Genomic DNA, 57,671 nt, shown 5'->3' with positions numbered 1-57,671 from the left:
GCTACGTCAACGAGTCTGTACCACCATATACACCTGAAGACATGGTTGAGTTCTATGACCATGGCGGCTTCACCCACGGTTGCTCAGTCGACCATATTATCTTCGACTATGACCCAACCTTAACCGGCATGAAGGGTGGATCCGAAGATGCACGCCGCCGTTTCGACATCACGCTCGAAAATGCCGACGCGTTCTTGAAAGCTAGTCAATACCTTTCAGGTCGATTCATTCCGATGGGCGTGGTTCAGGCCTGGTCCCCCGACAGCATGGCGGAGGCGTCACGCCGACTCGTAAAGATGGGCTACAAGTACTTGGCAATTGGAGGCATGGTACCTTTGCCCGCCGAGCAGATTCGCGCATGTCTCGCCGCCATTCGTGATGCTATCCCAGCAGACGTTCGAATTCATGTCTTAGGATTTGCTAAGGCCGACGAAATTGAGTCATTCTTACCGTTTAAGATTACTAGTTTTGACTCGACTTCACCGCTGATACGCGCGTTCAAGGACAACAAGAACAATTACTACATGCCAGCGCCGGGAAAAAAGCTGCAGTACTACACAGCTGTTCGGGTTCCTCAGTCCCTTGAAAATCTGAAGCTTCAACGCTTGGTCAAAATGGGCGTTTTCCAGGCAGAGGAACTTGTGGCGCTCGAACGCACAGCATTACAGCACCTGCGCGCGTACGACGCCAACGATGCTGATCTGGAGCAGACACTTGAGGCCGTATTGACATATAACGCTCCCCTTGCCACCGAACGTCCATATGCTGATGTTAGATCTTCGTTAAAAATGAAGACACTGGAAGCACAATATCGGCGAACGCTCGCGGATAGGCCGTGGAAAAAATGTCCATGCCCAATCTGCAAAGACGTCTCAATTGAGGTCATCATCTTCCGAGCAAACAATCGTAATAGACGCCGTGGCATTCACAATCTCGCCACATATAAGGCACTGGTAGATCAGTTAGATTTTACAAAGGAATTCTCATGAAACAAGAGCTAACATTCTTCGCCATTCGCGCGCAACAGAGTGCAGAGCACGAGGTTTTCTCGTTTGCCGCGGATGCCCGCGATATCTTAAAATTTTCCACGATCGATCGTATTGCTCGAAACGAGGAAGGACAACTGAGCGGATTTCAACGCCCGCAAATCGCGGCGCACATCCAGGAGATTAAGGACTACCTAGTTAAACCAGATGCGATCCTGCCAAATCCAATTGTGATCGCATTCACGGATGGCGTGACAGTGACTCCCTTCGACGGCAACAATGTATGTCGCGTGTCTATTGATATCACTAACGGTCCACCTGGACTAGTCGTCGACGGACAGCAGCGATTGACAGCCTTGAGTCGGGTCGATGAAAAGAGCTTTCAGGTATTTGTCTCTGCAATGGTATGCAAAGACGAAATGGAATTGCGCAAGCAATTTGTACTCATCAATAATACCCGACCGTTGCCGAAGTCTTTGATCTATGAATTATTGCCTACTGTCGATGGATTGCCGCACCGCTACCAGAGCCGCAAACTCGCGGCCCATCTAACCGCGCGCCTGAACTTTGAGAAGAAGTCTTCCTTGTGCGGACAGATCAATCACCATACGAATCCATTCGGCATCATCAGCGACACGTCGATTCAGCGCGTCATCATGAACTCATTGAGCGACGGCATGATGCGTGAATTCATGCAAGGCCCTGATGGCGAGGCGCGGTGTTTCGATCTGATCAGTGAATACTATAAGGCCGTTCAAAAAGTATTCGCAAATGAATGGCGCGATCATACGCCCAAAACTTCCCGCCTTATTCATGGTGCCGGCATGGTAGCAATTGGCTATCAGATGGAAGTTCTTGCCCTGCTTGATGGAGCAAGGACTTGGGAGCAGTTCGCTCTTGGTTTAGGCTGCCTTAGTGGACGCACCTCCTGGACCTCTGGAGAGTGGAAGTTTGCTGATGAAGTTCGCACTTGGCGTTCTCTTCAAAACATTGGACGTGACATTACTTTACTGCATAACCATCTCGACTCGATCCTCCGACATGACATTCGTACACGGCGCTCAGTACTCAGCGTCGTAGCGGCTTAGCAGGCAACCTAAATGACATACGCCGTAAAAGAGATCTTCAAGACGCTTCAAGGCGAAGGTGCGCACGCCGGCCGCGCTGCGGTATTTTGTCGTTTTAGCGGATGCAATCTATGGTCCGGCCGTGAGGAGGATCGAGAGAAGGCGCAATGCAAATTCTGTGATACCGACTTTGTTGGAACCGACGGGACACTTGGCGGGAAATACGCGACCCCGAGCGCGCTTGCGGATCGGATCGGGACTACTTGGGGGCCTGAGTCGATCGGCAGGTTTGTGGTGTTCACGGGCGGTGAACCACTACTACAGCTTGACTCTGCCCTCATCGACGCAATTCATGCACTCGGGTTTAGCATCGCCGTCGAAACAAACGGTACAATCGAACCGCCTCCAGGGGTCGATTGGTTGTGCGTCAGTCCAAAGGCTGGAACAGACTGGGTAGTGCGTCGAGGAAATGAACTCAAGCTCGTTTTCCCCCAAGCCACGATGGAACCGGAGGAAATGGCGAACCTCGAATTTGATCATTTTTGGCTGCAACCGATGGACGGTCTAAACCAAAAAGCCAATACCAAGGCAGCAATCGAGTATTGCATAAACCATGCGCATTGGCGCCTTAGCGTTCAAAGCCACAAACTCATTGGGATTCGTTAAATATGAAACGCGCACTTGTATTGTTTTCAGGCGGCCAAGACTCCACAACCTGTCTTGCATGGGCGCTCACCCATTTTGACGAGGTCGAGACAATCGGCTTCAACTACGGGCAACGCCATCATATTGAAATGCAGTGCAGGCTAGATGTCCTGCGGATGTTTCGCGACCGCTTTCCTGAGTGGGCGCCGCGCATCAAGGACGATCACGTCCTTGACCTTGGACTACTCGGACAAATCTCTGACTGCGCGATGACCGAAGAGCGCGAGATCGCCTTCTCGGAAAATGGGTTGCCCAACACCTTTGTACCCGGCAGAAATCTCATTTTTTTGACATTCGCAGCGGCAATCGGTTACCGCCGCGGGATCGAAACACTCGTTGGAGGTATGTGTGAAACTGACTACTCAGGCTATCCCGATTGCCGTGACACAACGATGCAAGCCCTTAGGCTCGCATTGAGTCTGGGGATGGATCAAAGGGTCAAAATTGAAACGCCACTGATGTGGCTGGACAAATCCATGACTTGGTCGCTTGCAGCAGAACTCGGCGGCACGCCACTGACGGAAATTATCAAAGAAAACACCCACACCTGCTATCTAGGTGATCGCTCGAAGCGACATGACTGGGGCTATGGCTGCGGCACGTGCCCCGCATGCGAACTTCGAGCGAACGGTTTTCAGAAATTTTCTCACCAAACCGCGTCCGCGTCGGATTGAAAATTTATGCTACAACTGGAACTCATGATTGCTGTAACCAGAAAACTTGAATCCGATGCTGTCCATAGAATTTTGAATCATCGCACGCCATGCCTAACACCGCATTGTTATCGAGAAGCGACGTGATCGACTCTCTGCGATAGTGGATCATTGGTACGGCCATAGAGGATATTTGGTATCTCTCTGGATCTGAAATAATTGCGTGGACTTGGAATGATTTGGCATTCACACCACGGCAGTATCAACAGTTAACTTTCTGAAGAATACTATGTTTGAACTCAGCCAAAATTTTTACTTCGACGCAGCACACACGTTGGATAGAGCGATCGAGACCGAAAGCAGCAAGAGAATACACGGTCACACTTACAATGCAGAAGTATCAGTCCGCGGCGAACGGGACCCTGAAACTGGAATGGTGCTCGATCTGGGGGAACTACGAAAAGCGGTGGAGGTGGTTCGATTAGAACTTGACCATCGGTTTCTCGACGATGTGCCAGATCTAGGTGCCCCGACGTTAGAGAACCTCTGCAAATTTATTCAAAATTCTGTTCGTCGCCAGGGCATCGAGTTATATCGCGTTGCAGTATGGAGGGAGCGTTCCGGTGATCGATGCACTCTACTCCCTTCATGACAGCACTCCATTCGGCACCTGGTTGGATTCCAGAAACTAGTGGTGAGAAACTATTCCTTTACCTGTATGGTGTCGTGGCACCTCACGTTCCAGAACTTTTTACAGATCAAAGTTGGGTCGTTTCGTCGCGAGGAATGAGTGATTTTTTTCGACTTACGGCGACAATGGAACTGACCCACCGGTGCCTTAACGAAGGTGTGGACCTCGTGTCAACCAACGAGAATGCATCGAGTCGGGCATTGGTGTATAGATTGCAGTCACGTGTGGGACTGACTGATAGCCGCTTGGAAATCTTTCGAATTGCGGAGATGACCAGAATAGCAGCACTTTCATATGTAACTCGGAAGCTTACAACGACACGAGCGGACGAAATACATAGACAGGCTAATAAACGATGTTGCTGGTGCGGGGCGCTTACCTCGCGCGCGAAAGCGACTCCAAAGCACGAACAGGCTACCGTCGAGCATTTGTGGCCCGAATTCTTAGGCGGCACTTCCTCTCCAGAAAACCTGACTATTGCATGTAAGGACTGCAATGAACGGCGCCAGCACGCGTTTACTTGGGCTTGGTTCAGGACCCAGTCTTTTACTGGTCTACATAGCGCAACAAATTTTTTACCGAAAGAAATGAAACTAGCTGCTGCCCTCCATAGGTTGGTACGAATCGCTAGCGGCCAAACGCATCACTCAACGAAGCGCACTACTTTGAAAGAAGCAGTTGGACTAATTCCTCAGGCGATCCCAACATTTGCATGCGAGCTCGATACTCGCTACACATTCTTCGAAATACTAAACCTAGCGACGGAATAAAATCATGGTAAAAAAAGTCGAAAAAGCCAGTACTGCGCCAAAAAAAACCACCTCTGCTAAGGCGAACACGAAGCCCACACCCGCAAAGGCAAAATCATCGCCAGTCGCTCCAACTAAGTCCGCAGCGAGCGCAGGCGTTTCAAAAACGCGAAATACCAAAGGATACGCCGCACTGGAAAATATCCAGCGGAAGGATTCGACGGATCTCAAATTTTACCTATTTCACGCGCCTGCGTCTGAGCTCTATCAATGGGGACTTATCGATCGCACGTCCCCTGACAATCCCAAGGCCATTCAACGCCGACTAAACAAAACCAAGGTTTTGCGAATAAAAGAATTCTTGTCCTACGAAAAGCATACCAACACAATCGCGACCTCGGTCGTAATCGTCTTCAATAAAGGCAGTGTCAAGTTTGTACCCGCCAAGAAGACAACTGCTAACGATGGTGGTCAAGGTACGCTTGAAGTATCGTGGACCACCAAAGGTCCAGCCGGTGTGATCGTGGATGGGCAACATCGGGTGATTGGCGCGCACGAATATACTGACGAAGACATTCATTTAAACGTTGTCGGAATAACGGGGGCCGACGACACCGAAGGGGCATTTCAATTCCTAGTAATCAACAATAACAGCTCCAAAGTCAGCTCCAATCAAGTGAAGGCACTATTTACATCCTATAAGGAGGAAGAACTTCTACGTCGGATGCTCGATAGTGGGAGCACAAACGTTGACGAGGGGAAGATTACAGCCCTAGATTACTTCGACGGCGGCATAGACAGCCCATTCAAAAAACAGTTGAAATGGGTGAAGAATTCAGATGGATTCGTCGTACCAAATGCCCTTGAAGCTGGACTAAACGAGGTTCAAAATAGAAGTAACCTTTTGTCCGTCGTCGACTTAGAGCTTGACACCTTCGTGGGTATTTGGGCCGCGATCAAGGAGGTGTGGGCCAGTTTATGGAACGGTGAGACGCACCTGCTTGAAAAAGCAAGTGTCCAAGCTCTCACTGCTTTTATCTGCGAGAACCTAGAGAATCAGTTGAACTTTGGAGACGTGGACGTCGACTATACCGACCCCTCCGCACTGCGGACATCTGCCCTGCGTATTCTAAAGAATCTCGACCCGAATTTCTTTGAAGTTGAGTGGGCCAAGACCGGCTTGGATACCAGGGCAGGACATGAGCTACTGGTCGGCGATCTAAAACAAATGGCCAGTAACGTCAGGAAGAAGGCACCTTGGTATAGTGCGTTGGAAACGGTCAACATCGGCGCCGTATCTGGAGATCAGACTAAGAAAGGTGCCCGCCCTAAAAAGGCAAAACCTTGACTCACCGCGATTGGAGGTCTTGTCGGAACAGGTTTAGGGCAAAATCGCAAATTCAAGGCAAACCCTCGGAATTTCCGAGGGCCAAAGAGAGCTCCATCTATGGCCGACGGCATGCCGAATTAAGAATCTGCGCACTTCCGCTGTCGACGGTCGGTAAGATAAATCAAAGAAGCGCCACTACTACTTGACTCTACGAAGAATCGCATCCTCAGCCGCCGCCAATGCCGCCTGCAGAATACTTGCGGAGCCTTTCCCCACAGGCATATGTATGGGACGCCCTTTCCTGTATTCTTTTATACAAAAGAAAGCTTGGTGCTTACTACTACGCCATGCGAAAACAAAAATGTCAGCCTTTGCAGCGAGATGCCGGAGGCGGTCAGTGGCGACACTGTCTCCATTGACTTCAATTTGTGCATTTGGAAGCATAGTACGCAACACATCACGGGCGCGCAGTCCAGCCTGTTCAGTTAGGGTGTATATCGCTATTAGGCCCGCAAAGGTCCCAACGTTTGCGCCTATTGCCGCGATGGGATCAGGCCAATCAGACAACAACTCTTGGCAGCCAAAATCCAATGATAACAGGCGAATTATGCTGCGTTGAGCGCTGGAAACTCTGTGACTACTCTCACGCATGAGACCTTGTACCGCAGAAAAAAAACGCAGGCGGCATTCCGAATCCGGGGCCGGATGAGTGGCAAGAATCTCAGCAAGATTGAGCGCCCAATCAATGTTGGTTGCGGCCCGATTTGCGGAAAGAATTTCTCCGAGATCTTCCACCACATCCGCATACGATTGCTTATCCGGACCTACGCTCAGAACAACCTGAACCAAGGATGCCACTAACTCAAGTTCATCCGGCGACGCGCCGCCGTTCCAGGTAACCATCTTCACCAGCATACCGTAGAGCGGCACGAAACCACGCACCGGGCGGGATGTGCGATGCACGAAGAATTCGACAAATTGGGGAAATGCGTCTCTAAACACCGCACCTGCGGGACTGTCGGCGTTGCCGACGATCGCCGCCAACTGTGCACACTTATCAGCCTCCCGCAGATAGTCTTCAATTGGCCAGCGTACCGCCGACTCGTTGAGCAAGGCGAGTGCGGTGCCACCGTAGCGGTGCTCGGCGACACCTTGCGCCCATTCTAGCCAATCACTCGCCGAAGTGATCGGCGTCGGATGAATTGAGGTTCCGCGCAAACGTGCTAGTCGCTGTTGATCGCGATCTCCAAGCATGGCAAAGATCGCATCCGGCGCGCCGTCAAAGAGTTCGAGCACTTCGGCGGTCAGCGCGGGGGCGCCGAACTCAACAGCGCAGCGCAGCAGTCCGGCATACCCGCGCTGGTCGGGCAGCACTTGCTTGTACCACGTCACGGCGATCTCATAGTTTTCGTCCGCCACCGCGAGGCGCGCCGCTTCCAACGGGTCAACCGCCGGCGAACTTTCCGGAAACGCCAGCAATTGATCCGACCACCGTTGCAGCAATGCCCGGCCGAAAGGGTCATCAGGGAATGCGGCAATGGTGGCAGCGCAACGCGCTTGATCAGGAACCTGACGCGTGGCCTCGTACAGGAAGAAGGCCTTTAGGACGTTCGCTTGCCGCACCCCCTTTCGCTCCTTGAACAAGGCGCCGAAATGCTTGCCGATGTGCTGCTCGAAGGCCGCCGCGACGCTACTTGCAGATTCCTCCTCGATGTCCTCAACGAAGGTCGCATACAAAGCGTCAACCAGGTCGACGATCGTTTGCGGCGGCAGCGACAAATCCATAACCGCCTTAAGCAGCGACGAATTGCGTGCAAGTTCCTGCTGCCGGTCCAGTCCCGCCAGCATTCTGACCTCGAAGTACTTGCGCTGTTCAGCGTTGACGCGTCCAGTGTCACACAGCGCTTCAAGCAACTTGGCCGCTGTTGCTTCGTTGCCAGCCAGTAAGGCCCGGTCGAAATCGGCGCGTAACTTGCCAAAGGGTTGCTGGGTGCGGTCCGGAGCATCGGGCCGCCGGCGCTGCAGTCCCAGATATGACGCCAGGGCACGAACAATGTCCGGCCGAACGTCGTCCGCATTCGGAACGATCCTAAAGACGAGATTGCCGAAACGCGCGCGCAGCGCCTCCTCGATTGCGTTTCCTGAATCGCATGGGTGAGGCTGCCCTCGGAAGTCACTGTAACTAGGCCCGACAAAGGCCATTAACTCCGCTGCCAGCGCAGTGGCCGCGGTCGAGTCGGTCGCCGCCGCGTACCAAATGCACGGCCCGTCCCGGTCGAAGACCGGAAGCACGATCACCTTCGCCTTGGGCTGCGAAAACAAGTCGATCCACGGAATGACCTGCTCCAGCCAAACCGGTGGGGCCGAGCGCGCGCTGAGCGCTTCCCAATGCATGGTGTTCGGGGCGCTGAAGAAGCGCTCCAGCCACGTTGGCTCAGGTGGCGAATTGGCCTGCATGTGACTCCTCACAAATACTGTTTAAATTCGAGCCTGGTCGCCGCCAAGTCTTCCGGGTCCAGCGAGAATTCGACCCATTCATCGTTGATCTGCATACCGTAGTAAGTCAAGTTCATCGACCCCATCAGTAAGCTGTTCGACAATAGCACCCCCTTAGTGTGTAGCTTTTCGCGCACCGTGATCGATACATAGTCCTCCAGAGCCAACTGCCGTGCCATATCCTGCAATCTGCCAATAAAAACCCGGTTGGTTTCGTCGCTGCGCGTGACCACATTGACGGTGGCACCGCGACTCATCAGCGCAATCAGGACATCAACCAGACGCACTTCGCGCCGCCCCCATTCTGGGTTCATGGAGTCGAAGTTACCGGACCTATTGTCGATCAGCACCACATTGCTAATCCACGGCGAAACGATCCATAAATCACCTTCCGACATCAGCATCTCAGCAACAAACATCGATTGCAGCAGTTCGGCGATCGTAGTCGCACCGGCAGCCTGCGACTTGAAAATCCGTCGGTACAAATAAGTCATTGGGTAGCCTCAATCAGTTCAATGTCGGCTTCGATGGCATCGGCCGATTGCCGCACGCCCTGCAATCGCGCGAATGCGCGCACGTAGCCTGCGTCGATCGGATTCGTGACCAGAGCGTTGAGGGCCCTGCCGAGCAATTGGCGCTGGCTCTCCCGGCAGGTGAGCGTCACCATGCGGCCGAGTGCCAGATGTTCGGCCGTTCGCTCCAGCCAGTCAAGGTCCGCCACCGGGATCCGCACGCGGTCGTCTGCCAGTACTTCGGCCACCAGCAGGCGCTCGACGGTCGGCAGTTCGCAGAACGGGTTACGCACCTGTAGGGCAGACTGACGCACGGCACGTCCTCGCGCCCAAAGCAGTCCGTACACGGCACTCATGCGCCACGCGCGCCGATCCGTACCGAGCACCGCACTCATTTCCGGAATTATGCGGTCGATATCGTCCGACTGGCTCAAAAAATAACTCATCACGCGCGGATCAATCTCGATTCCCAGTCGGTCCTCAAGTGTGTCCCATTGCGCCAGCACGGCGGCCAAGTACTGATCGCTAGCCGGGCCTGAACCCTGGCGCAGCACGCGGTTGCCCATTGATGCGAAAAAGCCGTGGAAGGGAACGAAGCCGGCCTTTACCAGAGCTGACCGCAATTGTGGCATTCGCAGCACCATCTCATGTTGGCTACTGGCGCAGCGATACGCCTGCACCGTCTCCCCGACCTCCGAGTTCGGGTCGTCGGCGAGCGAGCGGATCACCCCCTTCAACTGGTGGTCGATCATTTCAAACTCGCCCATATCGAGGTTCGCGCGCACAATCGAAAAGAAGCGCCGCGGATCTTCGGCGTAGCGACGCATAAACTCCTCCACCAGTCCGTTCCCGCCGGGGCCGCGTTCGGTGAACCAGATCTCTGCCAGGGCAGGATCGAAGCCGATCGCTCCCGCTTCGTCGACTGGCCCACGGTCCAGATCGAGGTGCAGTTCGTCGGGATCGATGGTGGGGCACAGGTCTGCAATCGAGCGCAATAAGGCGGCGGCGAACGTCGACTGGAAGACTCCACGCAACCACGGCTCCCATTGGTCGTTCACTTGCTCCCACAGCACCGCAGCGGCCCGTTGCAATTCCACCACTACGTCGGCGCGCTGCAAGAATTCCTCAAGGTCCTGGCGCAACCGATCCTGCGGCAAGTCTTCGGAATCCTCCCCCTGCCCTTCGACCACGTTGGACTGAAACAGCAGTTGCAGCACGCCCAGGAGGGTGACACTGGCCGTGCCAGTCGCGAGCGCGCGAGCCGCCTCGTCCAAACCGTGGTCGTTCTGAATTGCATCGAACGTGACCGCTGACAGGAAAATCTGCGCCAGCCATTCGCGCATGAACGGGCTGGCGACCATCGCCAGCGAGCGACCATGCCAAGCAGCGTCAATAAAGCGTGCGGTGCGCAGCGCGCGCCACTTCTGCCCAGTGCCGCAGCGCGAGTACAACGCCTCGGGGATTCGAAGCCGGAACAGCACCGCATCGGCCGAAAAACTTGCCCCGAGTCCGACCGGTTCCTGTTCAGCCGCGAAACTGGTATCGATCCGACGCCGTTCCTGCCCCACGCCTACATCGGCGCGGGCGCCAACAGCGAAGCGGCGCACCTCTAGCGGCGAGTGATGCGCATGGCTGAAAAAGCCCAAGTTTTCAACGAGTTCAGGCCAGAGTCCGCCCGCAGGCGGCTGCAGCCACACCGGCTCGGCGCCGACGACAAACTGGGTATGCCAATTTAGCGACGCGTTCGACGAATCCTTCACGTTCTTCGGTGGCAGCACTGGGGCCAGTGTTACTGGGCGCCACACCGGCAGCGCGACCACTTTGTCGTCCTGGCGCATCAGGAAACGTCCGATCGGAACGTGGGTACCTATCGCGCTGATCTCGAGGTCGACTGCCCCCTCCACAAGATCCGAACTTGACTGCACATCGTTCGACGGCGGCAACCAGTGGCGCTCTGCCCGATGTTTCACCCCGTAGCGGCGGCTGACGCGGCCGGGCGCAAATTCGCGCAGCGCGGCAAAGACCGCCATCGCGTTCCGGTCGCGCAATCCATTGGTGCTCGAACCAGGCAAAGCGATTTCCACCTCAGCCAGGCTCAGGTTGGCAAACAGCGTCGCCGGGATGAAATCGGGGAGCGGATTGTTGGCGATGGTGAAATCGGCGTTCGGCTGTCCGCCAGCGCTCCATCCCGTCGCCAGGCGCCGCAACGCGGTCGGCAGCACGGTCGTCATCAGTGGTCGCGGATATTCCCACAACAGCGCCGACACTTCCTCCGCCGGCAAGTCCAATGCCCGTCTCAGATGATCCGCCAGACGCTGCGCGGCATTGTCCGACTCGAGAATCGTCCGCAGATGGTACTGCAGTTGCACCCGCCGCGACTCCTTCTTGACCGGGCCACTCAGGTCGGTCCAGACGCTGCCGCCCGCCCCACCCTGCAAGCTGGCGCCGAGGTAATCGATGGTCGCGTATACCGCCTGCATCCTCGTCAAGTAGCGGTTCGACAGCGGCAAGGTCCGCACCGGCAGTTCCGGATCGAACAGCAAATCGTAAGACTGGTAGGATGCGCGGTCGCGCCCGTAGTCGGACAGGACCACGGCTGTCCATGGGCGCATGCCGCGCGTGCGGCCAGCACGGCCCTTACGCTGCAGGAAGTTAGCCATGCCATGCGGCGCCTTGTGCTGGATGACCGCGCCGACGGACGGATCATCGAACCCGACTTCCAGCACCGCCGTGGCCACCACGACATCTGCGCCTGGATCGACGCCACGATCCTGCGAACTGACCCGCTTGACCGCCAACCGGCGCTGTAGATTCTGGTCACGCAACGACTCACAGAAGCGCCAATCCTGGCCATTCGCGTAACGCATCCGCGAACTGCCGGGAGAACGCAGCAATGCCAATCCGCCCGCAGGAGCATTACGGGTATCCGGCGCGCCTGAACTGGTGCGTCCCTCCGCGCTTAGGAGGTCAAAATACAGGCGATTGATGATATCGAGGTTGTCGGCGAAGACGAACGTCTTGCGCCCGAACGCACCCAGGCTCACCGAGCGCTCGCTATCCGCAGCCTGCGGATCAAGACAACGTTGCAGGAGCATCGTGGTCTGTATCGTCGTCGATAACAACGCCGTGCGCGACACCGGGTCACCTCGCAGCGCGATCAGGTACTCGGCGCCCTCGGCCTCGATCTCATTCGACAACGGCGAGACTTCGTCAACCAGAGTCCGCTTGCAGTTAGTCAGCACGGCGAAGAAATCGGCAGCCTCGCGTAGCGTGGCCGACAGACCGACGAAGCGTAGCGGGCACTTGAGCAGGCGCTGCCAACGACGCATTAGGTACGCAACCTGTGCGCCGTGCCGCCCCTCGTACGTGTGCACCTCGTCCATCAGCACCAGTTCTGGTGGGCGCAACGCACCGGGGCCAATGCCGAACAGATGCGACATCGAGTTGTCGGCCATCCGCTGGTTGAGCATTTCGGTCGTCGTGAAAAGCAGGTCCGGCGGGCGCTTCTTGATCGTCTCGCGGGTCAATGGGAATATCTCACCATCGAGCGTAAAAGTGCAGTCGGCGCACTCCAGTCGCTCGCGCCCAACGTTACGGTCCGCCGCGCGCCAGCGCATTTCGCCCGAACAGTGCAGGCAGGACAATACCGGACACACTTGATCGTCGCCCACTTTTGGCCATTCACAAAAGCGAGCCGAATGTGGGGTATCGCCAAACAGCGCCCCGACCCGCAGAGTGACTCGCTCGCGCATGGGCAGTGCCTCGGTCAGCGCCAACGATCGCCCCAGCACTTCGCGTAATTGGTCCTTCAACAATTCGGTACGCGGATATAGCGCCACCGCCTTCACCCATGGCCCCGCATGCAAGCCCGAAAGTAAGTGACGCACGATCGACGCCAGCGCCGGCAGGTAGAACGCCAGCGTCTTGCCGCTGCCAGTACCAGCGCAGACGATTGTCGCCAACGCTTGGTCTTCTTCGATACCGCGAATGATGCGCTGCGCCGCGCGCAATTGGAATCCGGCCAACGTCAGCGGCCGCCCACCAGGGCAGAGCAAGGCTCGCGCGGCAACCAGCATTGCGCTGCTCGACGTTACTTCTCCCAGTTGCCGCAGCACTGATTCGGCCGACACATCCCGGCGCGGGTATTCGCGGCGTCGGCGAAGGAAGCGGAAATCCGCCACCAATGTCGGCGCGAGTTGCCATCCTGCCGGGCCGGCGTGTTTCGGAAACAATTGGCGCAGGCGCTGCAGCAAGCGCACCGTCTCTGCCATTCGCGAGCGGTAGCCGACCTTACCGTCGTCAAGTTCTACAACGGTGACCCACCTGCGCTCAAGCATCACCTCGATAACATCGTCGGCAGTCAAGAACACGTCCATCCCCGCGTCCAGCGCCTCGTCGACCAACGGCTCGATCAGCTTTACTATTTCGGGCTGGCTGAGAAAGCCGTCGACAATACCCCATGTCAGCAGGCGGGCCTCGCCATGCTCAACAAGGTCGAGTACCTTGGACAGGAATTTTTCGCGGTCTGCCGACATAATGATCCCCTCAGGCGCGCGCGCGCACCACAAAACTACCGAGCAAGCCTTGTACCTGCAGCCATTCGATGACCTCGGGCGTCAGCAAATTTAGGCTTGCGCCAGTCGGTACCGCGTTAATAAACAATTCCACGGCCTTAGGCACATCCTCGACGAAAGTGATGCTCTTCAGCGCCTCCGAGCAACGGTGCACCGCATTGAGTTCCTCCACGGTGCTTGCGACCGTGTTACGGTAGCGCACGAATTCCTCAAATAGTCGGGCATACTGGACAAGCGCAAGCTTGTTGTCCGGCGTTTGCACTAGACCGACTTTGCGCTGCTCAGGCGGCAAACCGCCGAATAGGCGGGTGGCGAAATGGTTCTTCCAATCCTGTCGCTGCTCGACCTCGATTGCGGCAATAGCGCCGTCGAGAGCCGTCTGCAGTGCCTTCCAGTGCTGTCCCTGGGTCAGAGTGCTGGAATTGGTTTTCTCATCGAAGCGCTTACGTAGATTGGAAATCCCCTTGCGCATCGCTTTCGTGTCTGGGCTTGGCGTCAGGACCACGCCGTGCTCGCGCAGCAGAACTGCACGGGCCGCCAAGGTGTGCAGTTTCGTCGCCTTGGCTGAAAGTTCTTTGTGCAGGCCTAGCAAGGCGTCCGCCTCGTCCAGATTCTCCCGAGCCGCATTGGCGCTCTGCAGGCGCTCATGGGCCGCTTTTGCGTTCTCTAAGAGCATTCCTTTTCCTCTTTCACTTCCAGTGCATCCAAATCGCTGATAAGGCTATCGAAGGTGGTGCGAATCCCGTCAGCCTGCGCACCTATGTCGAGCCCCTTTGTCTGCCCCTGAAGCATGTCGGCGTGACGTCGGGCGGCAAATGCCACTTTACTTGCCGTCGTCACGAAATTAACTGCGACTATCAACGGATTGACATCCAGTTGCGCAATCCGACTGAGTGCCTTCCCGTCGTTTTTCTGTTCATCGAGTTGCGCCGTAGTCAATGTGCCGAGCGCTTCTTTTAGGGCGCCGGTGCGAAAGTCCTCGCACAAGCGCAGGAAATCCGCGACGGTCATGCCCAAATCATCTTTGTGCCAGATAGCTAACTTCTTCATTCCCTCCGTCAGTTCCTTTAGCGCGCCAGCTACCTCCGCCTTGTCGAAGCCTTCGCCCAATTCGGACAGCAATACTTGCTGGAGTCGGATCGCCTCCTTCAAAACTTTCTTAGCCCGGGTGTCCACAGCAATTTCGCGCATGTTTTGCAATACGACGCGCAGCGCAGCATCCACCTCGAGAACATCGAGATCGACTCGTTCATCATCGGCGGGGAAATACTCCAGAATGCGAATAATGTCGATCCCATTTGCGTTGCTGCTGGTTCCCTGGAAGCAGCCGCAACGCTCAAACAACATGTCGCGCAACTTTCCCCGAATTGATTGAGCGCTATCCTGCAAGGTCCGCCATTCGATGATCGCCGGATCCGCATTTTCCGACGGCCGGTTACCAAGTGTCGCCTCTGAGTATAAGAAGGCCGACAGTGCGGCCGGCGTGCGGCCGAGTTCGAATAGACCCAGCACACGGCTGTTAGTCGCCAGGAGCTTGGCAGCATTTTGCAATTGGACCTTTACCTGCCCCCTGACAAGTGCCAGCGCTTGCGGCATCAACCGCCTCACCAAATTACCGATCCGAGCAAGGTCGTCGTCGACTTCCTCGTAGTCTGTCTTCCGATTATTGAATTTGTAGAACCGCAGAAGTGCAACTAGATCCGTCCGTAATTGACCATCTGGGTCGTGATGGTCGGGCGCTAGCCGGATCGCATCGTTGCGTATGCCCGCTTCTCCGCCGGCGTGAGGAATTGAAATCCGGTTGGCGCGAATCGCCAGCTTGACGCAGCGCTCAGCATTCCAGTCGATGCGCTCGGTGATCGCTTGTTCCAGCGCCGCGCGGATTTGATTCGCGGTGTTTTGATCGAGACGAACCTCTTTTTGTACCCAGTTCTCCAGCGCCGTCCTTAAATCGGATACCTGTTCAGTCTCTTGCGGCGGCGCCGCGATAGTTCTTTCATTGTCGCGCGGTGCGGTCCGCGCCGGCAATACCGGGCGCGGCGGCGGCGCCGCGATTCCAGGCGGCTCCAATCCGAACGCTTTGAACACCAGTGGCTGGATACGTCCGACTTCGGCTCGGGTAATTGGTCCATCGCCCCAAATCGTGACCAATCGTTCATACCTGCGGCGCTGATCGGTCGAAACATGCAGACTCGCTAGCCACTGCGCCACTTCGGCCGATGGTACCGGCGCGACAAGGTTGATCGGAGGGAACGACCCGCTTTCATACGCTAGACGCCCGACTAACAACACATTGCGCAGTATGTGGTCAATGACGAAACGGGGCGTAAATACTAATGCGTTCCCCTGGGTAAGTGCCATCCGCGCCAACCGCTCGATGGCCAGGTCGTTAAACGGGAACAACGATACGCCGTCGATGGCGCCGAATGCCGCCAGTTCGTCCGAACCGGCGGCATCGTCGTCGACGAATGGTTCGATCCATGCGGTATCCCCCGACCAGTTCTTTCCCTGCTTAGCATAGCGAGTTTCAAGTTTCAGGTGCCCCCAACGCGCCGCATTCAGGTAGGAAGCGACAAGGCGCTTAGTCCGGTCCAGAACTTCCTGCTCGCTGGCCAACTGACTTTCGACGATCCACTCGCGCTTCGCCCGTGTAGCGATCGTGTCATGTCCGGCGAGATAGCCGTCGGTGACCGCAATCGCCGAGCGCATTGTCGCCAGTTCGCGCCTACCGTCGCGTACCCCTTCCTGGATCAGTACGTGCAACAGAGTATCTTGAATTCCGGTGAGAGCCTTGAAGTCTTCGACGAGAATTACCAGTTCGCGCCCGTCATGCAGCAACAATTTTCGGATCTCGATGATAACGTCCTGCAGGGACATCCCCCCGATAGCTTCATGCAACTGGAACAACAAGCGCATCGCTTGGTCCACAACGCGGCCGTTGAGCAGGTCAGCAGCAACCTGCATGCCGGCTCCGCCGTTGGCCCGCAATACGGACTGATAATATCGTTGCGTGGATTCGGCTGCCTTGCCTATTTCAATGGTATCTGGCAGATTGAAGTCCGTGGCCGTAAAGTCGACGACCCGCGGCATTCCTTCCTCTTCGCGATGGCCTGCAACCACTCGCTTAACGATCTTCGGGAACACATGCTGACGAAAATATTCGACTACCATCGGGTCAGCCATCAACTTAGGCAGCGCAAGGGCGTGGCCAAGCTTTTGTTTGCAAAGTTGGTTGGTTGGATTCGCCAACGCCTCTTGGCGCAGGTCCACAGCAAGGTCGCGTAGCGCAATTTCCAGGTTCGCTTGGAAGCTGATCGCGGCGGTGTCGATGTCCACGTCCGCCATTGCCGTCTTAAATGCCTGCTTTACCTGTGCGAAACCATCGTCAGGCAATGGCTCGAGGATCAGTTCGACGACTCGACGCAGGCTGGCACTCTTCGGAATCCGAATCACGACGAAACGGCGCGCGCTATCGTCACTTTTCAGGCGTGCCGCCAACAGGCGCACCAAGTGCGATTTCCCAACGCCGGAGGCACCCGTAATCGGCACCAAGTGTGCTCCCATGGGTACGTCAGGGGTAGTGAAATATTGGTACAGTTCGTCTTCAGTGGTGGCGATTTTCTCTGCAGAACCGATCCTGTAGCTCAGCGGCGAAGGCTGGTGCACCGCTAGCAGCACCGCATCCTGCGCGCCTTCCGCTTCCGGTTTGATGCATTGATCCACTTCGTCGGAAGTGGGCCAGTATCGTGTCAGGTTCATGCCCTATCTCCCGCCAGTCGCACTTGCGTGAACGATGCCCAGGTGCGGTAATCCCGTCCGCTTAGCTTGACCACTGCACCGGCATCGGCCAAGGTCTCGAGCTTGATGGTGCCGTCCAAATCGAGTCGCCGCAATGCAAACGACAGCGACATAGACAAATGTCCCGACTCCGGCCCACGCCAACGATCGGAACGAAGGTTTGCCTCTACCTCCTTGCGATAGGTGCCACCATCGAGGACCGGCAGACGCGCGCCCAGTGCACCGATGAAAGCTTCAGCCGCCATCGCTTTCCCATTTCCTATGATGTGCGGCAATTCGTCGCGCACTGCTTCGGTTGGGTCGAACAAGAAACTACTGCCATCACCGTTGCCGAATCCGAGGTAACGGGCCCATGGCCGTAACCCGGGCCAACGGCCGTGATTTAGAAAGATGAATCGCGCCGTCGTCGCCTGGGAACGATCAAGTGCCTCAATATCTTTTCCGCCCTCGGGCAGACTGTATATGTCCTGGGCCAGCGCCCAAGCCAAGCCGCGCGCAAAATCGGCGGCACGACCGACACCTTTTTCCGTTGGGTCCTCACCGGTTCCCCACAGCGGCAGGCAATGCTGATCCTGCAAGACAAGCCGCCGACAGGTTGCAGGCAGTCGGTCGGTCAATTCGTCGATGGCGAACCCTCGTTTTAACTCGAGATTGACGCGGATCGCGTCAGCCTCTTGAATGAAAAGACCCAACTCAATCCATCGCGCCAGTGTGGTCCGCAGTCGAGCCACATCCCGATCTTTGCCATCATCGCCCGGCGCGGCGCACACCCGAATGAGTTCGTCCCTGTTAATCGGGCCGAACTTAGCCGCCACGCGAGCCAGCACAATGAGCTGCGCATGCAGTCCGTCGTTTGTGAGATTAATGATTGTCATTGGATTATCACAGGTAGCAACTGCTGAAGGTAGGCCGCATTCTGCATGACGTCCGCCAGCTTGCGCAAAGGGTTGGTCGGATCAAGTAGGCCGCGCGGCAGTAACACGATGTGGTTCGGCCGCTCCAGAAAGCGTACGCGTTCAAGTAGCGACATGGCTGATTCAGTGTCGAGCACGGTCACGCGCGCTAGCGGCGTATATGGTTCGACATCGAGTTCGGCGAAGCTCCGATGCAGAACCACGCCGTCCGGTGCGCGTCGGTAAAGCCGATTCCATTCCTGTGATTTCGCCAACGCACTGTCCGCGCGCACGGCGACCTCCCGTACGCCGCATTCCTGAACTAACCAGCTTACAAACTTCAGGATCGCCGTGTTGATCTCCTTCGCCGGCTGATCGTCATCGTAAAACACATAGACAAATGTAGGGTCGAGCCATGGGAAGAGCCGCGTCCAGCCTTCGAACCGAGCCGCCTCAGTGACCTGCAGCAACGTCGGGACGGGCATCCGATACTCGCGCACCATGTCGCTGGCGCAACGGTCCTGCGGGCAGCCTCCACAGACGCGCGTTACTGGCACGAACCAAGGTCCGGAATTGACTTGGTACAGTTCGGCCAATGTTGCGCCAACTTCGCGGCCATCGTTAAGAATCCCGCTCATCAGCGCCAGATTGTGTCCCGCCGCCATCAGGGTGGAATTACGCGACATGGTCACACGTTTTTCCCACACCTCGGGCAGTCGATGTCCATCATCTTCGAAGCGAACGCGGATGCTGGCCATGGCGGCTAGCAATGACGAGGCTTCGTCCAGGTCAGCATCGTCTGCCTGTACTGCTGCACCGACGTCGAGCGAGATCAAGCCGGCGCGCGCCATCAGGATTAGGGTGCGCATGTTCCAGTTAACGTTGTATTCACTGGTTCCGCTCAGCTTTGCCCGCCGCGCTTCGATGTCGATTTCGAATACGCTACCATCCTCGGTTGCACGGCAAGTCTGGTACATCGCCTTCCAGCGGTTAATTCCAAGTTCCTGAGTCACTATCGTCGGCCGAGCCAATCGTTTCGGGAGCCTCCAGTCTTGATCGTCGTACACTAGCAGGCTAACGCACGGACGTCCGTCTCGTCCACCGCGTCCAACTTCCTGGTAGTAGCGGTCAAGCGTCTCGGGAATAGTGGCGTGGATTACGGTGCGTACGTCGCTTTTGTCGATGCCCACGCCAAATGCGGACGTTGCGATGATGCCATCCAGTCGATCGCCAACCCAGTCATGAATGATTTTTGCGCGTTTGCTGGCTGGGGTGGTTCCGTCAAAGCACGCAATTCGAACTAGTCCGACCCGCTTAAGCAGCGCTCCCCATTCGCGGATCTCCGCATGGGTTGTCACGTACAGAATGAACGGTCGCGGGGCGTGGCGCAGCGCTTCGAGCACACGCTCCTCCTTCTCCGCGCGCGACTCGGCCTTCGAGAACCAATATTGCGGCTCCGGACGAAGGTGCACGGCCGAGACAATATGCACGCGCTCGCGCGGGCCAAATAGCGTGGCCAACGTATCAATTGTCTCCAGCGTGAACGTCGCGCTCAGCAACACCGTTCGGAAGCCATGTGGTGAAACGCGCAATAGGTTATTGCGCAACCCGGCCAATATCTGAAACGCGGGACGAAACGCATCCCCCCATCCGGTAACTAGATGCGCCTCATCGATCACCAGATACTGCAGCATTCCCGCACGCGCAATGTCAGTGATGGTGCCAAGCAGTGTCGTCAATAACGACTCGGGGGAGGTGAACAGGATGCGCTGGGTGCCTTCACGCAGTCGGGCGCGAATCTCGGCGCGCTTGTCGTCGGCTAAACCACCATACCAAGCCAATGGCCACACCTTTTTCACGCCGTCGGTGCGCCTGATGTACTCGCCCATCGCTCTTTCCTGGTCCAACGCAAGCGCAACGGTAGGCACGACGAATATCGTCAGTACACCTTCAAGCTTTCGCACCAGCGCAGGCGCCTGCCCGACCAGGCTCTTGCCCGAACCAGTCGGCAAATTGACCAGCAACGTATCGCCCTGCTTCATCAAGAACACCGCGCGAACCGCCTCCCTCTGGCCCGGCGACGAGTACGAGGTGAAACCGGTCGCCTGCTGCACGAAGGGATCGGCGACGCATTCTCCGGGAGTGCGCACCTCTTTATCGCAGTACGCGTCCTGAAATACACCTTCGTCGGAAGTGAGCCAGTCGGGATACCATGCCTGCGCCGAAAGAATGAACGCGCAGGCGCCCGCCCCTATAGGTTGAACGCCATGCTCCTCCCACGCCGACGCCGACGGCCAGCCATGATCGGAGGGCACCCGCAAAACTGTCATTTGGCCGCTTCGTGCACTCTCCGCCAGCAGGCAGTGACGCACCAACGGTTGGAGGTCAGCCGCCAACGGCGCCATTGAACCGTGTTCACGCGCCGCGTGCAGCAGTTGGGACAGGCGCGCGTATATGCCATCCTGAAAATCGCAGTCTGGGATAGGCGCGCTGCTATCGTCGATCAGCGCTTGCAGGTCAGCAAAACCAAACGTCATCGCCCATTTCCCATCAGGGCGTCAAGTACCGAAGGTGACTGTTCTGCCAAAAACACGACGCCGGTCACGTCCACCTTCACCACGGGGTTAGCGATCCCTTCATACAAAGCATCGTTCAGACGCTGCTCCAACTCGAACTCAACACTTTCCGCTTCTGCTTCGGCGCCTTCCAGCGACCGAATCCGAGTGCGCATCTGTGCGTGACGCACGTCGTCTTCGGCGCGAGCCCGCGCAAGCGCGGCGCGCTTGCGTGTCGCTAGTTCTGGCCGCGCTAGGACCAGAACGTAAGCCCGGTCATTCATCCGCAGGCAGCGTTCGTGCCAATTCCCGAATACCTCCGGTGCTTGCCGCTTCAATGCGCGAAAATGTTCCGCGCCCAGATTCTTGTCGATGTAGCCAGCGCCCCCATCCTTCGCATATTCAGGTGTGAGGAAACGGTCAACCACCTCCCGGGTTACTTCGTCGCCGTCCTCATCGAGCCAGACATGGATGATGAACGGGGCAAGTAGGCCATCGCCGCGGCGGACCAAGACGGCCCGCGCCGCCATTTGCTCCTCGCCAAGGTGCTCGGCCATGACCGCCTCGGCCTTGTCCAGTGCCGTCTCCACCATGAAATCGAAGCGGAAATACATCTTGAATTCACCCGGCGTCAACCCGTCGTGCATTTGACGCCACAGCGCAAAACTTCGGCCGCGATCATCGAGATCGGAAAACGCCTTGACCGCCTCGACGAATTCGTCCCCATAGCGTAGTAGTCGCACGCCGCGTCTGACCGCAAGTGTTCGGTGCGCCATGTGGGCGAACGAACGTGGCTCAGCAGCCCGACTGCCCGGCGCCTCGTAATCAATTGCTCCCAAAAAGTCATTGAGGAAGTCCCCCAACGGGATCAAAGTGGCTTTGTTCTGCGACTCAGGCGGATGGTAGTGTAGACGCACTGGCCGTTCTATCGGTACCGTACCCTGCCCTTCTGGTTCCTGTACCGCCGAAAACAGCAGTGTATCTACAATCCAGAACAGCATCGCATGCCGGATCTTTTTCCAGTCGCCGTCGACTTCAAACAAATTCTCCGTCTCATTCTCGGATAGGGGCGACAACTCGTCCAGCGCATCCTGCTGGTCGATAAGTTTCATTTCGGATGCGACCAAACCATCTGGGCCTGCGAGGCGCGCAGTTAATTCTTGCAGCGCCTCGGGACCGCCGGCAAACAAGTGGCCCTTCAGACGACCGAGTTCGTCCTCTACCAAATACTGCAAGCTGGAAATCGACCGATTGAAAACCCCCCAGCCTTCTCGCAGCACGCTGAACCAGGCCTGCTGCAGCGATGCGCCTTCGTCGCAAAGCACGTACGAATGGACCTGGTTCCCTGCCCCGTAGCGATCGACGCGTCCCATTCGTTGCTCGATGCGGTTCGGTTGGAACGGTAGGTCGAAGTGGATGACCGCTCTATCGCCGCCTTGCAAATTGAGTCCCTCCTCGGCCGCCTGGTCGCAGACAATAACTTTGACCTCCGGATCGGTCAGGAACGAGGCCCAGGACTCCACTAAGTCAAGATCAACATCCGGGTCCAATTCAACCTTGTGACGCACCGCATTTTCCCTGGCGGCATTGAGCTGACTGAATACCGCATCGGCCGTGTACACACTTGAACAAAAAAGGACTACCTTAATCTTGCCCGGTAGCGAACGAAGCCTCTCGATCAAATGGGCGCAGCGCGCGGCCAGCCAGCGTTCTCTGTCCCATAAGGTGGCGATGTGTTCAAGGTATTCGTCTTCGTGCTCGAAGCGTCCGTCGGTTTGACCGCCGGGCCAGGCCACCAGCGCGCGCCGTTGCGCGCATAGTTTCGGCAACAAGTCCGGATTCTCGACACAAGCAGCCACAAGCTCCCAATAAAAATCGCCCAGCGCCTGCCCTGCTGACGTAGTGGCATCTGTGCCCAACGCGACCATTGCAGCGATGCGCCACGTTTCCAATGCCGATTCGACGCGTACCAGTGGCGACTCCACAACCGGACAATAGTCCCCGCCGCTGCGGTCAGGAGTTAGACCCTGGACTTGCTTGCGCCGATTGCGCAGTATCCTCCGGTTGAGCCGGTAGGTTTCTGAAATGTGCGCGCGCAGTCGACGGATCCCAGCAACCAAATCGGGATCGTCCTCCTCTGGCATCGCCAGAAGTTGATTTTTCAGTTCAACAACGAGGCAACTCAACCGTTCGTCATTTGGAATGCGGACCAAGAGGTCGTCAAGTGATTGATCCATGAACAGCGCGTGTTCCGGAGACAGCAAGGCCACAACTTCAGCAAGCGCTTGGCGGTGGTCGATCTTAATCTTGAAGCGCTCATAGTCCTCGAGCGGGTAGACCACCGGATCGAGCAGGTGCAGCATACGCAAGAACCCGGCCTCATTACGCACAATTGGCGTGGCCGAGAGCAGCAGAAGACGTTCCGTGGTCCGCGCTGCACGCTGGAGCAATGCGTATAGTTTTTGAGTCTCCGCTGAGCCGTTAGGGTCAGCTACGTGATGCGCCTCGTCAATCACCACTAGCGTCGCACCCTTAAGTCCGGCGGCCTGCTCCACGCCAGCAACATGGGGCAATACAAACACGGAATCATCGAGAAAGACCTTCATCCCGAATCGGAACACCAATTCGTGCCGCCACTGCCTCACCAGAGGGGCAGGCACCAAGATCACAACCCTGTGCATGGGATTGTCGAGCACTGCCTGCCGGATAACGACGCCAGCTTCAATAGTCTTTCCTAAGCCAACCTCATCGGCTAGCAGGTAGCGCTGCGACGAATCGTTCAGTACGCGCCTGACAACACCGATCTGATGCGACTCCAACTCGATCGATGATGACAGCAATGCCTGAAGCCCAAACACCGCGCCGCGTTGATCGATATAGTTTTGCAAAAAATCAGAGCGCGCTTGAGAGTACTGTGGGGTTTCTGTGATGAAGCGAGCGAGATACACCACTGGATTGTCGATCGGATGCTTCCACCGAACGAAAACGTCGCGGTAATTTATATACCCGTCTTCCTTGTGCGTGAACCTGACGTACAGTCCCTCGCCATCGTCTTCCGTAACGCGGGCGACCCTCCAGCGACTATCGAGTTCGCTGAACACGTAAACCCGTGTATTGCGCCCCAGACGCCGCAGGAATACCGACGATTTGGATACCTGCCGCCGCACTCTGCCGTCCTGGGCCGGCGAATCGAAATATTCGATGGTGCAGACGTTACCTACGGTCTCGAGCAGCTTGCCCAGTCCATCACTCTCGTGTCCCTCAATCAGGCAAAACATCGTTCAATCCTCTTACTCTGTATCGCACTGTTTGCACGTGCCTAGGAGGTGAACCCAACCAAGCCGCTACAAGGTTTGAACAAAGCATAAGATTACCATATGTCAACTCAATTTAATCAATGATGATGGCTGCTGGAGGTCTTTTAAGCGGCTTTAGCCCCCAAGCTTTCGCTCCCCCGACTTGGCCATCCTCCGCGTGGCAATTTATAGAATCCAAATATCTCGCCTGGACTTCCAGAAGTCGATGGGCCAAGTTCGCTCGATGCTCAGTTCGCCCACACAGTTCGTACGCGCAGTGCCTGCAGGCTTTTCTCAAACGCCGAACTTCCGCCATATACGTTATGATCTTGGCGACGAACTTTGTAGCTACTGTGCACCCTTTTGATGTTTTAGGAAAATTTATGGATACCAAGTCTCAGGCTTTTTCCTCCGAGGAAAACGTGCAGGAAATTGCGAAAGCGATCATCCGAGTATCAGATGCAATCCATCACTCACTGAGGCGCATGTCTCCACATGTCATAAGTAACAGCCAAATCACCTCATATGCCCTACTTACTGAGGAGTACGCGCTTCGAGCGAGAGCCAATATCTTACTTATCGACGCAAGAAGATTTGTCATCCCGGACTTTAACTTTCCTCAAGGCGAGCTAGTGGACTTTTTGTCCAAATTGGAAATGAAGTTTGGCGAGATCGGCGACATCAACGAATTGTCCGAACTGCTTGTTGGGATGATGCTTTTTGCAAACTCAATTGTTTCGCGCAAGAACAGCGTCATCTTTTTCTTGCTCGAGAACCTAAGAAGCCATATGTAACCACTTAGTTTTGGCTGATACTGCCGCGCGTGACTCCAACAAGGAATATACAGTGGGCGCGCTAAAAAAATCCGCACTCTTCGCCTCTCGTGCGAAGAATTCGTTACGACTATTCTTGCAACTATACGCGTAACCGGTCTTGAAGACCCTGAACACTTGGGAGTCTGAGGTTCGCAAAGGGCCAGCACGGTCTTCCGAGACCACGTGATCTGCGCGGCACAGCGAGTTAACGATATAGCGGTACTGTAAACAGCTCATAACGCTGTCACATGTAGGCTGACGCGCGCGATCTCATTGACGCTCGCTCCTCGCCCGACGAGATCAATATAGTCAGCGTAGGCTTGCATCATTCTCTTCCGCTCATCAATGAATTGTTCCCGGTCGTAGGCTTCGCCGTATTCGTCATCCGACCCGTGCGAAAGTTGTCGATTGACGATTTCATGCCGGTAGCCGAGCTTCGCCTTGATCACGCCCATTGCCAGTGAGCGAAATCCATGTCCGGTATGCCTTCCACGGTATCCCATCCGTTTTAGCGCTTGTAGAATGACGCCGTTGGACGCTGGCTTCGTATGGTCGTTGCGGTTTGGGAAGAGGTAGGTGCCGCCGCCTGTAATTCTGTATAGTTCACGCAATAGCTCCCACCCTTGTCGGGGTAGATTCACGTGATGATCAAGTTTGCGTGGATTGACTTTCTTCTTGCCCATCTTCATGCGCTGCCATGGGATCACCCAGGTCTCGTTCAGCAAGTCAATTTCGGTCCAAGGCGTTTCCACCAATTCGCTGGTACGAACGAACACAAGCAGCATAAGGCGCATCAGGATGCGAGTAGGCAAAAACATCTCCGCCTCGTTCAATTGCATGGCCTGCAAGAATACCGGCAGTTCGTCGGTTCCGATGGCGGCGTGGTGCCCTCTCGCTCGTGGCTTCAGTGCACCGCGCAAGTCCGGCACAGGGTTGTATTTCACTACGCCTTTTGCAATGCCAAAGCGGAAAATCTGACTGCAGAGCTGGCCCAACCTGGCTGCCATGTCCACCGCGCCACGTTTCTCGACTTGCCGCAACACGTCGAGCAATAGCGGCGCATCTACCTCAGTGATTGGCCGGCTTCCTATCAAAGGGAAGACATCGTTTTGCAGGCGGTTGATCGCCTCCTTGGCCGTGTTTTCTTTCCAGGTCTCGGACTTGTTCGCGTGCCATTCCCGGGCAATTGCCTCAAACGTGTTGGCGTTCGCCGCCGCTTTGATTTTCTTGTCGATCCGCTTCGCTTGCGCGGGATCGATCCCGGCCATGCGCTTCTTCTGTGCATCCATGCGCAACTGGCGTGCTTCCATGAGCGACACTTGCGGGTAGTTACCAAACGTCAATCTGGTATTTTTGCCATTGGGCTGGCGATAGCTCATCCGCCAGACCTTCGCCCCGGTCGGCTTGACCTCGAGATACATGCCCCCGCCGTCGGCGAGCGTGTAGGGCTTGTCCCTAGGCTTCGCGTTCCTGATCTGGATGTCTATAAGTGGTTGAGCTAGCTTCGGCATTTTGCATCCACGCTCCTGGCGACCCAGCGCCCGTGGATGCAAATATGGATGCAAAAAACAGGGATGTCAAGGTGGCGAATGAGACGTCAAGAAGCAAAAAACCCGCGCTCTCACTATGAGGACGCGGGCTGATGGGACTTGATGGGATGGTATGAAACACATCATTGGCGGAAGCGGTGAGATTCGAACTCACGAACGGGTTCCCCCGTCGGCAGTTTTCAAGACTGCTGCCTTCAACCACTCGGCCACGCTTCCTGAAGTCCGGCATTATACATAAATCACTCTGTTGGGGGCAGGCAATCGGTAGGTTGCGGCGTCGGCAGTTCAAAGTTTGCGTATCAACGCGTGGACGGGGACCCGTCCACCCTACACCAGCAACCAGTTCTCCCGCAGGCATTGCTCAAACCTGGCCGCTGGCAGTGGCGCCGCATACAGGTAGCCCTGCACTTCGTCGCAGCCCGACGCGCGCAGGAATTCCAGCTGCTCGAGCGTCTCGACCCCTTCCGCAATCACGCGATGCCCAAGCTGGCGGCCGATGCTGATGATGGTGCTGGCGATCGCGCAATCGCTCGCGTCCTGCGGAATGCCGGTCGTGAACGAGCGGTCGATCTTCAAGGTATGGATCGGGAAGCGCTTCAGGTACGACAGGCTCGAATACCCGGTGCCGAAGTCGTCGAGCGACAGCGCCACGCCCAGCGCATTGATCCGGTCCATGATGCCGATCACGCGGTCGATGTCGTGCATCAGCGTGCTCTCGGTGATTTCCAGCTCGAGCCAGCACCCATCGAGCTCGTAGCGCGCCAGGGTGGCGGCAACGCGGGTCGGCAGCGACTCGGTGAATTCGCGCGCGGAGACGTTGACGGCGAGGCGGAACGGGCGCAAGCCGGCACGCTGCCAGACCGCCGCCTGGGCGCAGGCCTGCTCCAGCACCCATTCGCCGACCTGCACGATCAGGCCCGTGGTTTCGGCCAGCGGGATGAAGTCGATCGGCGGCACCAGGCCGCGCTCCGGATGGGCCCAACGGACCAGGGCTTCGGCGCCGATCAGGCGGTTGCTGCCGATCTCGAATTTCGGCTGGTAGTACAGCAGCAGTTCGCCGTGGCCGAGCGCGTGGCGCAGGCCCGACTCGATGCGCATGCGCTCGTGCATGCCCTGGTTCATGTCCAGGCTGTAGAAGGCAACGCTGTGGTCAGGATTCGCATGACCCTGTTTTGCGCGCGCCATCGCGATGTCGGCGTTGCGCAGGAGAGTGTCGGCCTCGATCCCGTCCTGCGGGAAGACACTGATGCCGACGCTGGCACCCACGCGCAGGTCGTGGCCTTCGATCAGGAAGGGCGCGTCGAGCGCAGACTGCAGCTTCTGGGCCACGGTCGTGGCCTCGAAGTGCTGGCGGATGTCGAACAGGCCGACCGCGAATTCGTCGCCCGCCAAATGCGCGACCACGTCTTCCTCGCGCAGCGTGGCGCGAAAACGCGCAGCGACCTGGCGCAGCAGTTCGTCGCCGATGCGCCGTCCCAGCGTGTCGTTGACCAGTTTGAAACGGTTCAGGTCGATGAACAGCACGCAGCCGGTCGCCTCGTTGCGCTGGACGACCGTCAGCGCCTGGTCGACCAGGCGCGTGAAGAGGGTCCGGTTCGGCAGGCTGGTGAGTTCGTTGTAATAGGCCAGGTGGTGCAGGCGCTCTTCGGCCAGCTTGCGCTCGGTGATGTCGGTCAGGTAGGCGATCAGGCCGACCGGGCGCTCCTCCAGATCGCACAGCGGCGTCAGCGACAGGCTGGCCCAGAAGATCTCGCCCGATTTTTTCCGGCGCTGGACTTCCATCATGCGCCCGCCCCCTTCGGCGAAGGCGTCGGGCAGGTTCTCGTCCTCGTCGACGTACAGGAACAGGATGCTCTGCCCCACCGCTTCGAGCGACGAGTAGCCGAACAGGCGCTCGGCGCCGCCGTTCCAGCTCGTGATGTAGCCCATCCGGTCGAGCGTGAGCACCGACTCGTGGATCTGGTCGAGGATCTGCGACTGGTGCGCCAGTTGCGCTTCGATGCCGGCATAGGCGTGGGTCGCGCGCCGGGCCAGCGAATGCACCTGCAGCAGCGTGCCGGTGAGGGTGGCGAGACCGGCCAGCTTGCGCCGGTCTTCGTCGTCGTAGTCGCGTCCGCCGACCTCGTAGCAGCCATAGTAAGCGCCGTCGGTATGAATCTCGTGCACCAGCTTGCCGGGCGGCGCGCGGCACGGTTCGGCGCCGTTGGGGTTCAGCGGATCGACCGCCAGGAAGCGCCCCTCGGGACTGGCCAGCAGGGCGCGCACGATGCGGCCGAGTTCCTCTGACAGCGCATCGCCGCGCAGGCGCAGCACGGCCTGGCTCAGCGCCGCACTGCAGGCCACGAAATCGTGGGTAGGAAGAACCAGGACGTCAGACATTGCGGCCCACCTGGATCGCCCATTGATACGCATGCAGCTGGCTGTCCCACCATGTGGCGGCATCGACGCGCGCGCGCGCCAGGGCCGCCGCGTCGGGACCGCGCTCGGTCATCAGCAAGCGCTGGCCCAGCACGCCTTCGCGCTCCAGCAGTGCAGCCGCCACGTGCTCGGGCAAGCGCAGTTCGGCGAGGATCTCGGCCATCGGCATGCCGAGCAGGCGGTCGAGCAGGGAGAAGGCGCCGGTCATGAAGGCCAGGTCCTGCGCGTCGCGCTCGCCCCCTTCGCGCTTGCACAGCAATTCCAATTGGGCGGCACGCAAGGCCGCCAGGGGCAACAGCAGGTTCGGCAAACCATCGGCTTCGTTGCGCGCATACAGCAGCAACTGCAGCCAGCGCTGCAACTGGCGCCGGCCGAGCACCGCGATCGCCTGCGCATAGCCGGTGATCGCGGTGTTGACGGCAAAGGCTGCCGAGTTGACCAGTTTCAGGAGGTGATACGACAGCGCCGGGTCCTGCTTGAGCAGGAGTTCGAGTTCGCGCGAATCGGCGTCCGTCGCCAACAAGGCGAGCAGGCCGAGGATGCGCCGGCGCGAGGCGCCGTCCTGCGCACGCTCACCGGTCTCGATGGCCAGCGGATAGTCGCCGCTGAACCAGGTGAAGCCGGCACGCGTGCATTCATTGAAGCGCGCCGCGCTGTCGACGCCATGCGCCAGGTGCGGCCCGCAGGGCGCCGGCAGGCGGGCGGCGGGCGGTGCGGCGGCGCTGCAATCGAGCGACACGGCACGCACCTGTGCCGGACGCGCCGCACCTGGCGGCAGCGGGCCGTCGAGCATCAGCCGGTAGCCGGCGTCGATCAAGGCCGCCAGACGCTGCGCAGTGCCCTCCTGGGCCAGTGCGCCGACGGCAAAAGCCAGCACAACCCGGTTTGGCGGCAGCAAGGTCAGCAAGTTGGGCGTGAGCTGGACCGGGTCGGCCAGTTGCAGCACGCAGTCGAGGGGCGCAATCTCCGCCAGCACGCCGGGCGCGCCGAACAGCGCCGGCACACCTTCCGGCACGCTGCCGGCCCTCAAGTCCATTCGGAGCGCCACCCACTCGTTCTGGCTGTTCGCCACAGGATGCAGGCGCACCATCGGGAGGGCATTCAAGTCCAGCAAAGCCATCGGCGTCTTCGAAGTAGGTAGTCCGACAATATTAGTCCAGCAGATGACTAAAAGCAATGTCGATGTTTCCGTGCGGATACTTTTACTAAGTGATAATACGTAGCGAATTGCTAACTCCATTGCTATCACTCACGGTTAAAATCACGCGCTTGTTTTTTGCATGATAGTGCAAGATACCGGGTCGGATTCCTGTCCTTTCACACTGCCGTTCCCAGCAGTGCGACGGATGCGCCGCACCCTTACGAGAAAACCTAAGGAGCCACCATGAAAAGTCTTGGAAATCGACTCGGCTGGGCGGCGCTCTCACTCTTCGGCGCCGGTGCGCTCGCCTACGTAGCCTTGCGCCGCGGCGAGTCCATCAATGCCGTCTGGGTGGTGGCGGCGGCCGTCTGCGTCTACCTGATCGCCTACCGTTTTTACAGCCTCTACATTGCCACCAAGGTGATGGGGCTCGACCCTACCCGCCAGACCCCTGCTTATAAATACAACGACGGCCTCGACTATGTGCCGACGAACAAGTATGTGTTGTTCGGGCACCACTTCGCGGCCATCGCTGGCGCCGGTCCCCTGGTCGGTCCCGTGCTTGCGGCCCAGATGGGTTATTTGCCGGGCATGATGTGGATCCTCGCCGGCGTCGTGTTCGCCGGCGCGGTGCAGGACTTCATCGTCCTGTTCATGTCGATGCGGCGCGACGGGCGCTCGCTGGGCGACCTCATCAAATCCGAGATGGGTGAGATCCCGGGCATCATCGCCCTGTTTGGTACTTTCATGATCATGGTCATCATCCTCGCGGTGCTGGCGCTGATCGTCGTGAAAGCGCTGACCGGTTCGCCATGGGGCAGCTTCACCGTGATGGCGACGATCCCGATCGCGCTGTTCATGGGTGTCTATTCGCGTTACGTGCGCGTGGGCCGCATCGGCGAGATCTCCTTCATCGGCTTCATCCTGCTCATGCTCGCCATCATCGGCGGCCAGTGGGTGCACGAGTCGCCAACCCTGGGCCCGATGTTCACCTTCACCGGCACCGAGCTGACCTGGATGCTGATCGGCTACGGCTTCGTTGCCTCGGTCATTCCGGTATGGTTGCTGCTGGCCCCGCGCGACTACCTGTCGACCTTCCTGAAGATCGGCACCATCGTCGCGCTGGCCATCGGCATCCTGCTGGTCGCGCCGCACATGCAGATGCCGGCCGTGACCCGTTTCGTCGACGGCTCCGGCCCGGTATGGTCGGGCAACCTGTTCCCCTTCCTGTTCATCACGATCGCCTGCGGCGCGGTGTCCGGCTTTCACGCGCTGATCGCGTCCGGCACCACGCCGAAGATGATCGAAAACGAAAGCCACGCCCGCCTGATCGGCTATGGCGCGATGCTCATGGAATCGTTCGTCGCCATCATGGCCCTGGTGGCTGCCTCGACCATCGACCCGGGCATTTATTTTGCGATGAATGCCCCGGCCGCCCTGCTCGGCACCACCGCGGAATCGGCCGCAGCGGCCGTTTCGAGCTGGGGCTTCGTGATCACCCCGGACGCGCTGACCCAGATGGCCAAGGACGTGGGCGAGCACACCATCATCTCGCGCGCCGGCGGCGCCCCGACCCTGGCGGTCGGCATGGCGAACATCCTGTCGAACGTCATCGGCGGCAAGACGATGATGGCCTTCTGGTACCACTTCGCGATCCTGTTCGAGGCGCTGTTCATCCTGACCGCGGTCGATGCCGGTACCCGTGCGGGCCGCTTCATGCTGCAGGACTTGCTGGGCGCGTTCGTGCCGTCGCTGAAACGCACCGAGTCGCTGCCGGCCAACCTGCTGGCAACCGGCCTGTGCGTGGCGGCCTGGGGTTATTTCCTGTACCAGGGCGTGGTCGATCCGCTGGGCGGCATCAACACCCTGTGGCCGCTGTTCGGCATCGCCAACCAGATGCTGGCCGGTATCGCGCTGATGCTGGGCACTGTCGTGCTGTTCAAGATGAAGCGCGGCAAATACGCGCTGGTCACGGTCGTGCCGACCATCTGGCTGCTGATCTGCACCCTGACGGCGGGCTGGCAAAAAATCTTCCACGAAAACGTGCGGATCGGCTTCGTCGCCCACGCCCAGAAGTTCCAGGCCGCGCTCGACCAGGGCCAGGTGCTGGCACCGGCCAAGTCGCTCGACGAGATGCGGCGCGTGATCTTCAACGATTATGTCGACGCCGCGCTGGCCGGCTTCTTCATGGTCGTCGTCCTCGCGGTGCTGTGCTACGGCATCCGCACGGTGATCAACGCGCGCAACAACAACAGCCCGACGGTCAAAGAGTCGCCGTTCGTCGCTGCACCAACGCCGCAGGTGCCGTAATGTTCTCCACCCTCGCCCAGGCCGGCCGCTATCTCGGGCAAAGCATGCGCCTGATGGTCGGCCTGCCGGAGTACGACACCTACCTGGCGCACATGGAGCGCGAGCATCCGGACAAGCCGGCGATGACGTACGAGGAGTTTTTCCGCGAGCGGCAGGAAGCGCGGTACGGCTCGGGGCGAAGTGGGGGCTGTTGTTAATCTGATGCCGCAGGCAATATCGGCGGCTTGAACACTTGCGCCCGGCGTGCGCTGTCACGCCGGGTAAGTCCCCCCTTCCTTCCTGCTTTGCGGCAACGCAAAGCCCCCCCCTCCCCTCCCACGTTATATTTTTTCTTGCAGGAATTTTCATTTCTGCAAGGAGGGCATGCGCGCACCCTTGGCGCCGGCCCGTATCGCCACGCCGCTCCTGCACATCGCCTCCATGCCGAACTTTGCGCGTTCCAGCCTGTACCGAAAACTGACGATGATGTCGCTGCTCTCGACCGGCACCGCGCTGCTCTGCGTGTTCCTGGCTTTTTCAGTCGCCTCGGTGGTCAACAAGCGCGAGAACGAAGGCCACCACCTGTCCTCGCTGGCCGGCGTGGTGGCCACCAGCAGTGCCGACGCGCTCATCTTCAACGACCGCGTCCTGGCGCTCACCCTGCTCGTCTCGCTCGAAGCCAAGCCCGAAATCTCGCGCGCCACCCTGTACGACCGCAAGGGCAAGCTGTTCGCCACCTATAGTGCGCCCACGCATGCCGGCGAGGCGCCGGCACCGAAGCTCGACGCCATCGACGAGGACACGCTTGCGATGGCCAACATTGAAGGGGGCAGGCTCACCTCGCCGCGCCTGCGCCTGTACCGGCCCGTGATCGGCGGCACGGCCCAGGTCGGCGTGCTCGTGATCGAACTCGACCTGCTGCCGATGTGGCGCGACATCCTGCGCAGCGTCGGCGTGCTCGCGGGCGCGATGTGTGTCTCGCTGCTGGTGTCGATGGTGCTGGCGCGGCGCTTCACGCGCAGCATCACCGAGCCGGTGACCAAGCTGATTCAAGCGGCGCAACAGGTGTCGGAGAGCCAGAACTACACGCTGCGCGTGCCGCACGCACGCCGCGACGAACTGGGCACCCTGATCGACAGCTTCAACGACATGCTGGCCCAGATCGAGGGCCGCGGCGCCGCCTTGACCACGCACCGCGACGAGCTCGAACGCCAGGTGTCGGTGCGCACCGAGCAGCTCGAGCGCGCCAAGAACGCCGCCGAAGCGGCCAGCCGCGCGAAGAGCGCCTTCCTCGCCACCATGAGCCACGAGATCCGCACCCCGATGAACGGCGTGCTGGGCATGACCGAGATGCTGCTCGGGACAGCGCTCACCGAAGCGCAGCGCAACTACACGCGCCTGGTCAAGCGCTCGGGCGAGCACCTCCTGGTGATCATCAACGACATCCTCGACTTCTCGAAAATCGAGGCCGGTAAACTCACCATCGAATACATCAACTTCAACCTGTGGGACCTGCTGGAAGACATCCACACGGTCTACACGCCGCAGGCCCAGAACAAGGGCATCGCGCTCGACTTCGACATCGCCAACGACATCCCGGTGGCGATCTGCGGCGACCCGAACCGGTTGCGCCAGATCATGGCCAATTTGCTCGGCAACGCGATCAAGTTCACCGAGCAGGGACGGATCGAGGCGCGGGTGCGCGTGGCGAGCGAGGACAGCCAGGCTGTCATGCTGCGCTTCGAGGTCATCGACACCGGCATCGGCATTTCGCGCGAGGCGCGCGGGCGCCTGTTCGAGGCTTTTTCGCAGGCCGACGATTCGACCACCCGCAAGTTCGGGGGCACGGGCCTGGGCCTGGCCATTTCCAAGCAGCTGGTCGAACTGATGAAAGGCGCGATCGGCGTCGACAACGGCGCGAAGCAGGGTTCGGTGTTCTGGTTCACCGTCAGCTTCGACAAGCGCCGCGTCGATCCGGACGCGCCCGGCGGACAGCAGCACACCCTCGACGGCATGCGCGTGCTGGTGGTCGACGAAGACGAGACCACGCGCATCGCGCTCGAACGCCACCTGGCGGCCTGGGACCTTGCCTGCGAGGGCGCGGAAAGCAGCCGCGCCGCGCTCGACCGCCTGGCGACCAGGGCGCGCGCCGGCCAGCCGTTCGACGCCGCCATCATCAACATGGAACTGACCCAGTCGAGCGGCCTGATGCTGGCCGCGACCATCAAGGCCGACCCGCTCACGCGACCGACGCGCCTGATCCTGCTCAGTCCCGAGCGCCTGGCGGCCGACCCGGTGCAGCGGCGCGAGGCCGGCGTGGCTTACCAGCTGATCGAGCCGGCACGCGCGGCCGACCTGTTCGCCTGCCTCGGCACCCGTCCGCGCGGCCTCACCGCGCCCGCCCCCCAGTTCCTGCCGCCGCCACAGACGCCGCGCGGCGAAGGGACGGCGCGCATACGGCGCGTGCTTCTGGCCGAGGACAACCCGGTGAATGTCGAAGTGGCCAAGGCCATGCTCGAGAGCCTGGGCTTGCAGGCGCAGGTGGCGCGCAACGGTCTCGAAGCGTTGGAGGCCGTGCGCAGCAAAACTTTCGAGGCGGTGCTGATGGATTGCCAGATGCCGGTGATGGACGGTTTTGCCGCCACTGCGGCGATCCGCAGCGAGGAGCAGGATGCAGGCCGTCCGCGCACGCTGCCCATCATTGCGATTACCGCGAACGCGCTGCAGGGCGACCGCGAGGCCTGCCTCGCCGCCGGCATGGACGACTACCTGTCGAAACCCTTCAGCCAGGCCGAACTGGCCGGCGTGATCGGACGCTGGATCGCATTGCCCCTGTCGTCGAATGTGCACCACGACGAGGCCACGCCGACGCTGCCGCCGGAAGCGCGCGAAGTGATCCAGCGCGTCGTCATCAACGCCCGGGCGCTGGAAAACATCCGCGCGCTTAGCGAGCATGGAGGCGACGCGCTGGTGCAGAAAGTGGTCCGGGCCTATGTCGGCGACGTCCCCCAGCATCTGCGCACACTGCGCCGGGCCATCGGCGGGCAGGACGCCGATACCGTGCGCCGGGTCGCGCACAGCCTGAAGTCGGCCAGCGCCAACGTCGGCGCCGAGACCCTGGCCCGCCTGTGCAAGGACCTCGAACAAATGGGCCGCACCGCCAGCGTGACGGGGGCGGCCTCCCTGCTGACCGACATGGAAGAAGAGTTCCAGGCGGTGCGGCAGTCACTGAATGCCACGATCGTCTAGAGAAGGAAACACGATGCCAGCCTCCCCTTCCCCACAACGCGGTGTCGTGCTGGTCGCCGACGACGATCCGGTGATGCGCCTCCTGATGCTCGAGATGTTGCAACAGGTCGGACTGGACGGCATCGAAGCCGAGGACGGGCGCCAGGCGCTGGCGCTGGCGCGCGAGCGCAGGCCCGACCTGATCCTGATGGACGTCGAGATGCCGCACCTGGACGGCTTTGCCGCCTGCCGCGCGATCCGCCGCAGCGACGGTCCCGGCGCTTCGGTGCCGATCGTGATGGTCACCGGCGGCGATGACATCGAAGCCGTGACCAGCGCCTACGAGGCCGGCGCCACCGATTTCGTGTCGAAACCGATCAACTGGCCGATCCTCGGCCACCGCGTGCTGTACGTGCTGCGCGCCAGCGACGCCATCGCGCGCCTGCGCATCGCCGACGCCCAGAATCGCGCCGTGCTGGCCGCCATTCCCGACACCTTCTTTCGCATGAACCGCGACGGCTTCTATCTCGATTACGAACCGGGGCGCGGCTTCCCGAGCCGCGAGCGCGATGGCGCCGTACCCTTCACCAGCGAGCGCTGCGTGGGCCGCCACATCAACGAAGTGCTGCCACGCGATATCGCCGCGCGCATCATGGAGCACCTCATCGAGGTGCTGCGCACGCAGCAAATCTGCTCGATCGAATACGAGCTGCTGCGCTTCGGCGCGACCCAGCATTTCGAGGCGCGCCTGGTGGCTACCGGTCCGTCCGAAGTGCTGGGCCTGGTGCGCGACATCAGCGAGCGCAAACGCAGCGAAGAGCAGATCCGGCGCCTGGCCTATTGCGACAGCCTGACCGGCATCCCGAACCGCCAGGCATTCCTGGAGACGCTCGAGCGCGAGCTGCAGCGTTCGAAAGTCGGCAATAAAAAGTTCGCCGTGCTGTTCATGGACCTCGATGCCTTCAAGCGCATCAACGACACACTCGGGCATAACGTCGGCGACCATCTGCTGAAAATCGTTTCCGAACGCCTGCGCGAGACGATCCGTCCGAGCGACCTGGTGTCACGCAGCGAAGCCCTTCCGGACGCCCTCGCGCTAGCCGAACCCGCTACCTCCACCACCAACCTGGCGCGCCTGGGCGGCGACGAGTTCACGATCCTGATTCCCGACCTGGAGCGGGTCGAGCATGCACTCAATGTCGCACACCGGGTCAAGGAAGCGATGCGCCGCCCCTTCCTCATCGACGGCAACGAGATTTTTGTCACCGCCAGCATCGGCATCTCGCTGTTTCCGGAGGATGGCGACGATTGCAATTCGCTGCTCAAATTCGCCGACACAGCCATGTACCACGCCAAGAACTGCGGCAAGAACAACGCCAAGCTGTACAGCTCTTCGCTGACCATGCAGATCATGAGCCATGTGAAGCTCGAAGTCGGATTGCGCCGCGCCTTGCAGAACAACGAACTGTACCTGCTGTACCAGCCGCAGCTCGATGTGCGCACCCTGGAAATCGTCGGCGTCGAGGCGCTGGTACGCTGGCGCCATCCCGAGCGCGGCATCATCTCGCCGACCGAATTCATCCCGCTGGCAGAGGAAACGGGCCTGATCGTGCCAATCGGCGAATGGGTGCTGCGCACCGCCTGCAATCAGGCGCGCGCCTGGCAGCGGGCCCTGCACCGCTCGGTGCGCATGGCGGTGAACCTGTCGGCCAAGCAGTTCAAGGACGAAAACCTGTCGCAGATCGTGCTTTCCGCGCTCGATGAAACGGGGCTCGACCCGAAGCTGCTGGAACTCGAACTCACCGAAGGCACGCTGATGGACGATGCCAAGGCGACCATGGTCACCCTCGAGCAGCTGCGCGGCATCGGCGTCTACCTGTCGATCGACGACTTCGGTACCGGCTACTCGTCGATGAATTACCTGAAGCGATTCGACGTGCGCGCCTTGAAGATCGACCGCAGCTTCATTTGCGGCCTGCCGCAGGACTCGGAAAATGCGGCGATCACGCGCGCCATCATCGCGATGGCCCATGGCCTGAAAATGGCGGTCGTCGCCGAAGGGGTCGAGACCGACGAACAGCTGACCATGCTCGAGCAGTACGGCTGCGACCTGGTGCAGGGCTTCTTCCTTGGCCACCCGTCGAGCGCCGACGCAATCACCGAGATGCTGGGCCCGATGCGCCTGATCTTGCCGGCCTCCTGAACCATCCGGCCTCGTCCGAAGGTTCAGCGCGCCGGCGCTAGCGTCAGCGTATGCCGGGCCGGCCCCGGCAGCAGCGGCAGCGGCCGGCCCCGCACCCAGTCGGCATGCCCATGCAGGAAATATGGCGATAGCGGATGGCCGCTTTGCCCGCCCGGCATGTTGTAGAGCCCTGCCTCCTCACGTCCCGGCGACACCGTCATCCGTTCCGATTGACCGAACTTCGGGCCGGCCACGCGCGGCATGTGGGCGTCGCCGGCCAGCTGGTCGGGCGGTACGCCGAGCCAGGCTTTCAGCGCGGGCATCGCCAGGGCGATCGGATGGGCAAACGCAGCCGTGTTGCGCGCACCCCAGGTGGCCTTCTCGATTGGCACACCCTCGCGTTCCAACTCGGCGATCACCCGGTCGACCGCCGCCAGCTGCACCTCGCGCCAGCTGCGCTGCCCCGGCGGCAACCAGCCTGCGGGTTGTTCGTCGAGGAGACGCGCCAGCACCGCCGGCCAGCGCGGGTTCGCCAGCGCCATCGTCGCCTTCGGGTCGAGCGCCGCCATGTGCGCGTTGGCGCCGGCGAACAGCAGGTCGTGCAGCGCCCACATGAAGTCGCGCGCCAGCCGGTAGCCGACCGACTCGACATCGGCGCGGCCGTTCCAGCTGGTCGCGAGCAAACGCCGGAAGACGGCGCGGCGCGGCTGCTGCGCCACGCTCGCCTTGTCTAGCACACCCAGTGCCCGCTCGCGCCAGCCGGCGATGAAGAGCGCGCGGTCGTCCAGCGCCACCGCAAAGGCGCCCGCCTCGTCGGTGCGGGGACCCAGCCGGCGCAGGCGGTCGCGCAGCTGGCTGCTGCGGGCGCCGAGATCGAAGCCGCCATCGCCCAACAGTGCGCTGCCGGAGCCGAGCAGCTGGCGGCTGTTGGCGCTCGACAGCTGGCCGTCGGGCGGATTGACGACACGCGGATACTGTTCGGGCGCGAGCAGGCCGTTCCAGGTGGGGTGTGCGGCGCCAGCCTGCAACGGAAAACTCGCCTCGCTACCCGGACTGTCCCGCCGCGGCAGGCGCCCGGCAATCGTCCAGCCGATATTCCCGGCAGCGTCTCCGGCAATGAAATTCTGGGCCGGGATGCCGTCGATGGCGGCAATGGCCAGCGCCGCCTCGACCGTTCGGGCCTGCTCCAGCCGCAAATGATTCAGGTTCAGCGCGCCCGGATCGTGCGCGACCCAGTGCAGCGCCCAGCTCTTGCCGCCCACCTCGCGCAGCGGACCGAAGCCGCTCTCGCGCACCACCAGCCGCTGTGCCGGCCCGCCCTTCACCGCGATCGTTTCGACATGCTCGGCGGGGCGCTCCCATCCCTTCGGGGTGCGCACCTCGCCCGGCCGTCGGGGGTCGAACTGGACTTCGACCAGGTCCAGATAATCGCCATAGCTGTTGGTAAAACCCCAGGCGACGTTGCCGTTGCTGCCGGCAATCACCAGCGGCGGCGCGCCGGGCAGCGTGACCCCGACCAGGCGCAGCGTGCCGCCCTGCCCGTCCGGATAGCGCAAGGCCAGCCGGTACCAGATGTTCGGCAGCTGCAATCCGAGGTGCATATCGTCGGCGACGATCGCGGCGCCGGTCGCGCTGCGGCTGCCTGCGATCGCATAGTTATTACTGCCGACCATGTCGCCGCGTTCGAGCATGGCAATCGGCGCTGGCCGCGCGGGCACGCTGCCCCACCAGCCTGGCGCCGAGGCCGGCAGCGGCGCATCGGGCGGCGCGGCCATGCCGTCCAGCGGCGCGTCCCAGCGCGATGCCTGCGGAAGCAGGAAGGCCAACTGCGCCGCATCGCTGTGAGAGCGCAGCCAGCCGCGCGCCAGTTCGCGCGGCTCCTGGCTGCCCTGCAGGTCGATGAACATCGCCCACACCGCCAGCAGCGAATCCTCGGCGCGCCAGGGTGCCGGCATGGTGCCCGTCAACAGGTATTCGAAGGGCCGCGCACCGAGCGCGTCGAGGCCGTGGTTGACCCCGGCGACATACCTGTCGATGAAGGCACGGTCCGCGCCCGGCAGCGCCGCCAGGACGCGTGCAGCCCGGGCGCGGAAGCGGTGCAGGCGGCGCGCACGGTCGAGCGGCAAGGCGCGCGGACCGAACAGCTCGGCCAGCTCGCCGCCGGCGGTGCGGCGCAGCAAGTCCATCTGGAAGTAGCGCTCCTGGGCGTGCACGAAACCGGTGGCGTAGGCGAGGTCAAGCCGGTTGGCACCGCTGATGGAGGGTACGCCCGCGACGTCGCGCGCGATCGTGACGGGCGCGGCCAGCGCGGCAGCGGTGCGCTTTCCGTCCAACTGCGCCAGGCTGGCGCGCAGCAGGAGCCAGGCGCCCAGCGCGGCGAACAGGGCGAGCGTCAGAAGGACCAGTACCAGACGCCGGGTCCAGGTTTTCCAGCTGCGCGGCCGCATCGCTCCCCCTGTTATTGTTCTTTATCCGGATAATCTTGCCTGAAAAACCACACCAGGGAAAGCCGGTTGCATGGTTTCATCCGTGTCGCATGGCGGCCTGAGGGGGCGTGTCCGATTGGATCAGATCGAGCAATGTTCTGCTTCTTGCGCTAAGCTCGAAACCAGTGATATTCACCGCAAAGGAGTTCGCAATGCGTACAACCATCGTACTGGCGGCGGCACTGCTGCTGAGCGCCTGCGCCACTCCGCAAGAACGCGCGGCGCGCAAGCAGGCGGAGATGACGGAAATGATCGCCGTCTACGGGCCGGCCTGCGACCGCCTCGGCTATGCCCAACAAACCGATCAATGGCGCAGCTGCATCATCAGCCTGAGCACGAAGGACGAGGTGCAGCGCTATGGAAGCCACGCCGGGTATGGCGGGCCCTGGGGCGGACGTCACTGGGGTAGCGGGTTCTGGGGGCGGGGCTGGTAAGTCGCCGCCACCGAAGCTGGAAACGCCGAGCTGACGTAGGGTGGCTCGCAGTCCCCTACCTTACGCCACTGTGCGGGGCCGACGGCTAAGGCACCGGCGACAGCGCCAGCAAGCGCCGCGCGCACTCGGCTTTCGTGATGGCCTCGCGCGTAGCCAGCACGCGCTCGACCAGGCGCTGTGCATGCGCGACCAGGCGCGGGTGGCGCACGTCAGGCGGATGCAGGCTGAAGCGCATCAGCGGCGCCTGCGCCATGCAGCGCGCGGCCAGGCTGGCGGCAAGCGGCGACAGCGCCCGCCCGGCAATGTTGCGCGCGGTATAGACGAGCGAGGGCGCGAGCACCGATCGTCCCTGGCGCAGCAAATGAAAGCGCGCGAACGTCGTGGTGTAGGAAAACGCGAACTCGGGCAGCACGCGCCACGACGCCTCCCCCAGTAGCCACGCCGGCGGCACGAAGCCCGAGACCGGCCAGTCGCGCTGTCGGAACCATTCGAGGCCCAGCGCGATGCGCTCACGCGCCTCTTCGGCTGCCAGCGCCGCGAATTCGCCTTCGCGCTGGGTGTAGACGCCGCGCAGGAAGCGCTGGCGCAAGCTGACCGTCCGCTCCCCCGTATCGAGATGGGTGTACCCATGCAGGGCCAGTTCGTCGCCGCGCGCCAGCGCCGCGTCCAGGCCGGCGCGCATGGCACGCTCGTCGCGCTCGTTACCTGGGCGCCCGTGGTAGCGCGGCACCACCAGCCAGGTCAGGCGGATGTCGGCCGCCTGGCGCATGGCCCGCGCCAGACGCGCGCATTCGTCCCAGGTGCAGGGCGCGACGTCATGGATCGACACGCACAGCATGGACGGCTCGGCCAGGGCGGAATGCGCTTCAGTCGGTGACACAGATGCTCCTCGTCCCAAGTTCATCCTGGCCGCGCGTGCCAAGCACGCCCTGGTAGCGCCGCATCACCTGCGGCAGGATCTCGTTCCAGTCGTAATACTCGGCCGCCTTGCGGCGCGCGTTGGCGCCCACCAGGCCGAGGTCGCGCTCGTAGATGGCCTCGATGGCGCCGGCCAGGCTGTCGACGCAGTTCGGCTGCGCCAGGATGCCCGTGTGTTCGTCGACCAGCTCGGCCACCCCGCCCTGCGTCGTCGCCACCACCGGCAGGCCGCAGGCCATGGCCTCCAGCACGATCAGGCCGAAGGTTTCGCAGTCTCCGGGATGCACCAGCATGTCGCAACTGGCCAGCAGGCGCGCCAGGTGGCGCTGGTTGCGTTTGAACGGGACATAGGTGATCTGCGGATAGCGTGGCAGCGCGAGACCGTCGCCGACCATGAGCAGGTGATAGGGCCGGCCGAGTTTGCGCACGGCTTCGATCAGGATCGGCAGTTTTTTCTCGTGCGTGAAGCGCCCCGCGTATACCAGCAGGCGCGCATTCTCGGGCAGGCGCAGGTGGGCGCGCAGCGTCTCGACCCGGCGCGACGGGTGAAACATGCTGCTGTCGATCCCGAGCGGCTGGTGGCGCGCGTCCGGCACGCCCATCTCGTGCAGTTGTTCGACCATGGTGCGACTGGGCGCGAGCACGAGGTCGAACTGGCGGTACAGGTGGGACAGGTATTTGCAGGTGACGCCTTCGGCCGCCTGGCCGAAGCGCGGGCGCACCAGGCGCGGCAGGTCCGAATGGTAGAAGGCGATCGCCGGCACGCCAAGCCGGCGCCGCAAGCGCAGGGCGGCCCAGGCGCTGTGGCCGGCGTCGCCGGCCTCGATCAGGTCGGGTTCGGCCTGGCGCAGCAGGCGCGCAGGTGCACGCACCGAGGTGGGCATGCGAAAGCCGTTGATGCCAGGCAGCGCCACGGCAGGCACGCGTACCAGGGCAGGTGCTGCGCCGCCGCTGTCGACGTTCGGGCTGAGGATGGTGTGCTGGACGCGACCATGCTGTGCAAGCCAGCGTGCCTTCGCATTCAGGTAGGTGCTCACCCCATTGCCTTCGGTGGCGTAGAACATCGTAATATCGACGAGGTGCATGCTTGCAGGTCCGCTGTAGTTCAACCCACGATAGCAGCGGACTTTTGATGCGGATTGCGCGCACGCAAACGGCCACCGCCGTCGCGGGCTATCGGGTTCTTGTCAGAAGATTATGCACTGCGGCGATCCAGCATGGCGCGCGCTATCGTGCCTGCATCGACATACTCGAGCTCGCCACCGACGGGCACCCCACGCGCCAGGCGGCTGACCTTCAGCCCGCGCGCCTTGAGCATCTCGCTGATGTAGTGGGCGGTCGCTTCGCCCTCGTTGGTGAAATTGGTGGCAAGCACCACCTCGACGACGACGCCATCGGCCGCGCGGCCCACGAGCTTGTCGAGGTGCAGGTCCTTCGGACCGATACCGTCGAGCGGCGACAAGCGTCCCATCAGTACGAAATACAGGCCCTTCCAGGTCAGGGTCTGCTCGATCATGATCTGGTCGGCCGGGGTTTCGACGATGCACAGCAAGCTGCGGTCGCGCGCCTCGTCGGAACACATCTCGCACACTTCGGTGTCGGCAAAGGTATTGCACAGGGCGCAGTGATGCACCGAGTCGACCGCCTGGTACAGCGCGCGCGAGAGCATGGCGGCGCCCTCGCGGTCGTGCTGGAGCAGGTGAAAGGCCATGCGCTGGGCCGATTTCGGGCCAATGCCTGGCAGGCGGCGCAGCGCCTCGGTCAGGAAGTCGAGCGACTTGGACATATCAGGCGTGGCCCCGCGCACTCGCGTGCATCAGAACGGCATCTTGAAGCCAGGCGGCAGGCCCGGCATGCCGGCGGTCAGTCCGCTCATTTTTTCGGCGGAAGTCGCTTCGGCCTTGCGCACGGCGTCGTTGAAGGCGGCGGCGACCAGGTCTTCCAGCATGTCCTTGTCCTCGGCCAGCAGCGACGGATCGATCTGCACGCGCTTGACGTCGTTCTTGCAGGTCATCGTGACCTTCACCAGGCCGGCGCCCGACTGGCCTTCGACTTCGATGAGGGCCAACTGATCCTGCGCCTTCTTCATGTTGTCCTGCATGGCTTGCGCCTGTTTCATCAAGCCTGCGAGCTGGTTTTTCATCATGGTGTGGTTCTCCAATAAATCGGTTGAAAGGGGGTGGTCAGACCGGTGGGCGCACCGAGCCGGGCACGACAAACGCGCCCAGCACGCGCTCCATCTCCTGGACGAACGGGTCGCCGGCGACGATCGCCTCGGCCAGGCGCTGGCGCTCTTCGCGCGCGGCTTTGGCCTCGGCGCTGGCCGTGTACCAGACCGGACCGATTTCGGTCTCGACGGTGATGCGTTTGCCGGCAAAGATATCCTGCAAAGCCGCCTGCAGCTTTTCGCTGTTGCCGCTGGCGCGCAGCGTATCGACCGGCACGCGCAGGCGGAACACGGCGGAACCGGCATCGGCATCTGCGTCGGCATGGCAGTCGATCAGTTCGGTCTGCAAGGCCAGCTGCTGCGACACGCCACGCAGCGGCAAGGTCGCCGCCAGCGCCGGCCAGTTGCCGTCCCAGTCAAGGCCCGGGACCGGCGTGACGACGTATTCATGCGCCGGCCTGGCCGGCGCACGTGCGGCGACCGGGGCGCTCACCGGCGCGGTGACGGCTGCCGGGGCGGCTTCGTTGGCGACAGCGGTATTGTCGGAAAAATCGGTGGCCCAGGATGGCGGCTCGTCCTCGGCCGCCGCGTTCCCGGCCGGGCCACGGGCCTGCGGCTGCTCGCGTGCCTGGGCCTGCGCGCCCGGTTGGTCCCAGGGCGGCGTGCCGCCCTGCTGCTGCACGGCAGCCGGGGCGGCAGGCGCGCCCGGCGCCGCGATGCGTGATCCGGAAGGGGCGGACGGTGCGGCACCCGGGCCGACGTTGATGGGACGTACCGATGCGGGAGGAGCCGCCGACGCCGGCGAACCGGCGGAGGCATCGGCGCCGGGCCGCTTGGCCGGTGCACGCTGCCCTGAGGCCGCGCGTGCAGCTTCGAGCGCCGCATTGATCGCGGCGCGGGCGGAATTCATGGCTGGCGCGGGATTGGCGGGCGCGGGATTGGCGGGCACGGGCGCGGCGGCGGCGGGCGCTGCCGGGGCCGGGGGAGCCGGACGCACCGGTGCAGCGCTGGTATGACTGGCCGCGCTAACCGACGCGGCAGCCGACGCGGGACGCGCAGCCGGCGCACTACTGCGCGGCGCGGCGGCCGCAGGCGCGGCGACGCGCTCGGCGCCGCCCTGCCCCGGGCGAAACGCCAGCATGCGCAGCAGGGTCATGGTGAAACCGGCGTACTCGTCCGGCGCCAGGCCGATCTCGTTACGGCCGTGGACGGCGATCTGGTAAAACAACTGCACTTCCTGCGGATCGAAGGACCCGGCCAGGCGCAGGATGTCGCCAAGCTCAGGCAGATCCTGCGGCACCGCGTTTGGCACCGATTGCGCCAGCGCGATCCGGTGCAGCAAGGTACCGAGGTCCTGCAGCGCGCCGTTGTACGACAGGCTGCGGCTGGCCATCTCGTCGGCCACGGCCAGCAAGTCGGCGCCATTTTCAAGCGCCAGCGCATCGAGCAGGCGCACCAGGTAGGACTGGTCGAGCGCGCCGAGCATGCCCTGCACCGCTTCCAGCGTGACCGCGCCGGCCGCATAGGCGATGGCCTGGTCGGTCAGCGAGAGCGCGTCGCGCATCGAGCCGTGCGCGCCCTGGGCCAGCAGGCGCAGGGCAGGCTGTTCGAACGTGACTTCTTCCTGGCCCAGGATGTTTTCCAGGTGGCCGACGATGTGACCGGGCGGCATTTGCTTCAGGTTAAACTGGAGGCAGCGCGACAGCACCGTGACCGGGATCTTTTGCGGGTCGGTGGTGGCGAGGATGAACTTGACGTGCTCGGGCGGCTCCTCGAGCGTTTTGAGCATCGAGTTGAACGCGTGGTTGGTCAGCATGTGCACCTCGTCGATCATGTAGACCTTGAAGCGTGCATTGCTCGGTGCATACACGGCCTGCTCGAGCAGCTGGGCCATCTCGTCGACGCCGCGGTTCGAGGCGGCGTCCATCTCTATATAGTCGACGAAGCGGCCGGCGTCGATCGCGCGGCAGGCTTCGCAGGCACCGCAGGGCTGGGCCGTGATGCCGCCCGTCCCGTCAGGGCCGATGCAGTTGAGCGACTTGGCAAGGATACGCGAGAGCGTCGTCTTGCCGACGCCACGGGTGCCCGTGAACAGATAGGCATGGTGCAGGCGCCCAGTGTCGAGCGCATGCGTGAGCGCGCGCACAACGTGCTCTTGGCCAACCAGCGTGTCGAAATTCTTGGGGCGGTATTTGCGGGCGAGGACTTGATAGGACATGCTGCGATTTTACCGCAGATGGCCCTGGGTGCGAACTTTCCCGGCTGAGGGAAAGTTCGCACGGCAGGCTTGACAGAACAGCAAACCGGCTGGCTTGTTTCGGATTACGCGGCCAGCAAGGCCGTGCGCTTGGGGGCAATTTTTTCTGCGCCCTTGACAGCGTCAAGATGGAACACCGCCACTACCTCGGCCAGGTGGGTCGCCTCGTCCTTGAGGGCGCCGGCCGCGGTCGCCGCGTCGCGCACCATGGCCGCGCTGTTGCGGGTGTCGTCGTCCATTGCGCCGATCGCTTCGCTGACCGCCGCAAGCTCCTGTGCCTGCTCGCGGCTGGCGCTGCTGATCTCGCCGATGATGCCTGACACCTTGTGCACGCTCTCGACGACTTCATCCATCGTGCGCCCGGCCTGCTGGGCCAGCGTGCTGCCGGCGCTGACCTGGGCCACGGACTCGTCGATCAGGGCCTTGATCTCGCGCGCGGCGCTGGCCGAACGCTGCGCCAGGTTGCGCACTTCGGAAGCGACCACCGCAAAGCCGCGGCCCTGCTCGCCCGCCCGCGCCGCTTCGACCGCCGCGTTCAGGGCCAGGATATTCGTCTGGAAGGCGATGCCGTCGATCACGGTGATGATGTCGGCGATCCGGCGCGAAGAAGCGTCGATCGCTTCCATGCGCTCGACTACTTGCGTCACCACCTGGCCGCCGCGCGTGGCGACGTTCGATGCCGACCCGGCCAGCGCGTCGGCCTGGCGCGCGTGCTCGGCATTCTGGCGCACGGTAGTCGTCAGTTCCGCCATCGAAGCGACCGTGGCCTGGATCGAAGCGGACTGGCGTTCGCTGCGCTGCGACAGTTCGGCATTGCCCTCGGCGATCTGGTGCGAGGCGGAACTGGTGGTGTGCACGCTGTGCTGGACGCTGGTCAGCGCCCGGCCGAGTAGGGCCACCACCTCTTGCAGCGCACGGCCGCTGTCGCTTTGCGCCGGCAACTGGGCGCGCAGGTCGATGGCGCCGTTGGCTGCCTGCAAGGCCGCAACGCTGACGCGCAATTCGGCCGACTGCAGCGCCTCGCGCTGGAGAATCCGGGCCAGGTAACAGAGCACAATTGTTTCGGCGACGACATAGCCAGCATGCACCAGCACCATGCCGATACCCGGCTCGGTCAGGCAGCGCACGCCATAGCCAAGCTCCTGCAGGTAATTGAAGGACAGGTGGTGGACGGCGATCAGCCCGGCCGCGACGACGATCACGCTCCAGTCGCGGTAGCACAGCAGGAAGGCCAGTGCCACGAACAAGCCGAAGTGCAGCTCGTCGCGCCCGCCGCCCTGGTGGATGTGCAGGGCGCACATGACGACCAGCGCGAACGCGGTTGCCATGCGGGTGACGCGGGCGCCGCCGGCCGTGAGCGTCAGCAGCGTGGGAATGGCAGCGGCGGGAATGCCAACCGCGAGCGCCAAGCCGAACGTGTCATGCATCTGCGAAAGTGCCAGGGCAATGCCCAACATTGCCCACAGAATGATGACCATCAGGCGGTCCGCCTTGTGCGCATGCTGGCGCAGTACTTCGTCGACGTGCAAGTTGCTCATCCCGGTCCCCGACTCAATGAAATTATTGGAATTGGGCAAGATTACAGCAAATAGTATTTACGATCAGCAATAATTGGTGAGAATCCGGGTCATTGTGTCCCGGAAACTACGCAATTTGATTATGCTGACAATTGTTTGTCGTATTAAAACAATTGTTTGGAAGGCGTGACGAGACTCGGCGGCTGGAGACTGTCAAAAAACGGGGAGGGAAAGTAAAACGAAGGAGGCGAGCCTGATCTGCGGCACTTGCGGTGAACGGCTTTGGCTGCTTCGTTCCCGACCTGACCAGGTAAACCATGCCACAATGCGCAGGGGCCCGCCAGCCCGCATTATAACCGAGACCACGCGCTTGTGGCGCCGTTTTTATTCTGACGAGAAACGGGTGCTGACGAGCCACCCTTTCGATTAAATACCCAGCTCCTGCCAGATAGCATCGACCCGCGTCTTGACGTCCGCCGACATCGTGATCGGCGTACCCCACTCGCGGTTCGTCTCGCCCGGCCATTTATTCGTGGCGTCGATGCCCATCTTGCTGCCCAGGCCGCTGATCGGCGAGGCGAAGTCAAGGTAGTCGATCGGCGTATTGTCGACCAGCACCGTGTCGCGCATCGGATCGACCCGGGTCGTGATCGCCCAGATCACCTCTTTCCAGTCGCGCACGTCGACGTCCTCGTCGACGACGACGATGAACTTCGTATACATGAACTGGCGCAGGAAACTCCAGACCCCGAACATGACGCGCTTGGCATGCCCGGCGTACTGCTTCTTCATCTGGACCACGGCCATGCGGTAGCTGCAGCCTTCCGGCGGCAAATAGAAGTCGGTGATCTCGCTGAACTGCTTTTGCAGCAGCGGAATGAACACTTCGTTCAGCGCCACGCCCAGCACTGCCGGCTCGTCGGGCGGCTTGCCGGTATACGTCGAGTGGTAAATCGGATCGCGACGCATCGTGATGCGGTCGATCGTAAATACCGGGAAACTGTCCTGCTCGTTGTAATAACCGGTATGGTCGCCGTACGGACCTTCCATCGCATGCTCGAAGCCCGACGGGTGATTGGCATCCGGATAGATATGGCCCTCCAGTACGATCTCGGCGGACGCGGGCACGCGCAGCTCGCTGCCGATGGCCTTTGTCAGCGTCGTGCGCTGGCCGCGCAGCAAGCCCGCGAACTGGTATTCCGACAGGCTGTCGGGCACCGGCGTGACCGCGCCGAGGATGGTGGCCGGATCCGCGCCCAGGGCAACCGCCACCGGGTAGGGCTGGCCCGGGTTGGCGATCGCGTGCTCGCGGAAGTCGAGCGCGCCGCCGCGGTGCGCCAGCCAGCGCATGATGACCTTGTTCGGCCCGAGTACCTGCTGGCGGTAAATCCCCAGGTTCTGGCGCTTCTTGTTCGGTCCCTTGGTGATCACCAGGCCCCAGGTGATGAGGGGCGCGACGTCGCCCGGCCAGCAATGCTGGATCGGCAGGCGCCCCAAATCGACGTCATTGCCTTCCCAGACGATTTCCTGGCAGGCGGCGCCCTTCACTTCCTTCGGCGCCATATCCCATACCGCCTTGACAAGCGAACCGAGGCCCATCAGGTCTTTGAAACCGCGCGGTGGCTCAGGCTCCTTCAGGCGTGCCAGCACGTGGCCGATGCGGCGCAGCTCGCTGACGCTGTCGGCGCCCATCCCCATCGCCACGCGTTGCGGCGTGCCGAACAGGTTGGCCAGCACCGGAATCGTGTGCGCTGCGCCGCCCGGCCCAGTCGGTCTTTCAAACAGCAGCGCCGGTCCGCCGGCACGCAGGACGCGATCGGACACCTCGGTCATCTCGAGATGGGTAGAAACCGGGGCGGTTACACGCTTTAATTCGCCTGTTAGTTGCAATTGGGACATAAAATCCCGAAGATCTGAATATTTCATCAAGTTTTGCTTGTTTTTTCGATTGCTTGAGGTTAATCAAATTGCGCCGCCAAGTGATTGATTTGGCAAGGTATTACTGGGCTCACGGCAAGAAGTCAGATCTAAAAGTAATAAAGCGCAGTCGTGCTAGTATTGACTTGGTATAAACGACCTCCTACAATCGCACCTACTTGATGAGACGGCCCTTTTAAAAGCAGATTGTAGCCGCTCTCATTACTTCACGGGGTCGGGGCCCCAACGACATTTGTAAGGAGTGTTTTCCACCAGGCGTCTGCCTGAACCCCCGACACAGTTGTTGAGCCACTGGTCCGTACCCGCCCTGGGCGTCGGCCAGCTGAAGCAAAGCAATGACGGCGTTTTGGTCTTCCTGCTGGAAGCCCTGACGATTTTTCTGATGCACGGCATTGGTACCTCCGTAGCGCTTAGCGCGCCACGACGGGATCCTTTTCGCCGCGACAAAGGGGACTTCGATGATCAATCGTATGTTCGGCACAAGCGCAAAGCTTGTCCAATCCATGGCCAACCAGCCAGTCACGTTTTCACACGTGAGCAAAACGGTACGTGGTCTGTTGACCACAATGCAACACACCCTGACCGTGTTCGGTCTCTCGGCAGTGGCGGTACTGGCCCTGCTCTACACGAACCCGGATGCAGCTAAAACAGTGTCCGAACTGCTGCACCCCGAAGCCGTCGCATCCGCGCCCGCCCATGCCGTCATCGCCACCGCTACAGCAACGCCGGCGCAGGACCTTGCGGTGGATACGACGCGCGCCCAGCTCGAGGTCAAGCACCTCGGCAACAGCAAGCAGCAGCAGGACGTCACCTCCTGGCTGGCCAAGCGCTACCGGGTAGCGGGCGACGCTGCCAACATGCTCGTCTCGACGGCCTACATGACGGCGCACGAGATGAAGCTCGACCCGCTGCTGATCCTGGCCGTGATGGCGATCGAATCGGGCCTGAACCCGTTCGCGGAAAGCCCAATGGGTGCCAAGGGCCTGATGCAGGTCATGGCCAAGGTCCACCACGACAAGTTCCAGGAAGTCGGCGGCGCCCAGGCTGCGCTGAACCCTGTCGCCAACATCCGTGTCGGCGCGCAGATCCTGAAGGATTATGTGAAGCGCACCGGTTCCGTCGAAGGCGGCTTGAAGACCTACGTCGGCGCTGCCGACATGGACGATGATTCGGGTTACGGTGCCAAGGTGCTGGCGGAATATCACCGCCTGAAGCAAGTTGCTGGCGGCAAGAAGGTTCCGACCACTAACGTGGCACGTCCGTCACAGATGGTGGTCAAGTCGACGCCGGCCGCTGCCCCAGCAGCCCCGGCAACGCCGAAGACTGAAGAACCGGCCGTCGTCGAGCCGCACACGGAAGCGCTGGCGACGCTGTAAAGCAAGGAAGGTTCACTTCTATTGTCACTGCTCGCCGTGGCTTTTTTGTTCTAGCGTGGACTCCCGAGTCCACGCGGTACGGCGCATGAAAGCCAGTACAGCCTGCCGGATACGTCGTGCCAACGCATCGGCGTCACCGCGTGGAGTCAGGACGCCACCCTACATCGCCCTGCCATTCGCCTTCACCGATGTCGGTTGCGCACCTGCCGACCAACAAAAAAGCCACCGCGCCTGACGGCAACGGTGGCTTTTCGCCATCCCTACTATATATATAGAGAGAAATTAACGCCGCGCGTCGGCGCCAACCTCTTCCGGACGCAGCTGCGAGGCCAGCTTGTCGAGCACGCCGTTCACGTACTTGTGGCCGTCGATGCCGCCAAACGACTTGGTCAGCTCGACCGCTTCGTTGATGACGACGCGGTATGGGATGTCCGGCTGGTTCTTCAGCTCGAACGCGCCCAGCAGCAGCACGCCGTGCTCGATCGGCGACAGTTCGGCCACCGTGCGGTCGATCAGCGGGGCGATCATCTCGCGCAGCGCGACCGAGGTCGTGATGGTGCCGTTAAGAAGCGTCGAGAAATACTCACCGTCAGCCTTGTCGAAGCCGTGGGCGGCGCGGATGTTGTTGGCCACCTGGGACGATGGCTCGTTGTTCAGCAGCCATTGGTAGAGGCCCTGGAGCGCGAACTCGCGCGCGCGATGGCGCGGGGTGCGGTTCTTGCTCGGGTTGGCGTGGGTGGTCTTGTCAATCATCGTCGTCCCTTACTCTTCTTCTTCCTCGGGGTGCAGCTCTTCCAGCGCCAGCAGCAGGTTGGCCATCTCGACCGCGACGCGCGCCGCATCAAGGCCCTTCTCCGCCATGCGCACTTCGGCCTGCTCGTCGGTCTCGGTGGTCAGCACGGCGTTGGCGATCGGGATGCCATAGTCCAGGCCGATGCGCGTGATGCCGGCGCCCGACTCGTTCGAGACCAGCTCGAAGTGGTAAGTTTCGCCGCGGATGACGGCGCCCAGCGCGATCAGCGCGTCGAACTGCTGGGTCTCGGCCATCTTTTGCAGGGCCAGCGGGATTTCCAGCGCGCCCGGCACGGTCACGTGCAGGATGTCTTCGTCGGCCACGCCCAGGCGCTTCAGCTCGGCCAGGCAGGACGACAGCAGGCCATGCCCGACGTCGGCATTGAAGCGCGCCTGCACGATCCCGATGCGCAGGTCCTCGCCTGTCATGTTGCTCTCATAAGTTCCTACCGTCATGACTGCCCTCTTCTTAGTGTGTTCGTATTCATAATATATAAATGGTACCGCGTCAGGCCGTCGGATTGGCGATGTATCCGGTCACCTCGAGATCGAAACCGGTCATCGACGGCATCTTGCGCGGATTGGCCAGCAGCTTCATCTTGCCGACGCCCAGCTCCTTCAGGATCTGCGCGCCGATGCCATAGGTACGCAGATCCATCGTCGCCGCGCGGCCGGTCGGACGCGCGCCCGGCGCATCCAGCGAGCTGAACTGCGCAAACAGCTGTTCGGCCGTCTCGCCGCAATTGAGCAGGACAAGGACCCCGCTCTCGCTCTTCTTGATCGCTTCCATCGCCGACGCCATGGTCCACGAGTGGGTCGTGGCGCGGTGTTCCAGCACGTCGAGGATCGAGACCGGCTGGTGCACGCGCACCAGGGTTTCGAATTCGCGCTTCAGTTCGCCATGCACCATCGCGAGGTGCGCGCAGCCGCTCGGCTTGTCGCGGTAGGCGATCAGCTGGAATTCCCCGTGCGCCGTGTTCAGGGTGCGCTCGGCAACGCGCTCGACCAGGCTCTCGTTTTCGCTGCGGTAATGGATCAGGTCGGCGATGGTGCCGATCTTCAGCTTGTGTTCTTGCGCGAATTCGATCAGGTCCGGCAGGCGCGCCATGGTGCCGTCTTCCTTGATGATTTCGCAGATCACCGAGGCCGGGGACAGGCCCGCCATCTCGGTAAGATCGCAGCCGGCTTCGGTGTGGCCGGCGCGCATCAGGACGCCGCCCTTCACCGCGCGCAGCGGGAAAATGTGGCCCGGCTGGACCAGGTCGTCCGGTTTCGCGTTCCTGGCGACGGCGACCTGGATCGTGCGTGCGCGGTCGGCCGCCGAGATGCCGGTGGTCACGCCTTCGGCGGCCTCGATCGAGACTGTGAAGTTGGTGCCGAACGAAGTCCCATTGCGGCTCGTCATCATCGGCAAAGCCAGTTTGTCGCAGATCTCTTCCGACAGCGTCAGGCAGACCAGGCCGCGCGCATGACGAATCATGAAATTGATCGCCTCGGGCGTGACGAAGTCCGCTGCCAGGACCAGATCCCCCTCGTTTTCGCGGTCTTCTTCGTCGACCAAAATGACCATGCGGCCGGCGCGAAGTTCGGCAACGATTTCCTGGGTGCTGGAGATAGACATGCGGATTTCCTTGAAACGGTGACGCGTCATGCGTAATCCGCTATTTTAAAGGATTTACCGGCTTCCAACCGAGTCGATGCGAGGATGCCGGCAAGACGATGCCGCCGGCGAGCTGTACTAGAACATCCTGAACGTTGCGTAAAGGCAACAACGTGCATTTGTTCAAGAACAATTGTTAAATATTATGTTTTAATAAGCAACTTTGTGATGTTCACGACATTCACAGGATTATGATTCATCGAGCTTTGGTCAAACGTATCGGTGTGCTGCCGCCGGTGCATTCATGGAGTCGTCATGTTGGTACCGATATTTGCTGAACAGTTCACCACTGCAGCCAAGGTGAAGCACTGATGGCCACCATCCTCATTGTCGATGACCGCCCGAGCAACCGCGCCTACCTGATGGCGCTGCTCGGCTTCACCGAACACCGTCTGCTGGAAGCCGAAGATGGCGCTGCCGCCCTGCAACTGGTGCGCGCCGAGCGGCCCGAGCTGATCATCACCGACATCCTGATGCCGACCATGGACGGCTACGAGTTCGTCCAGCGCCTGCGTGCCGACCGCGCACTGGCCGCCACCCGCGTGATCTTTTATTCGGCCGTGTATGCCGAGCGCGAGACGGTGGCGATGGCGCGCAGCTGCGGCGTGCATACCGTTCTCTCCAAACCGTCCGACCCGCAGGACATCATGGATGCGGTCAATGCCGAACTGGGACTGTCGGCCGCGGCGGCGCACAAGGCGACGCCCGAGGTGCGCGGCGCTCCGGTCGCGAGGGGCGCCGTGCAAGCGCCGGTAGCGCCTTCCGGCGACAGCCGCCTCGGTGCGCGCCTGGCCGCGCTCGAGGACATGTGCCTGCGCCTGGCCGGCGAGCGCCGGGTCGAGGGCCTGGTCGACGTCTTCCTGCAGGCGGCGGCGCGCATCCTCGACGCCGACCAGCTGGCCGTGTGCCTGCTGGAGAACGACGAACGCAGGGTCGCGCATCTGGCCGCACGCGGCCTCGACCCTACGCTGCTGCTGCCGCATGCGACCGGCACGCGCCTGCCCGGCGCGCTGCTGCAAACGCGCCAGGCCCTGCTGCTGGCCGAAGGCGACCCGCTGCTGGGCACCCTGCCGCCCGGCCTGCCGCGTTGCGGCTCCCTGCTCGGCCTCCCGGTGCGCTGCCTGCGCCACCTGTACGGCTGGCTGTATTTCGTGCGCGCCCCGAGCGCGGCGCCGTTCGGAATCGAGGACGAACGCTGGGCCTCGGCCCTGGCGGCCCATCTGGCGGTCGCCTATGAAAACCTGAACCTGTATGGCGTGGTGCAGCGCCACGCGGCCCAGCTGCAGCTGGAAGCCACAGCCCGCGCCCAGGCCGACGCCGCACTGCGCGAGAGCGAGCACCGGCTCGAGCTCGCGCGCCAGGTCTTCGACAGCACCCAGGAAAGCATCATGATGACCGATGCCTGCGCCAACATCGTCGCGGTCAATCCGGCGTTCGAGCGCATCACGGGTTTCCGCGAAGTCGAGGTAGTCGGGCTGAACCCGCGCTTGCTGCGCTCGGGCCGCCATGAGGCGCCCTTCTACCGCGCGATGTGGGAAGGCCTGGAACAGAACGGCCAGTGGCGCGGCGAGATCTGGAACCGCCGCAAGAACGGCGAAGTCTACCCGGAGCGCATGAGCATCAGCGCGGTGCGCGACGAGGGCGGCAAGCTGACGGCCTATGTCTCGGTCTCGACCGACTTGTCGGCCCTGAAGGCGGCCCACAACCAGCTCGACTTCCTGTCGAACCACGACGCGCTGACGCTGTTGCCGAACCGCTCGCTGTTCCATGACCGCCTGCAGCAGTCGATCGCAGCGGCGCGGCGCGACGGCAGCCAGCTGGCCCTGCTCTTGGTGAACGTCGACCGTCTCTCGCGCATCAACGACAGCCTCGGGCATGCCGCCGGCGACGCCCTCTTGCGCGAAGTGGCGCGCCGCGCCAGCGAAATCGCCGGCGCCGCCGACACCGTTGCCCGACTGTCGGGCGACGAATTCGTGCTGCTCACCAGCTGCGAGGATACCGAGGACATCATCCTCAAGGCCCAACGCCTGATCGAAGGCATCGCCCAGCCGTTTTCGGTGAACGGTCACGACGTGGTCGTCACCGGCAGCATCGGCATCAGCGTGTTCCCGCGCGACGGCGATGTCCCGGGCGACTTGCTGAAAGCGGCCGACGCGGCCCTCGCGCACCAGAAGGACGCCGGGCGCAATGGCTTCCGCTTTTTCAAGGGCGAGATGAATGCCCAGGCGATGCGCTGGCTGGCGCTGGAAACCCGCCTGCGCCGCGCCATCGGCCAAGCCGAACTGGCGCTGCACTTCCAGCCGCAGGTGGCGCGCGTCGATGGCCGCGTGCTCGGCATGGAAGCGCTGCTGCGCTGGCACAGCTCGGAACTGGGCCGCATCTCGCCGGCCGATTTCATCCCGCTGGCCGAGGACACCGGCTTGATCCTGCCGATAGGCGACTGGGTGATCCGCCAGGCCTGCCTGCAGAACAAGGCCTGGCAGGATGCCGGCCTGCCCTGCGTGCCGGTGGCGGTGAACGTCTCGGCGCACCAGTTCAAGGCCGGCACCGTGCCCGCCGTCGTGCGCACCGCCCTGGCCGAATCGGGCCTGGAGGCGCGCTACCTCGAGATCGAACTGACCGAAAGCGTCATGATGGGCGACACCTCGGCGGCCGAAGCCCAGCTGGCCGAACTGCGGTCGATGGGCGTGTCGCTCTCGCTCGATGATTTCGGCACCGGCTACTCGTCGCTCGGCTACCTGTCGCGCTTCTCGCTCGACAAGCTCAAGATCGACCAGGCCTTCGTACGCAACATCACGACCGACCCGCGCAGCGCGGCGATTGCCCAGGCCACGATCGCGCTGGCCGAAGGCCTGTCGCTGAAAGTAGTGGCCGAAGGCGTCGAGACACTGGCGCAGCGCGACTTCCTGGGCAAGATCGGCTGCGAAGTGCTGCAGGGTTACCTGTATAGCCAGCCGCTGCCGGCGCGCGAAATGGAGTTGCTGTTGCAAGTGGGACGCGTGACGGTGTGAACCGCTGACGAAGGCGCGGGCGGCCGTTACAATGGCCGCTCGACGCCCTCTCAACGGAATTCCGATGTTCGTTCAACTCGTGCTCAAGGCCTGCCTCGCCGCCGTCCTTCTCACCCACGCCTTTGTCGCCGACGCCGCACTCAAACTCGATGCGCCGATCCCGGTCGGCCCGCAGGTCAAGGTCGGCAAGCTGGCGAACGGCCTGACCTACTACATCCAGCAAAACGCTCGCCCCGAGCGCAAGCTCGAACTGCGCCTGGTCGTGAAAGCCGGTTCGATCCAGGAGGACGACGACCAGCAGGGCCTCGCGCACTTTGTCGAGCACATGGCCTTCAATGGCAGCACGAATTTCAAGAAGCACGAGCTGGTCGACTATTTGCAATCCATCGGCGTCAAGTTCGGGGCCGACCTGAATGCCTACACCTCGTTCGACGAAACCGTCTACATCCTGCCGATCCCCCTGGACCGCCCGGAAAACCTGGGTAAGGCCTTCCAGGTGCTGGAAGACTGGGCGCACGGCCTGTCTTTCGACGAAGCGGTGATCGAGAAAGAGCGCGGCATCGTGCTCGAGGAACTGCGGCTCGGCAAAGGCGCCGGGGACCGCATCGGCAAGCAGCTGTACCCGAAGATCTACAACGGCTCGCGCTATGCCGAGCGCCTGCCGATCGGCAAAGAAGAAGTGCTCCGCAACTTCAAGCCGGACACGCTGCGCCGCTTCTACCGCGACTGGTACCGGCCCGACCTGATGGCGGTGGTCGCGGTCGGCGACATCGAGCCGAAGGCGATCGAAAAACTCATCAAGGCGCACTTTTCAAAGCTGAAGAATCCGGCACCGTCACGGCCGCGCGTGTATGCTGACATTGCGCGCCGGGAAGAGACCGAAGCGGTCGTCGTCACCGATCGCGAAGCGGGCGGCAACAGCATCCTGGTGCGCTATCCGGTGCAGCCGGTACGCGAGCCGGACACGGTGCGCGGCTACCGCGAGCAGCTCGTCGAAAGCCTGTTCACCGGCATGCTCGGCGCCCGCCTGCAGGAGATGTCGCAGCTGGCCGAGCCGCCCTTCCTGCGCGGCGGCAGCGCCCTCGGCAAACTCACGCCCTTCTACAAATCCTTCAACGCCAGCGCGGTCATCGGCCCCGGCGGCGCGCCGAAAGCCATCGAGGCCCTGGTGCGCGAGAACGTGCGCG

General features: G+C 61.4%; 38 protein-coding genes, 1 tRNA gene and 1 other RNA gene (2 of these 40 cut by a window edge). 16 read left to right on the top strand and 24 right to left on the bottom strand.

Features of this window, described 5'->3' with window-relative positions:
- The 7 genes from dpdA to ACHAC9_RS13015 form a co-directional block, all read left to right on the top strand.
- Positions 1–989: the 3' portion of a tRNA-guanine transglycosylase DpdA gene (dpdA, locus tag ACHAC9_RS13045; RefSeq protein WP_435760429.1), read on the top strand. Its footprint begins 301 nt before the window's first position; only the last 989 of its 1,290 coding nucleotides appear in the window; the start codon falls outside the window, past its left edge; the stop codon is at positions 987–989.
- Positions 986–2,074, top strand: a complete 1,089-nt coding sequence (gene dbpB, locus ACHAC9_RS13040; protein WP_435760428.1) for a DGQHR domain-containing protein DpdB — start codon at positions 986–988, stop codon at positions 2,072–2,074. The genes dpdA and dbpB overlap by 4 nt, the downstream gene beginning before the upstream one ends.
- A 12-nt stretch (positions 2,075–2,086) precedes the next feature.
- Positions 2,087–2,719: a 7-carboxy-7-deazaguanine synthase gene (queE, locus tag ACHAC9_RS13035; protein ID WP_435760427.1), complete on the top strand. Its 633-nt coding sequence runs from the start codon at positions 2,087–2,089 to the stop codon at positions 2,717–2,719.
- Between the two features lie 2 nt (positions 2,720–2,721).
- Complete coding sequence (gene queC / locus ACHAC9_RS13030) at positions 2,722–3,432, top strand: 7-cyano-7-deazaguanine synthase QueC (RefSeq protein WP_435760426.1); 711 nt, start codon at positions 2,722–2,724, stop codon at positions 3,430–3,432.
- A gap of 268 nt (positions 3,433–3,700) precedes the next feature.
- Positions 3,701–4,063: a 6-carboxytetrahydropterin synthase gene (locus tag ACHAC9_RS13025; protein ID WP_435760425.1), complete on the top strand. Its 363-nt coding sequence runs from the start codon at positions 3,701–3,703 to the stop codon at positions 4,061–4,063.
- Positions 4,042–4,872, top strand: coding sequence for an HNH endonuclease (locus ACHAC9_RS13020; protein ID WP_435760424.1), 831 nt, complete (start codon positions 4,042–4,044; stop codon positions 4,870–4,872). The genes ACHAC9_RS13025 and ACHAC9_RS13020 overlap by 22 nt, the downstream gene beginning before the upstream one ends.
- A gap of 4 nt (positions 4,873–4,876) precedes the next feature.
- Positions 4,877–6,199, top strand: a complete 1,323-nt coding sequence (locus ACHAC9_RS13015) for a DGQHR domain-containing protein (protein ID WP_435760423.1) — start codon at positions 4,877–4,879, stop codon at positions 6,197–6,199.
- 180 nt (positions 6,200–6,379) lie between these two features.
- On the opposite strand, the gene dpdD is transcribed toward ACHAC9_RS13015, so the two are convergent.
- From dpdD to dpdE, 8 genes are read right to left on the bottom strand one after another with little or no spacing between them, the layout of a single operon-like run.
- The gene (gene dpdD, locus ACHAC9_RS13010; protein ID WP_435760422.1) at positions 6,380–8,638 is read right to left on the bottom strand and encodes a protein DpdD; all 2,259 of its coding nucleotides are present in this window, start codon (positions 8,636–8,638) and stop codon (positions 6,380–6,382) included.
- Between the two features lie 8 nt (positions 8,639–8,646).
- The gene (dpdK, locus tag ACHAC9_RS13005) at positions 8,647–9,171 is read right to left on the bottom strand and encodes a phospholipase D-like domain-containing protein DpdK (protein WP_435760421.1); all 525 of its coding nucleotides are present in this window, start codon (positions 9,169–9,171) and stop codon (positions 8,647–8,649) included.
- Positions 9,168–13,724, bottom strand: coding sequence for a protein DpdJ (dpdJ, locus tag ACHAC9_RS13000; protein ID WP_435760420.1), 4,557 nt, complete (start codon positions 13,722–13,724; stop codon positions 9,168–9,170). Before dpdJ ends, dpdK begins: the two co-directional genes overlap by 4 nt.
- A 10-nt stretch (positions 13,725–13,734) precedes the next feature.
- Positions 13,735–14,439, bottom strand: coding sequence for a hypothetical protein (locus tag ACHAC9_RS12995; RefSeq protein WP_435760419.1), 705 nt, complete (start codon positions 14,437–14,439; stop codon positions 13,735–13,737).
- Positions 14,430–17,522 carry a protein DpdH gene (gene dpdH, locus ACHAC9_RS12990; RefSeq protein ID WP_435760418.1) on the bottom strand — a complete coding sequence of 1,031 codons (3,093 nt, stop codon included), beginning with the start codon at positions 17,520–17,522 and terminating at the stop codon, positions 14,430–14,432. The genes ACHAC9_RS12995 and dpdH overlap by 10 nt, the downstream gene beginning before the upstream one ends.
- Complete coding sequence (gene dpdG / locus ACHAC9_RS12985; RefSeq protein WP_435760417.1) at positions 17,519–18,436, bottom strand: protein DpdG; 918 nt, start codon at positions 18,434–18,436, stop codon at positions 17,519–17,521. The genes dpdH and dpdG overlap by 4 nt, the downstream gene beginning before the upstream one ends.
- Entirely contained in the window at positions 18,433–20,991 is a 2,559-nt protein-coding gene (dpdF, locus tag ACHAC9_RS12980) for a protein DpdF (protein ID WP_435760416.1), read from the bottom strand. Before dpdF ends, dpdG begins: the two co-directional genes overlap by 4 nt.
- The gene (dpdE, locus tag ACHAC9_RS12975) at positions 20,988–24,287 is read right to left on the bottom strand and encodes a protein DpdE (protein WP_435760415.1); all 3,300 of its coding nucleotides are present in this window, start codon (positions 24,285–24,287) and stop codon (positions 20,988–20,990) included. Before dpdE ends, dpdF begins: the two co-directional genes overlap by 4 nt.
- 401 nt (positions 24,288–24,688) lie before the next feature.
- Here dpdE and ACHAC9_RS12970 point away from each other — a divergent pair, with 401 nt between their 5' ends.
- Positions 24,689–25,099, top strand: a complete 411-nt coding sequence (locus tag ACHAC9_RS12970) for a hypothetical protein (RefSeq protein WP_435760414.1) — start codon at positions 24,689–24,691, stop codon at positions 25,097–25,099.
- A 254-nt stretch (positions 25,100–25,353) separates the two neighbouring features.
- On the opposite strand, the gene ACHAC9_RS12965 is transcribed toward ACHAC9_RS12970, so the two are convergent.
- The 4 genes from ACHAC9_RS12965 to ACHAC9_RS12950 form a co-directional block, all read right to left on the bottom strand.
- Positions 25,354–26,631 (bottom strand): tyrosine-type recombinase/integrase, encoded by a 1,278-nt coding sequence (locus ACHAC9_RS12965; protein WP_435760413.1) that lies wholly within the window; start codon positions 26,629–26,631, stop codon positions 25,354–25,356.
- Positions 26,632–26,796: 165 nt separating this feature from the next.
- Positions 26,797–26,886: transfer RNA gene (locus ACHAC9_RS12960), tRNA-Ser, on the bottom strand.
- Positions 26,887–26,997: 111 nt separating this feature from the next.
- Entirely contained in the window at positions 26,998–29,049 is a 2,052-nt protein-coding gene (locus tag ACHAC9_RS12955; RefSeq protein ID WP_435760412.1) for a putative bifunctional diguanylate cyclase/phosphodiesterase, read from the bottom strand.
- The gene (locus ACHAC9_RS12950) at positions 29,042–30,208 is read right to left on the bottom strand and encodes an HDOD domain-containing protein (RefSeq protein ID WP_435760411.1); all 1,167 of its coding nucleotides are present in this window, start codon (positions 30,206–30,208) and stop codon (positions 29,042–29,044) included. Before ACHAC9_RS12950 ends, ACHAC9_RS12955 begins: the two co-directional genes overlap by 8 nt.
- A 264-nt stretch (positions 30,209–30,472) precedes the next feature.
- On the opposite strand from ACHAC9_RS12950, the gene ACHAC9_RS12945 reads away from it, so the two are divergent.
- From ACHAC9_RS12945 to ACHAC9_RS12930, 4 genes are all read left to right on the top strand, one after another.
- Entirely contained in the window at positions 30,473–32,539 is a 2,067-nt protein-coding gene (locus ACHAC9_RS12945) for a carbon starvation CstA family protein (RefSeq protein ID WP_435760410.1), read from the top strand.
- Entirely contained in the window at positions 32,539–32,736 is a 198-nt protein-coding gene (locus tag ACHAC9_RS12940) for a YbdD/YjiX family protein (protein ID WP_192054970.1), read from the top strand. Before ACHAC9_RS12945 ends, ACHAC9_RS12940 begins: the two co-directional genes overlap by 1 nt.
- 166 nt (positions 32,737–32,902) lie before the next feature.
- Positions 32,903–35,767, top strand: a complete 2,865-nt coding sequence (locus tag ACHAC9_RS12935; RefSeq protein WP_435760409.1) for a response regulator — start codon at positions 32,903–32,905, stop codon at positions 35,765–35,767.
- Between the two features lie 13 nt (positions 35,768–35,780).
- Positions 35,781–37,949: a putative bifunctional diguanylate cyclase/phosphodiesterase gene (locus ACHAC9_RS12930; protein ID WP_435760408.1), complete on the top strand. Its 2,169-nt coding sequence runs from the start codon at positions 35,781–35,783 to the stop codon at positions 37,947–37,949.
- Between the two features lie 23 nt (positions 37,950–37,972).
- Here the strand turns inward: ACHAC9_RS12930 and ACHAC9_RS12925 are convergent, their stop codons facing one another.
- Positions 37,973–40,375 carry a penicillin acylase family protein gene (locus ACHAC9_RS12925; protein WP_435760407.1) on the bottom strand — a complete coding sequence of 801 codons (2,403 nt, stop codon included), beginning with the start codon at positions 40,373–40,375 and terminating at the stop codon, positions 37,973–37,975.
- A 191-nt stretch (positions 40,376–40,566) separates the two neighbouring features.
- Between ACHAC9_RS12925 and ACHAC9_RS12920 the strand changes: the two genes are divergently transcribed.
- Positions 40,567–40,848, top strand: coding sequence for a hypothetical protein (locus ACHAC9_RS12920; RefSeq protein ID WP_435760406.1), 282 nt, complete (start codon positions 40,567–40,569; stop codon positions 40,846–40,848).
- An 85-nt stretch (positions 40,849–40,933) separates the two neighbouring features.
- Here the strand turns inward: ACHAC9_RS12920 and ACHAC9_RS12915 are convergent, their stop codons facing one another.
- The 8 genes from ACHAC9_RS12915 to ubiD form a co-directional block, all read right to left on the bottom strand.
- Positions 40,934–41,728: a DUF2334 domain-containing protein gene (locus ACHAC9_RS12915; protein ID WP_435760405.1), complete on the bottom strand. Its 795-nt coding sequence runs from the start codon at positions 41,726–41,728 to the stop codon at positions 40,934–40,936.
- Positions 41,715–42,851, bottom strand: a complete 1,137-nt coding sequence (locus ACHAC9_RS12910) for a glycosyltransferase family 4 protein (protein ID WP_435760404.1) — start codon at positions 42,849–42,851, stop codon at positions 41,715–41,717. The genes ACHAC9_RS12915 and ACHAC9_RS12910 overlap by 14 nt, the downstream gene beginning before the upstream one ends.
- Before the next feature lie 110 nt (positions 42,852–42,961).
- A complete protein-coding gene (gene recR, locus ACHAC9_RS12905) occupies positions 42,962–43,552 on the bottom strand; it encodes a recombination mediator RecR (protein ID WP_435760403.1) in 591 nt (196 codons plus the stop codon).
- Between the two features lie 30 nt (positions 43,553–43,582).
- The gene (locus ACHAC9_RS12900; RefSeq protein WP_435760402.1) at positions 43,583–43,912 is read right to left on the bottom strand and encodes a YbaB/EbfC family nucleoid-associated protein; all 330 of its coding nucleotides are present in this window, start codon (positions 43,910–43,912) and stop codon (positions 43,583–43,585) included.
- Between the two features lie 37 nt (positions 43,913–43,949).
- Positions 43,950–46,151: a DNA polymerase III subunit gamma/tau gene (locus ACHAC9_RS12895; protein ID WP_435760401.1), complete on the bottom strand. Its 2,202-nt coding sequence runs from the start codon at positions 46,149–46,151 to the stop codon at positions 43,950–43,952.
- 104 nt (positions 46,152–46,255) lie between these two features.
- Complete coding sequence (locus ACHAC9_RS12890; protein ID WP_435760400.1) at positions 46,256–47,728, bottom strand: methyl-accepting chemotaxis protein; 1,473 nt, start codon at positions 47,726–47,728, stop codon at positions 46,256–46,258.
- 222 nt (positions 47,729–47,950) lie between these two features.
- An RNA gene (gene ffs / locus ACHAC9_RS12885) (signal recognition particle sRNA small type) lies at positions 47,951–48,049 on the bottom strand.
- 84 nt (positions 48,050–48,133) lie between these two features.
- Positions 48,134–49,633 (bottom strand): 4-hydroxy-3-polyprenylbenzoate decarboxylase, encoded by a 1,500-nt coding sequence (gene ubiD / locus ACHAC9_RS12880; protein ID WP_435760399.1) that lies wholly within the window; start codon positions 49,631–49,633, stop codon positions 48,134–48,136.
- Positions 49,634–50,211: 578 nt separating this feature from the next.
- On the opposite strand from ubiD, the gene ACHAC9_RS12875 reads away from it, so the two are divergent.
- Positions 50,212–51,021 carry a transglycosylase SLT domain-containing protein gene (locus tag ACHAC9_RS12875; RefSeq protein ID WP_435760398.1) on the top strand — a complete coding sequence of 270 codons (810 nt, stop codon included), beginning with the start codon at positions 50,212–50,214 and terminating at the stop codon, positions 51,019–51,021.
- Between the two features lie 282 nt (positions 51,022–51,303).
- On the opposite strand, the gene nusB is transcribed toward ACHAC9_RS12875, so the two are convergent.
- From nusB to ribBA, 3 genes are read right to left on the bottom strand one after another with little or no spacing between them, the layout of a single operon-like run.
- The gene (gene nusB, locus ACHAC9_RS12870) at positions 51,304–51,774 is read right to left on the bottom strand and encodes a transcription antitermination factor NusB (protein WP_435760397.1); all 471 of its coding nucleotides are present in this window, start codon (positions 51,772–51,774) and stop codon (positions 51,304–51,306) included.
- A 9-nt stretch (positions 51,775–51,783) separates the two neighbouring features.
- Complete coding sequence (gene ribH, locus ACHAC9_RS12865; RefSeq protein WP_435760396.1) at positions 51,784–52,269, bottom strand: 6,7-dimethyl-8-ribityllumazine synthase; 486 nt, start codon at positions 52,267–52,269, stop codon at positions 51,784–51,786.
- Positions 52,270–52,321: 52 nt separating this feature from the next.
- On the bottom strand, positions 52,322–53,434 hold the full coding sequence (ribBA, locus tag ACHAC9_RS12860; protein WP_435760395.1) for a bifunctional 3,4-dihydroxy-2-butanone-4-phosphate synthase/GTP cyclohydrolase II: 1,113 nt from the start codon (positions 53,432–53,434) through the stop codon (positions 52,322–52,324).
- Between the two features lie 350 nt (positions 53,435–53,784).
- Here ribBA and ACHAC9_RS12855 point away from each other — a divergent pair, with 350 nt between their 5' ends.
- Both ACHAC9_RS12855 and ACHAC9_RS12850 read left to right on the top strand, forming a co-directional pair.
- Positions 53,785–56,484, top strand: a complete 2,700-nt coding sequence (locus ACHAC9_RS12855) for a two-component system response regulator (RefSeq protein ID WP_435760394.1) — start codon at positions 53,785–53,787, stop codon at positions 56,482–56,484.
- A gap of 64 nt (positions 56,485–56,548) precedes the next feature.
- Positions 56,549–57,671 carry the beginning of a M16 family metallopeptidase gene (locus tag ACHAC9_RS12850; protein ID WP_435760393.1) on the top strand. Its footprint extends 1,742 nt past the window's final position, so only the first 1,123 of its 2,865 coding nucleotides appear in the window; it begins with the start codon at positions 56,549–56,551; the stop codon falls past the right edge of the window.

The organism is Massilia sp. CMS3.1 (genome assembly GCF_051262535.1).
In the GTDB taxonomy this organism is placed as follows: domain Bacteria; phylum Pseudomonadota; class Gammaproteobacteria; order Burkholderiales; family Burkholderiaceae_D; genus Telluria.
Note: the sequence above shows the minus strand (reverse complement) of the source record. Positions and strands in the feature narration are given on the sequence as shown.

Excerpts from the sequence above, each read along its gene's own strand:
- ribH (WP_435760396.1), bottom strand. The coding sequence starts at position 52,269 with ATGACGGTAGGAACTTATGAGAGCAACATGACAGGCGAGGACCTGCGC.
- ACHAC9_RS12890 (WP_435760400.1), bottom strand. The coding sequence starts at position 47,728 with ATGAGCAACTTGCACGTCGACGAAGTACTGCGCCAGCATGCGCACAAG.
- ACHAC9_RS12910 (WP_435760404.1), bottom strand. The coding sequence starts at position 42,851 with ATGCACCTCGTCGATATTACGATGTTCTACGCCACCGAAGGCAATGGG.
- ACHAC9_RS12925 (WP_435760407.1), bottom strand. The coding sequence starts at position 40,375 with ATGCGGCCGCGCAGCTGGAAAACCTGGACCCGGCGTCTGGTACTGGTC.
- recR (WP_435760403.1), bottom strand. The coding sequence starts at position 43,552 with ATGTCCAAGTCGCTCGACTTCCTGACCGAGGCGCTGCGCCGCCTGCCA.
- ACHAC9_RS12900 (WP_435760402.1), bottom strand. The coding sequence starts at position 43,912 with ATGATGAAAAACCAGCTCGCAGGCTTGATGAAACAGGCGCAAGCCATG.
- ACHAC9_RS12945 (WP_435760410.1), top strand. The coding sequence starts at position 30,473 with ATGAAAAGTCTTGGAAATCGACTCGGCTGGGCGGCGCTCTCACTCTTC.
- ACHAC9_RS12950 (WP_435760411.1), bottom strand. The coding sequence starts at position 30,208 with ATGGCTTTGCTGGACTTGAATGCCCTCCCGATGGTGCGCCTGCATCCT.
- ACHAC9_RS13015 (WP_435760423.1), top strand. The coding sequence starts at position 4,877 with ATGGTAAAAAAAGTCGAAAAAGCCAGTACTGCGCCAAAAAAAACCACC.
- ubiD (WP_435760399.1), bottom strand. The coding sequence starts at position 49,633 with ATGAAATATTCAGATCTTCGGGATTTTATGTCCCAATTGCAACTAACA.
- ACHAC9_RS13020 (WP_435760424.1), top strand. The coding sequence starts at position 4,042 with ATGCACTCTACTCCCTTCATGACAGCACTCCATTCGGCACCTGGTTGG.
- ACHAC9_RS12855 (WP_435760394.1), top strand. The coding sequence starts at position 53,785 with ATGGCCACCATCCTCATTGTCGATGACCGCCCGAGCAACCGCGCCTAC.
- ACHAC9_RS12895 (WP_435760401.1), bottom strand. The coding sequence starts at position 46,151 with ATGTCCTATCAAGTCCTCGCCCGCAAATACCGCCCCAAGAATTTCGAC.
- dpdE (WP_435760415.1), bottom strand. The coding sequence starts at position 24,287 with ATGTTTTGCCTGATTGAGGGACACGAGAGTGATGGACTGGGCAAGCTG.
- ACHAC9_RS12965 (WP_435760413.1), bottom strand. The coding sequence starts at position 26,631 with ATGCCGAAGCTAGCTCAACCACTTATAGACATCCAGATCAGGAACGCG.
- ACHAC9_RS12940 (WP_192054970.1), top strand. The coding sequence starts at position 32,539 with ATGTTCTCCACCCTCGCCCAGGCCGGCCGCTATCTCGGGCAAAGCATG.
- queE (WP_435760427.1), top strand. The coding sequence starts at position 2,087 with ATGACATACGCCGTAAAAGAGATCTTCAAGACGCTTCAAGGCGAAGGT.
- dpdG (WP_435760417.1), bottom strand. The coding sequence starts at position 18,436 with ATGACAATCATTAATCTCACAAACGACGGACTGCATGCGCAGCTCATT.
- ACHAC9_RS12995 (WP_435760419.1), bottom strand. The coding sequence starts at position 14,439 with ATGCTCTTAGAGAACGCAAAAGCGGCCCATGAGCGCCTGCAGAGCGCC.
- dpdK (WP_435760421.1), bottom strand. The coding sequence starts at position 9,171 with ATGACTTATTTGTACCGACGGATTTTCAAGTCGCAGGCTGCCGGTGCG.
- dpdF (WP_435760416.1), bottom strand. The coding sequence starts at position 20,991 with ATGACGTTTGGTTTTGCTGACCTGCAAGCGCTGATCGACGATAGCAGC.
- ACHAC9_RS12875 (WP_435760398.1), top strand. The coding sequence starts at position 50,212 with ATGCAACACACCCTGACCGTGTTCGGTCTCTCGGCAGTGGCGGTACTG.
- ACHAC9_RS12930 (WP_435760408.1), top strand. The coding sequence starts at position 35,781 with ATGCCAGCCTCCCCTTCCCCACAACGCGGTGTCGTGCTGGTCGCCGAC.
- ACHAC9_RS12955 (WP_435760412.1), bottom strand. The coding sequence starts at position 29,049 with ATGTCTGACGTCCTGGTTCTTCCTACCCACGATTTCGTGGCCTGCAGT.
- dpdJ (WP_435760420.1), bottom strand. The coding sequence starts at position 13,724 with ATGTCGGCAGACCGCGAAAAATTCCTGTCCAAGGTACTCGACCTTGTT.
- queC (WP_435760426.1), top strand. The coding sequence starts at position 2,722 with ATGAAACGCGCACTTGTATTGTTTTCAGGCGGCCAAGACTCCACAACC.
- ACHAC9_RS12935 (WP_435760409.1), top strand. The coding sequence starts at position 32,903 with ATGCGCGCACCCTTGGCGCCGGCCCGTATCGCCACGCCGCTCCTGCAC.
- ACHAC9_RS12970 (WP_435760414.1), top strand. The coding sequence starts at position 24,689 with ATGGATACCAAGTCTCAGGCTTTTTCCTCCGAGGAAAACGTGCAGGAA.
- ACHAC9_RS12920 (WP_435760406.1), top strand. The coding sequence starts at position 40,567 with ATGCGTACAACCATCGTACTGGCGGCGGCACTGCTGCTGAGCGCCTGC.
- dpdD (WP_435760422.1), bottom strand. The coding sequence starts at position 8,638 with ATGCAGGCCAATTCGCCACCTGAGCCAACGTGGCTGGAGCGCTTCTTC.
- dbpB (WP_435760428.1), top strand. The coding sequence starts at position 986 with ATGAAACAAGAGCTAACATTCTTCGCCATTCGCGCGCAACAGAGTGCA.
- ACHAC9_RS13025 (WP_435760425.1), top strand. The coding sequence starts at position 3,701 with ATGTTTGAACTCAGCCAAAATTTTTACTTCGACGCAGCACACACGTTG.
- ribBA (WP_435760395.1), bottom strand. The coding sequence starts at position 53,434 with ATGTCTATCTCCAGCACCCAGGAAATCGTTGCCGAACTTCGCGCCGGC.
- nusB (WP_435760397.1), bottom strand. The coding sequence starts at position 51,774 with ATGATTGACAAGACCACCCACGCCAACCCGAGCAAGAACCGCACCCCG.
- dpdH (WP_435760418.1), bottom strand. The coding sequence starts at position 17,522 with ATGAACCTGACACGATACTGGCCCACTTCCGACGAAGTGGATCAATGC.